General features: G+C 44.5%; 45 protein-coding genes and 3 pseudogenes (2 of these 48 running past the window's edge). 27 read left to right on the forward strand and 21 right to left on the reverse strand.

Annotation, left to right across the window (positions count from 1 at the left end):
- The 3 genes in view from aroC to ONT18_RS03795 are tightly spaced (at most 27 nt apart) and all read right to left on the reverse strand, a layout consistent with a single transcriptional unit that may run on beyond the window.
- A protein-coding gene (gene aroC, locus ONT18_RS03785) for a chorismate synthase (RefSeq protein WP_153085524.1) crosses the window boundary here: on the reverse strand, positions 1-72 show its beginning. It extends 1,053 nt beyond the left edge of the window; the window shows 72 of its 1,125 coding nt (coding positions 1-72); the start codon lies at positions 70-72; the stop codon falls past the left edge of the window.
- A gap of 27 nt (positions 73-99) precedes the next feature.
- Positions 100-714, reverse strand: a complete 615-nt coding sequence (locus ONT18_RS03790) for an FKBP-type peptidyl-prolyl cis-trans isomerase (protein ID WP_153072472.1) — start codon at positions 712-714, stop codon at positions 100-102.
- 8 nt (positions 715-722) lie between these two features.
- Positions 723-1,007, reverse strand: a complete 285-nt coding sequence (locus tag ONT18_RS03795; protein ID WP_006846647.1) for a hypothetical protein — start codon at positions 1,005-1,007, stop codon at positions 723-725.
- A gap of 328 nt (positions 1,008-1,335) precedes the next feature.
- Here ONT18_RS03795 and ONT18_RS03800 point away from each other — a divergent pair, with 328 nt between their 5' ends.
- A complete protein-coding gene (locus ONT18_RS03800; RefSeq protein ID WP_118152866.1) occupies positions 1,336-1,689 on the forward strand; it encodes a hypothetical protein in 354 nt (117 codons plus the stop codon).
- Positions 1,690-1,854: 165 nt separating this feature from the next.
- Here ONT18_RS03800 and ONT18_RS03805 read toward each other — a convergent pair whose 3' ends face one another.
- From ONT18_RS03805 to ONT18_RS03820, 4 genes are all read right to left on the reverse strand, one after another.
- On the reverse strand, positions 1,855-2,301 hold the full coding sequence (locus ONT18_RS03805; protein WP_264904088.1) for a PepSY-like domain-containing protein: 447 nt from the start codon (positions 2,299-2,301) through the stop codon (positions 1,855-1,857).
- Positions 2,302-2,370: 69 nt separating this feature from the next.
- Positions 2,371-2,763, reverse strand: a complete 393-nt coding sequence (locus ONT18_RS03810; RefSeq protein ID WP_119227164.1) for a rhodanese-like domain-containing protein — start codon at positions 2,761-2,763, stop codon at positions 2,371-2,373.
- 254 nt (positions 2,764-3,017) lie between these two features.
- Positions 3,018-3,113, reverse strand: coding sequence for a smalltalk protein (locus ONT18_RS03815; protein WP_153072405.1), 96 nt, complete (start codon positions 3,111-3,113; stop codon positions 3,018-3,020).
- Positions 3,114-3,210: 97 nt separating this feature from the next.
- Positions 3,211-3,870 (reverse strand): HU family DNA-binding protein, encoded by a 660-nt coding sequence (locus ONT18_RS03820; protein ID WP_264904091.1) that lies wholly within the window; start codon positions 3,868-3,870, stop codon positions 3,211-3,213.
- Positions 3,871-4,686: 816 nt separating this feature from the next.
- Between ONT18_RS03820 and ONT18_RS03825 the strand changes: the two genes are divergently transcribed.
- Positions 4,687-6,330: a transposase gene (locus ONT18_RS03825; protein WP_264904093.1), complete on the forward strand. Its 1,644-nt coding sequence runs from the start codon at positions 4,687-4,689 to the stop codon at positions 6,328-6,330.
- 52 nt (positions 6,331-6,382) lie between these two features.
- Here the strand turns inward: ONT18_RS03825 and tet(Q) are convergent, their stop codons facing one another.
- The gene (gene tet(Q), locus ONT18_RS03830; protein ID WP_264904095.1) at positions 6,383-8,302 is read right to left on the reverse strand and encodes a tetracycline resistance ribosomal protection protein Tet(Q); all 1,920 of its coding nucleotides are present in this window, start codon (positions 8,300-8,302) and stop codon (positions 6,383-6,385) included.
- 466 nt (positions 8,303-8,768) lie between these two features.
- Between tet(Q) and ONT18_RS03835 the strand changes: the two genes are divergently transcribed.
- Positions 8,769-10,058, forward strand: a complete 1,290-nt coding sequence (locus ONT18_RS03835; RefSeq protein ID WP_264904097.1) for an IS1380-like element IS612 family transposase — start codon at positions 8,769-8,771, stop codon at positions 10,056-10,058.
- A 134-nt stretch (positions 10,059-10,192) separates the two neighbouring features.
- Here ONT18_RS03835 and ONT18_RS03840 read toward each other — a convergent pair whose 3' ends face one another.
- Positions 10,193-10,756, reverse strand: a complete 564-nt coding sequence (locus ONT18_RS03840) for an RteC domain-containing protein (RefSeq protein ID WP_052484764.1) — start codon at positions 10,754-10,756, stop codon at positions 10,193-10,195.
- A gap of 178 nt (positions 10,757-10,934) precedes the next feature.
- The gene (locus ONT18_RS03845; RefSeq protein ID WP_264904105.1) at positions 10,935-13,253 is read right to left on the reverse strand and encodes a TonB-dependent receptor; all 2,319 of its coding nucleotides are present in this window, start codon (positions 13,251-13,253) and stop codon (positions 10,935-10,937) included.
- A 146-nt stretch (positions 13,254-13,399) separates the two neighbouring features.
- Here ONT18_RS03845 and ONT18_RS03850 point away from each other — a divergent pair.
- Positions 13,400-13,681: pseudogene (locus ONT18_RS03850) on the forward strand (IS1380 family transposase); the annotation flags it as partial.
- Between the two features lie 81 nt (positions 13,682-13,762).
- On the opposite strand, the gene mef(A) reads toward ONT18_RS03850, so the two are convergent.
- Positions 13,763-14,980 carry a macrolide efflux MFS transporter Mef(A) gene (gene mef(A) / locus ONT18_RS03855; protein ID WP_005816151.1) on the reverse strand — a complete coding sequence of 406 codons (1,218 nt, stop codon included), beginning with the start codon at positions 14,978-14,980 and terminating at the stop codon, positions 13,763-13,765.
- A gap of 156 nt (positions 14,981-15,136) precedes the next feature.
- Here mef(A) and ONT18_RS03860 point away from each other — a divergent pair.
- Positions 15,137-16,431, forward strand: a pseudogene (locus ONT18_RS03860) (IS1380 family transposase).
- 367 nt (positions 16,432-16,798) lie between these two features.
- Here ONT18_RS03860 and ONT18_RS03865 read toward each other — a convergent pair.
- Together ONT18_RS03865 and ONT18_RS03870 are read right to left on the reverse strand one after the other, a co-directional pair.
- Complete coding sequence (locus ONT18_RS03865; RefSeq protein ID WP_006743466.1) at positions 16,799-17,548, reverse strand: nucleoside phosphorylase; 750 nt, start codon at positions 17,546-17,548, stop codon at positions 16,799-16,801.
- An 11-nt stretch (positions 17,549-17,559) separates the two neighbouring features.
- The gene (locus ONT18_RS03870) at positions 17,560-18,060 is read right to left on the reverse strand and encodes a nucleotidyltransferase domain-containing protein (RefSeq protein ID WP_006743465.1); all 501 of its coding nucleotides are present in this window, start codon (positions 18,058-18,060) and stop codon (positions 17,560-17,562) included.
- A gap of 167 nt (positions 18,061-18,227) precedes the next feature.
- Here ONT18_RS03870 and ONT18_RS03875 point away from each other — a divergent pair.
- From ONT18_RS03875 to ONT18_RS03915, 9 genes and pseudogenes are all read left to right on the forward strand, one after another.
- Positions 18,228-19,522 (forward strand): annotated as a pseudogene (locus tag ONT18_RS03875) (IS1380 family transposase).
- A 300-nt stretch (positions 19,523-19,822) separates the two neighbouring features.
- Positions 19,823-21,085 carry a transposase gene (locus ONT18_RS03880; protein WP_264904173.1) on the forward strand — a complete coding sequence of 421 codons (1,263 nt, stop codon included), beginning with the start codon at positions 19,823-19,825 and terminating at the stop codon, positions 21,083-21,085.
- 321 nt (positions 21,086-21,406) lie between these two features.
- On the forward strand, positions 21,407-22,564 hold the full coding sequence (locus tag ONT18_RS03885; protein ID WP_264904175.1) for a bacteriophage abortive infection AbiH family protein: 1,158 nt from the start codon (positions 21,407-21,409) through the stop codon (positions 22,562-22,564).
- A gap of 402 nt (positions 22,565-22,966) precedes the next feature.
- Positions 22,967-23,377, forward strand: coding sequence for a hypothetical protein (locus ONT18_RS03890; protein ID WP_006849335.1), 411 nt, complete (start codon positions 22,967-22,969; stop codon positions 23,375-23,377).
- 395 nt (positions 23,378-23,772) lie between these two features.
- Entirely contained in the window at positions 23,773-24,375 is a 603-nt protein-coding gene (locus ONT18_RS03895; protein WP_264904178.1) for a hypothetical protein, read from the forward strand.
- A 196-nt stretch (positions 24,376-24,571) separates the two neighbouring features.
- Positions 24,572-25,102, forward strand: coding sequence for a hypothetical protein (locus ONT18_RS03900; RefSeq protein ID WP_264904180.1), 531 nt, complete (start codon positions 24,572-24,574; stop codon positions 25,100-25,102).
- Between the two features lie 33 nt (positions 25,103-25,135).
- Positions 25,136-25,525: a hypothetical protein gene (locus ONT18_RS03905; protein ID WP_264904182.1), complete on the forward strand. Its 390-nt coding sequence runs from the start codon at positions 25,136-25,138 to the stop codon at positions 25,523-25,525.
- 131 nt (positions 25,526-25,656) lie between these two features.
- Positions 25,657-28,206, forward strand: a complete 2,550-nt coding sequence (locus ONT18_RS03910) for a hypothetical protein (protein WP_264904183.1) — start codon at positions 25,657-25,659, stop codon at positions 28,204-28,206.
- Between the two features lie 24 nt (positions 28,207-28,230).
- Complete coding sequence (locus tag ONT18_RS03915) at positions 28,231-28,791, forward strand: DUF5675 family protein (protein ID WP_264904184.1); 561 nt, start codon at positions 28,231-28,233, stop codon at positions 28,789-28,791.
- A 48-nt stretch (positions 28,792-28,839) separates the two neighbouring features.
- Here the strand turns inward: ONT18_RS03915 and ONT18_RS03920 are convergent, their stop codons facing one another.
- On the reverse strand, positions 28,840-30,102 hold the full coding sequence (locus ONT18_RS03920; protein WP_264904186.1) for a transglycosylase SLT domain-containing protein: 1,263 nt from the start codon (positions 30,100-30,102) through the stop codon (positions 28,840-28,842).
- Between the two features lie 106 nt (positions 30,103-30,208).
- On the opposite strand from ONT18_RS03920, the gene hisG reads away from it, so the two are divergent.
- From hisG to hisC, 3 genes are all read left to right on the forward strand, one after another.
- Positions 30,209-31,060 carry an ATP phosphoribosyltransferase gene (gene hisG, locus ONT18_RS03925; RefSeq protein WP_119230206.1) on the forward strand — a complete coding sequence of 284 codons (852 nt, stop codon included), beginning with the start codon at positions 30,209-30,211 and terminating at the stop codon, positions 31,058-31,060.
- Between the two features lie 94 nt (positions 31,061-31,154).
- A complete protein-coding gene (gene hisD, locus ONT18_RS03930; RefSeq protein ID WP_264904188.1) occupies positions 31,155-32,441 on the forward strand; it encodes a histidinol dehydrogenase in 1,287 nt (428 codons plus the stop codon).
- Positions 32,442-32,490: 49 nt separating this feature from the next.
- On the forward strand, positions 32,491-33,525 hold the full coding sequence (gene hisC / locus ONT18_RS03935) for a histidinol-phosphate transaminase (RefSeq protein WP_118080108.1): 1,035 nt from the start codon (positions 32,491-32,493) through the stop codon (positions 33,523-33,525).
- 76 nt (positions 33,526-33,601) lie between these two features.
- Here hisC and ONT18_RS03940 read toward each other — a convergent pair whose 3' ends face one another.
- The 5 genes from ONT18_RS03940 to ONT18_RS03960 form a co-directional block, all read right to left on the reverse strand.
- Complete coding sequence (locus ONT18_RS03940) at positions 33,602-35,794, reverse strand: YgiQ family radical SAM protein (protein WP_264904192.1); 2,193 nt, start codon at positions 35,792-35,794, stop codon at positions 33,602-33,604.
- Between the two features lie 10 nt (positions 35,795-35,804).
- On the reverse strand, positions 35,805-36,146 hold the full coding sequence (locus ONT18_RS03945) for a hypothetical protein (protein WP_117586171.1): 342 nt from the start codon (positions 36,144-36,146) through the stop codon (positions 35,805-35,807).
- Between the two features lie 34 nt (positions 36,147-36,180).
- Positions 36,181-38,841: a fibronectin type III domain-containing protein gene (locus ONT18_RS03950; protein WP_264904194.1), complete on the reverse strand. Its 2,661-nt coding sequence runs from the start codon at positions 38,839-38,841 to the stop codon at positions 36,181-36,183.
- A gap of 78 nt (positions 38,842-38,919) precedes the next feature.
- Positions 38,920-39,477: a 1-acyl-sn-glycerol-3-phosphate acyltransferase gene (locus ONT18_RS03955; protein WP_022121200.1), complete on the reverse strand. Its 558-nt coding sequence runs from the start codon at positions 39,475-39,477 to the stop codon at positions 38,920-38,922.
- Between the two features lie 42 nt (positions 39,478-39,519).
- The gene (locus ONT18_RS03960; RefSeq protein WP_118080102.1) at positions 39,520-39,792 is read right to left on the reverse strand and encodes a hypothetical protein; all 273 of its coding nucleotides are present in this window, start codon (positions 39,790-39,792) and stop codon (positions 39,520-39,522) included.
- 194 nt (positions 39,793-39,986) lie between these two features.
- Here ONT18_RS03960 and ONT18_RS03965 point away from each other — a divergent pair, with 194 nt between their 5' ends.
- Positions 39,987-41,636 (forward strand): diphosphate--fructose-6-phosphate 1-phosphotransferase, encoded by a 1,650-nt coding sequence (locus ONT18_RS03965; protein WP_264904196.1) that lies wholly within the window; start codon positions 39,987-39,989, stop codon positions 41,634-41,636.
- A gap of 66 nt (positions 41,637-41,702) precedes the next feature.
- Positions 41,703-42,554: a glycoside hydrolase family 25 protein gene (locus ONT18_RS03970; protein ID WP_118255573.1), complete on the forward strand. Its 852-nt coding sequence runs from the start codon at positions 41,703-41,705 to the stop codon at positions 42,552-42,554.
- A 111-nt stretch (positions 42,555-42,665) separates the two neighbouring features.
- Here ONT18_RS03970 and prmA read toward each other — a convergent pair whose 3' ends face one another.
- Complete coding sequence (prmA, locus tag ONT18_RS03975; protein WP_118152473.1) at positions 42,666-43,538, reverse strand: 50S ribosomal protein L11 methyltransferase; 873 nt, start codon at positions 43,536-43,538, stop codon at positions 42,666-42,668.
- Between the two features lie 272 nt (positions 43,539-43,810).
- Here prmA and ONT18_RS03980 point away from each other — a divergent pair, with 272 nt between their 5' ends.
- Together ONT18_RS03980 and ONT18_RS03985 are read left to right on the forward strand one after the other, a co-directional pair.
- Positions 43,811-44,797: a hypothetical protein gene (locus ONT18_RS03980; RefSeq protein WP_264904199.1), complete on the forward strand. Its 987-nt coding sequence runs from the start codon at positions 43,811-43,813 to the stop codon at positions 44,795-44,797.
- A 32-nt stretch (positions 44,798-44,829) separates the two neighbouring features.
- Complete coding sequence (locus ONT18_RS03985) at positions 44,830-46,437, forward strand: OmpP1/FadL family transporter (RefSeq protein ID WP_264904201.1); 1,608 nt, start codon at positions 44,830-44,832, stop codon at positions 46,435-46,437.
- Positions 46,438-46,885: 448 nt separating this feature from the next.
- Here ONT18_RS03985 and ONT18_RS03990 read toward each other — a convergent pair whose 3' ends face one another.
- A complete protein-coding gene (locus ONT18_RS03990) occupies positions 46,886-48,970 on the reverse strand; it encodes a protein-disulfide reductase DsbD family protein (protein WP_264904203.1) in 2,085 nt (694 codons plus the stop codon).
- Between the two features lie 195 nt (positions 48,971-49,165).
- Between ONT18_RS03990 and ONT18_RS03995 the strand changes: the two genes are divergently transcribed.
- The 6 genes from ONT18_RS03995 to dcm form a co-directional block, all read left to right on the forward strand.
- The gene (locus ONT18_RS03995) at positions 49,166-49,570 is read left to right on the forward strand and encodes a hypothetical protein (protein WP_233400560.1); all 405 of its coding nucleotides are present in this window, start codon (positions 49,166-49,168) and stop codon (positions 49,568-49,570) included.
- A 110-nt stretch (positions 49,571-49,680) separates the two neighbouring features.
- Positions 49,681-50,901 carry an efflux RND transporter periplasmic adaptor subunit gene (locus ONT18_RS04000; RefSeq protein WP_233400561.1) on the forward strand — a complete coding sequence of 407 codons (1,221 nt, stop codon included), beginning with the start codon at positions 49,681-49,683 and terminating at the stop codon, positions 50,899-50,901.
- Between the two features lie 51 nt (positions 50,902-50,952).
- Positions 50,953-54,111 (forward strand): efflux RND transporter permease subunit, encoded by a 3,159-nt coding sequence (locus ONT18_RS04005; protein WP_264904204.1) that lies wholly within the window; start codon positions 50,953-50,955, stop codon positions 54,109-54,111.
- Between the two features lie 20 nt (positions 54,112-54,131).
- Positions 54,132-55,412, forward strand: a complete 1,281-nt coding sequence (locus ONT18_RS04010; protein ID WP_264904205.1) for a TolC family protein — start codon at positions 54,132-54,134, stop codon at positions 55,410-55,412.
- A gap of 491 nt (positions 55,413-55,903) precedes the next feature.
- Positions 55,904-57,439, forward strand: a complete 1,536-nt coding sequence (locus ONT18_RS04015) for a MutH/Sau3AI family endonuclease (RefSeq protein WP_264904206.1) — start codon at positions 55,904-55,906, stop codon at positions 57,437-57,439.
- Positions 57,440-57,441: 2 nt separating this feature from the next.
- Positions 57,442-57,671, forward strand: the 5' portion of a protein-coding gene (gene dcm / locus ONT18_RS04020; RefSeq protein ID WP_217313937.1) for a DNA (cytosine-5-)-methyltransferase. 1,501 nt of this gene lie beyond the right edge of the window; only the first 230 of its 1,731 coding nucleotides appear in the window; it begins with the start codon at positions 57,442-57,444; its stop codon lies off the right edge, out of view.

Genomic DNA, 57,671 nt, shown 5'->3' on the forward strand with positions numbered 1-57,671 from the left:
GCCTCCTACAGCTATTCCATGACTCTCTCCAAACGTAGTGAGAGTGAAAAGATTGCCAAATGTATTCCTCATTACCTTAATATATTATAAAGGTGTTTATTACTTGTTGCAGCCGCCTTCGCAACCACCTTCACAACCACCTTCACAGTTGCCATCCTTGCAGTCGCCGCCGCAGTTGTCGCAGCCACCTGAGCAGCCGCCACCTTCGCCGCTGATCATCTGAGCCATCTTGGCAATCTCCTCAGCAGTAGCCTCGCGGCTCTCGAGAATCTGGCCGCAGAAGTTGAGCTTCAAGCCAGCCAATGGGTGGTTCAGGTCGCAGGTTACCTTTGTATCGCTGATGTTCTTCACGACTGCGTTGAAGTGGTTGCCATCCTCGTTCTGCAATGGGATGATAGCGCCTACCTGTACGTGCTGTGCATCAAACTGGCCGTTGATGGTAAAAATCTGCTTGTCGAGCTCCAGTACGCGCTCATCATAGTGCTGTCCGTAAGCCTGCTCTGGGTCCAGCTGGAAGTCGAACTCATCACCCTTAGCCAGGTCTACCACCTTCTCTTCGAAAGCTGGCAGGGTAACACCCATACCGCTGATGAAGATGAACGGACGCTCGTCGGTTGTGCGCTCGATGAGCATTTCCTCGCCGTTGTCACCATTAGTTACATCATACAGTGCGTATGAAACTACAATAAACTTGTTTTTGTTGTTTGTTTCCATTTCTATATTTATTTTTTATTATTTCTTTTTCTTTTCTGAATGCTTACGCTCTTTACCATCTCCATGCGCTCCAGATAGATAGGGCGCCATTTGTCGATGATGTCCTGCAGACTTTTGCTCTTCTGCGAGAGTTCAGCATATTCCTCGCCGTCGGTCAGATTCTCTTTCTTGAGATCCAGCATTCGGGCGATGAGCTGCTTCTGGTGTTCCTCAGCCGCCTTGAGCTGGTTGCCCAGTTTCTCGAGACTTTCCATAAAGGCGAGTGCCTTGTCTATATGATTTTCCTGTACCATTTTGCTTGTTTTATAGGTTGAATCTTTTGCAAAGGTACAAATAATAATTGGTATAAACGAAGAAAAAGGGCTTTTTTTTCGATGATATTACAAAATGATAGAGAAAATGTAATATCTCTAACGTTCTGATGCCTATTTCGGTGTGTTGTTGTTGATTTAAGTCAAGAAATAGGCGGAAAACTGAAAATATCCCAAGAAATGTTTGCGCACACAGAGAAAAGTTCTTATCTTTGCAGCGTCTTAAAGAAAAAGACTATAGGATAATGTTTAACAGAGTCGGCGTCTACGGATGTGCAGGACTCACAAAGTAAAGAAAGGTAAAAAGATTATGAAGAAGATTATGGTATTAGCAGTAGCTATGTTTGCAATGGCAACAGCTACTTTCGCAGCAGAAGAGGAGACAAATGCAACAGCAGCTTACAACATGAATGTAAAGATGTCTAGCTTGGCAGATGCTTTGAGCTTGAACATCGACCAGGTAGAGGCTGTAGCTGATGTACACAAGAACTTCACCGCAGACATGATGAATGCTGCAACAGCAAAGGGTGAGGAACGTTCTGCAATGATTGACAAGGCAGTTTTGAAGGATCTCAAGTACATGCACGTTATCTTGAACAACAGTCAGTATCGTAAGTACGTGATGCTTCTCAATACAACCCTTATCAACCGTGGTTTGAAGTAATCATCTTTTTATAGATGAGAAAAATAAGAGAGAGATTTAAAATAAGAATCCCAGTCAAGGTTTTATCCTGACTGGGATTTTTTTTGCTTTTGGGCCTTCAGTCCGTACTTAAACTATTTGCTAAACTTAGCTTCCTGATATGCGAAAGTTCAGTTAACTTGATAATCAGTCAATATCTATTAATTGGAAATGCTTGTTGAAGGTCAAATCCAATCCGTTAGCCAGTTCTACCTCGTATTCATTCTTGTTCATTTCTATCTTTTTCACCGATTGTCCTACATAATTAGCCATCAGGTAATTCTTGATGGCTTGCGGAATCAGCTGGTCTGGCACGGTGGCCTGCTTGCAGTCAATCTCTGTAAGATTTCCCTTTTTGTCGAACTCCAGCTTCGTGCCATTCTGCAGAACCACGTCGTAGCTTCTGCTCACAACGCCCGACTCAATGGTAGCAAGCATCACCTTCTGACCATTGAAATGCTGGCTGAGTAAGGTCTGAGCCTTGGCAGGAAGTGCATTTACAGAGATAGGTTTGTCGTTGCCCGCATTCGCCACCATATTGCATGAAACCATGCAGCAGATGGCAATCATCAAAATTCGCAAAATTCTTTTCATACGCTACAAATTAAAAATTTATAATAACTAACTGAACTTTCGCATATAGGGAAGTTCAGTTATTTCAATTTACTCCTTTACGATTTCTTTTCCTGCTGCCTGCCAGCCAATAAAGCCGGAATCGAGTTCTATTACCTGATAGCCGTTCTTTGTCAATATAGCTGCGGCATTTTTGCTTCGCTTGCCGCTTCGGCAGTTCACGGCGATAGTCTTGCTTTTGGGAAGAGTGGCAGCGGCCTTCTGCTCGAAGTCTGATTTCAGTACGTCAATGTTGATTGCGCCCCGAATATGCCCATTGGCAAACTCCTCTGCGGTTCGTACGTCGAGACGGATTACTGCGGTGTCAGCGATGGCTTTCTCATAGTCATCTGCCGACAGACTCTTATAGCCCTTATTTTGCGCCTGACAAGAATACAGGCTTGATAGCATGGTTATAATGCTCATGATAAATATTTTCTTCATTCTCTAATCTTTTAATAATTATGCGCCTATAATCTAGGAGGATAAGCCATGCTCAACCCCCTACATTCTTGCAATATATCTGCAAAAATACAAAAAATATTCAGAAAGTTGATGATATGGATGGATTTTGTTGGCTGGGCGAACTCGATTTAACCTTATTTTATACGATAGAGGGATATTTTGATAATCTGAAATCCTTAATGACCGAAAATGACCGCTCTCCTCATATTGAGGTGAGCGGTCGTTTTTGTTCTTTATCCCATGCAGCTCGTTACTCCGAGCGTAGTAGCGATAGCGGTCAGAATGCTGATGGCTATCTGCAGAATTGTTTTCCAAGTGTTCGCTTTCATCTTTCTTAGTGTTTAATGTTTAGTGTTTCATGTTTACTTTTTTGTGGGGCGAATAGGCTGGACTAGGGGCTAGCACCCTAGCCAGTTTATCCTTGGGCTATTCAAGGCCGTCGCCAGTATCGTCCTTGCCGGTAGTACCGCCGCCTGATTCTGAGCCTTGGCCTTCGCTGCCGGTCTGACCAGTGCTTGAACCACCTGGCGTATTATCCGGAGTAGTTGGGGCGTTGAGGTCAACGTTGGTCTTACCCTCCTTAATCGCCTTGATAACGGCTGCCTGAGCACTGCGGCTGGCTACGAGGTTGAACTCGGCGTCATCGCGAAGGTTCTTGAACTCTTGACCTGGCTCCCACTGAACCTTTACGCCGGTGATGTTCTGTGCGGTGAACTTGTCAGCATCCTCAGCACCCTTCGAAGTGAGAAGGAGAGAGAAATCACCGAGGTCGCCCAGACGAATCTTCTTGCCCTCAAGCAACATCTCACGCATGCAGTCTACGGCGATGTAGAGGATGGCGCTGATGTCAGCTCTCGAATAAACACTGCCATGCGAAGTGATGTGCTTGGCAAACTTCTCAATGGTCATGATGTCGGTGTACTGTGAGATGGCGAAAGCATTCTGCTTCTCGGTCTTCACGAGTTCCAGGTCCTTTGGGTCAGGGGTCTTGCCCTCCTTCTTCGCCTGGTTGATGCGTGACTTCGCCTGGTTGATTTCCAGAAGATTTGCGTTCACGCTACGCATTACGATGCTGTAATTAATCATAGTCGTTTGTAGTATGTTTAGAGTCCTTTGTTTTGCAACTCCCCAGAACGCCCCGTTCCTGCCGTTTTCGGGGTCTTCATTGATGACCGGCGCCTGCCATCATTTATGACCCGTGTTGGTCTTAAGAGAAGACCGCCTTCAGGCACCTAAGGCGTTTCCTTCGATTGCTGGTGCAAAGATACGATAAAATCCGGTATCTACCAAATTTAGACATGTGATAAGGAGCGATTTTCAGCAAACTTACGATTTGAAAGTTAGCTTAAAAAACAAACTCTATGTTTATGCGGTGCATCTCTATGTTTTGCGATATAGGAAACTATGTTTAGCGTTATAAATCTGTATATTACAGAGTGATAACCTATTTGCAGAAACGTGTTCAGTATTCAGTATTCAGTTTTTTTCGCTGTTGTTACCACTCTCTGTATAGATAGTATATTATATATATATTAAATATATATATATAATATAAAATAATTACTTACAATTTATAACCATGAAAAAGGTAACTATCGCGAAAAAAACTGAATACTGAATACTGAATAACCTTTTAGGCATTCTAAGCCCTGGTTATAATAGCAATCACCCAGGCGTCCTTACATGGCAACTGGGTCGCATCCAAAAATAACTTTTTTCAAAACTTTCTCCCGAAATCTTGTAGTTCTTCGTCAATTTTGGAGTTTTTTAAGACTTGAATAACTATTGAGCCCACTTTAAAAAGTAAGGCCTGTTTAAAATGTTTATATTTCACGAAAATAATCTCTGATTTATGCTGCTATTTGGAATATTTTTCGTATCTTTACACCATCAATTAAAAGAATGACTATGTTTAAAAAGACAGATCCGAATCTTCAGTTAGATATATTCACGGCTCCCTCAATGCAGTTAGGAAGTCGTGCTTCAAAGAAATATTCTGCCCCCAACGCATGGCATAACCAGTTCTATTGCCTCGTGACAACCAAGATTGATGAGGAGATATTCAAGCCGTTGTTTCCAGAAGGCAAGAAGAGCGGCCGCCCAAATGCTTCCATCCGCATACTCGTGGCTATGTCTGTCTTGAAGGAGGGATTCGGTTGCAGCGACGAGGATCTGTTTGAGAAGTGCGAGTTTGACCTTCTTACCAGAAAGGCTCTCGGCATGGAACTTCTGACTGATGTAACCCCATCAATAGATACCTATTATCTGTTTCGCCGCCGCATCTGCGAATATCAGGAAAGAACTGGCATTGACCTGATGCAGCTCTGCTTTGAGCAGCTTGCTGGCAAGCATGTACACCTTCTCAAGATATCAGGCAAATGCGTCCGTATGGACAGTAAGCTTATCGGTAGCAATATCGCTCGCCAGTCTCGCTATGAACTGATACATACAACTCTGGTCAAGTTCCTCAAGACATGCACGCTTTTCGATCTCTCCCCAGAGCAGGAAGAGCGGGCAAAGGAATACTTGAAAGAGGATTCCTCCAAGACAGTTTACCGCTCTGACTCTGATACGCTTCAGAGCAATCTTGCCAGAATTGGTAATTTCATCATGGAGATGCTGGCAGTTTTTCCAGCTACTTCTCCTGCACATGATCTTCTTCTGCGTCTGTTTGAAGAACAGTATGTCGTAATGGACGGAAAGGCTGTACTTCGAGACAAGAAGGAGGTAAAGGCAGACAGTCTTCAGAATCCTAACGATCCTGATGCAACCTATCGTGCCAAGAACGACCAGAAGGTGCAAGGCTATGTGACCAACATCACAGAGACTGTAGAGGAAGGCAAGCCTAACATCATCACTTCCGTTCAGGTTGAAACTGCAGTATTTGCAGACTGCCATTTCCTTCAGGAGGCTGTGGAAAACAGTGAACGTGTCACGGATTCTACGATTGAAGACCTGTATGCAGATGGTGCCTATCAAAGTCCAGACAATCGAGAGTTTGCAAAGAACCACAATGCCATGCAGCTCAAGACTGGCAAGATGCAAGGTGGATGCAGATGGGAACTGATACCACATGACGAGGATGGTCTTACCATCAGGGAGATTGCTACTGGCAACACCTATGAGGCCGTCAAAGCTGTCACAAAGCAGGGCTCCAGAAAGCGATGGAGAATCCCATGGAACAACAAAACCGGTTGGCGTTACTTTGAAGACAAAGACATTAAAGCCTATCAGCTAAGGAAGCAGATAGAAAGCCTTCCTTTGGAGGAGCAGCATAAACGGAATAACGTTGAAGCAGCCATGTTCCAATACAGTTTTCATACACGTAATGGCAAGACCCGATACAGGGGCTTGCTCAAACATCGTATGCATGCATATAGCAGATGTATGTGGATGAACCTCCGAAGGATGGTAATATTCCAGATTTCAACATTTCAAAGATCGATATTTGCCCTTTTCGGGCCTATCAGAGAAGCTTTCGGCTCTTTCATGGCAATTTCTCGAAAGATATTCACCAGCGGAGCCGATTGCTATGTTTCACTCTGAATGACCACACTGGTCAGACTGGATTCAAAATATGCTCCTTTTTAAAGTGGGATCATGACATTGATTTTTGGAACATGAATAAAAGTTTATCGTTTTCGTTCATGCGGATATTATCAGAATAACCGCCTTTTGTTATTTGATACCCGCATGGCTTAACCATAAAAACACCTAAGCCCTTAGTGTATGAACTTACTTCTGAGGCATAGTCTTTACTTGTATTTAATGGAACTTTCCCTTTAATATGACACCACTCATTATTGCAACTGATGTCTTCAATCTCAGACATCATTTTTTGCAAATCTGTAATAGCTTTGGAACTCGCCTCCTGGGGTATCTGCAACTCAAAATATAGCATCGGTTCGAGAATGTCCACACCTGACTGTTGCAAAGCCAGCCTGAAGACATAAGGGGTCAGCTGTCTGAAATCAGCAGGTGTACTTACCGGGCTATAATACTCGGCTTGAGTAAAAGTTACTTTCAAATCTGTCACTTCCCATCCATGTAAACCAGATTGGCACGACATACGGATTCCTTCAAAAACGGCATTTTGAAAAGAATGGTTCAGATAACCATAGGAGATGTCACTTTCGATCTGCAACCCTGTCCCTAACGGCAAGGGTTCAAGAGTCAGCCCTATTGTGGCCCAATAAGGGTTGGGTGGCACTTCGATCTGAATAATTTTATTGACCTTTTTTACAGGTCGTTCTTTGTAGATAGTCTTGATCTCATCAAAATGGACCTTTACGGAAAATCGCTCTTCAAGCAATGTCTGTATGATTTCCTTTTGGGTCAAACCATATAACGAGATTTCCAATTCATCACTATAAGAGTTTATGGAAAAGGACAAAGACGGGTCCTCAATCCACAATGTATTCAGAGCGGATATCACCTTGCTTCTCTCTTCGGGATTGTCTGGCCGGACGGAGGATTTGAGAGCGGGATTTTGATGAGATAACCCTTGAATCAAACAAGGTTCAGCACCTAAATAATCTCCGATTCGAAAATCTTCCATATCCTCTACAATCGCAATATCGTTGGCACCAACTTCATCAACATTTATCTCTCTGCCCTGATAAATAGTTTTCAGATTTTTAATCTTGATGAATTTTTCCGAATCGTTGATTCTTACAACGTCCCGGAGTCTCAGACTTCCGTCAATTATTTTCAGAAAACTTCTTTTATGCCCTTTGGGGTCATGCTCTATCTTATAGAGATAAGCTGAAAGTCTGTTTGAGACTGATGCCGGAGGAAGTATAAAAGAAGAAATGGCGTCCAACAACTCATTGATACCGATATTGAACATTGCTGATCCATGTAGCACCGGATAGACTTTGGCTTTTGCCACAAGAGCGATTATCGTATTCCAATAATCAGCCGGTGAAATTTCGCTATCCGCCAAATATCGTTCTAATATATCGTCGTCATGGTTGCATACAAATTCTTTGTATTCTTCCTTTATATATGTTTGGGAGCAAACCGGATAAACCGATCCATCGACAACAGTTTGCATAAACAGGACATCTTGCGACAGATTTGTTTTTATATCCATATACAAACGCTCCAAATTCACACCGGCACGGTCAATCTTATTGATAAATATAATTGTCGGGATTTGCAGCTTTTGTAAAGTACTGAACAGCAACTTTGTCTGCGCTTGTATGCCTTCCTTTGCGGATAAGATGAGGACTGCTCCATCAAGCATTTTGAATGTCCGCTCCACTTCCGCAATAAAATCCATGTGTCCCGGAGTGTCAATGATATTGCATTTCACTCCATTCCAGATAATAGATGTCGTAGAAGCCCGGACAGTAATTCCTCTACGTTTCTCTATATCCATAGAGTCCGTTATGGTGTCACCATTATCCACACGGCCGCACTTTTCCGTTGCTCCACTGGCAAACAGCAGATTCTCGGTTACGGAAGTTTTTCCTGCATCAATGTGAGCAAGAATTCCTAAATTTATAATATTCATTTTGATTAAGCAATAATATACTACATTAGATGCGTTGTCGAAACGCACCTTTTAATACCTCCTCGTAGCATGTGAGAACTACAGGATTACTAACTCGTATTAATATGTATATTATTACTGCCGCATAACGATCCTTAATTCCGCAACACTTTGATTTAAATTAATTTATAAGTTCCTGAGCAACAAAAAGTTGCCCAGGATTTTGCCGTGTCAGATTTTTCACTTATCTTAGTGTTGCAATTAGAAAACAAGCGAAAATCGTAACAAGACATGGCAAAGGTACAAATAAAATCTGAGAAACTCACACCTTTTGGAGGAATTTTTTCAATCCTTAACTCCGCAACACTATAATTTAACTTTATTTATAAGTTCCTGAGCAACTTTTTGTTGCTCAGGATTTTGCCATGTCAGATTTTTCACTTATCTTAGTGTTGCAATTAGAAACAAGCGAAAATCGTAACAAGACATGGCAAAGGTACAAATAAAATCTGAGAAACTCACACCTTTTGGAGGAATTTTTTCAATCATGGAGCAATTTGACTCCATGCTATCACCTGTTATTGACTCAACATTGGGTCATAGATGCCGCAGTATCATCGGATACCAGTACAGCGAAATTATTCGTTCGCTGATGAGCGTTTATTTCTGTGGCGGCTCATGCGTGGAAGATGTAACGTCACAACTGATGCGCCATCTCTCGTATCATCCTACCCTTCGTACATGCAGCTCTGATACCATCCTCAGAGCCATCAAGGAACTGACACAGGAAAACATCTCCTATACTTCCGACCAAGGCAAGACCTATGATTTCAATACTGCAGACAAACTCAACACATTGCTTATAAACGCTTTGGTTTCTACAGGCGAGTTGAAGGAAATTGAGGAATACGATGTTGACTTTGACCATCAGTTCCTTGAAACGGAGAAGTATGATGCAAAACCGACCTACAAGAAGTTCCTCGGCTACAGGCCTGGCGTATATGTTATCGGTGACAAGATAGTCTATATCGAGAACAGCGATGGCAACACGAATGTGCGTTTTCATCAGGCAGACACCCATAAGAGATTCTTCGCTCTTCTGGAATCCCAGAACATCCGTGTAAATCGCTTCAGGGCAGACTGCGGTTCCTGCTCGAAGGAAATCGTCAGTGAGATAGAGAAGCATTGCAAACTTTTCTACATCCGTGCCAACCGATGCAGTTCGCTCTACAATGACATCTTTGCTCTGAGAGGATGGAAGACGGAGGAGATTAACGGCATCCAGTTCGAACTCAATTCCATTCTCGTTGAGAAATGGGAAGACAAGTGCTATCGTCTTGTCATCCAGAGACAAAGACGCAACAGTGGCGACCTTGACCTGTGGGAAGGCGAATACACTTACCGTTGTATTCTGACCAACGATTACAAGTCATCGACAAGGGACATTGTTGAATTCTACAATCTGCGTGGCGGCAAGGAACGTATCTTTGACGACATGAACAACGGATTCGGTTGGAGCAGGCTCCCCAAGTCATTCATGGCGGAGAATACTGTCTTTCTTCTGCTTACTGCATTGATACACAATTTCTACAAGACCATCATGAGCAGGCTTGACACCAAGGCTTTTGGGCTCAAGAAAACGAGTCGCATAAAGGCTTTTGTCTTCAGATTCATCTCCGTACCTGCCAAGTGGATCATGACTGCAAGGCAATACGTGCTGAATATCTACACAGAGAACCGAGCTTATGCAAAACCCTTCAAAACAGAATTCGGATAAGAATCCTTTCTTTCCGGTTAGAATCTGCGTATTACCTCAAGTCGCATCGTGGGGTAAGGGGATGGTGGCTACATATTGATGTTGTGCTGTTGCTTTTTACTGAAAGCTGCTACTAACGACTCATAAATCTACCCTTAATCGTGTATTGGATGATAGTTGCGGATTTTAGGATTCAGATAAATTCGCAACATTTCGTTTGCTACTATTTTTGCAACTTTAAAATCGCAAATCGTAGAAAAATTAGGGTCTCTTTCAAAATAAAATGTTTCCATTGTCATTTGAATATCTTGTTTTCCTCTCAGAAAAAAGTACTTATCCAAATGCGTACTTCCCGAACGGTAGTATTTATAGAAATCAATGTTCTTATTGTAGAAATTCTCTAACTGATTCAGTTCATTGATGAAATAATTTTTCAGCACACAATCTTGTCCGTTGGGGCGCATCATTTCGATGTTATACACTTTCCTGTAATAGATTAGTTTACTAAAAAACTTGGGTTTTATTATCTTGAAAAAGAATATTTCATCCATTTCACTTTTGAACTTATAAAACGAAACTATTTCTTTCAATTCCGAGAACCCCTGTTCCAACAGCAATATTATTTGAGGAATATCTTTAATCCTGTCATTTAAATCGAGTTCATGCATCCTGATTTGATGTTCTAATTTTTCTGCAATGTTTTTTATCTTATCTTTCATTTTTATTGATTTTGAGTAAAAAAAAGGATGATATCGTCAGTTGACGACACACAAAGGCGTTCACTGAATTCCGATAGGATTCAGTGAACGCGAAGCAACAACATGTCGCTGAAAGATAATTAGTGATAGATTTGCCAGAAATACATAATACAGAATTTGTTGAAATCAACACCTAATCTTACTTATAACTTCCTTTGATTCCGTAGTCGGTATCCTGATTATTCAGCGATTTAGTACCGACAAGATGAGTTTTTCCGAAATTAAAATTCCAAGTGAGCGTGGCAACGAGAATTCGGGATGCATCGCTAAAACTTTCTCTTCGGAAAGGCGCTTGTGCATTTTTGTTTTCCATAATGGTTCGGGAAACATTCTTAAACGGATTGAACGCACCTATGCCAAAAGAAAAATTAGTCGCATTGTACCGGATAGCCAAGTAGTGATAATTACCATCCTTTATGACGGTTTCGCCGTATAACCTTTCGTCAAAAGGCTGTAGCTGGCCTATCAGCATCCATTTCTTATACATTGCCAAAACATCTGCCCTGTAATAAAAATTAGAATGGGTATGCGAATAGTTGTTCCCACGACTGTCAAAGTGGTTGAAGCCTCCTGTAACCGAAAATTGCAGGAAGTTTTTTATCATCCCTACTTTCAATGTTATCTCCGCATTATACTTATTCCAATCTTTCATGTTTTCGGGCATTGTCAGGAACACATTTCCATGTTCTCTTTTCGATTCCATGATAGGATTGTGTTTGTAGTGATGATGCAGGCTTGCATTGAAAGCGAACAACCCTTTTCTGTTTTCGTAATATAAATTATTATTCAGATTCAGGTACGGTTGAAGCAACAGATTCCCTTTCTCGGCAAGATACGAGTCAAGACGGATTTCCGTGTCGGCCAACTCCATCAGGGTTGGATTCGTTTGACTCATCTCCGCATCATACCGGATAAAAGAATTATCACTGAACCGATAGCCAACCATCGCTTTGGGTAAGAAATGGTAATAGCTTTTGGTAACAGATACATTGGAAAAATGCAGGCGATTCAGGCGAAGTCCCAAGCTATAGCTGAATTTGCCCTTACTATAAAACCACTCTGCAAAAACCGACGATTCCGCCTGATTCAAATCCGATTTGAATTCCTCGCCCTGATTAATTGTCTGCTCTGTAAACGACTGAATATGTTTTATCCCGAATTTCAAATTTCCATGGGCAAATCCTTTTTCGTATATGCCTTCGGCAATCAGTGAATATTTATCGGAAAACAGTTCCGAACGTTCGCTGTAAAGAGTATCAACATCGTTGTATTCGCAGTAATTCCGCGAAGATGCTGCGTTCGCATAACTCCCCACCACATTAGCATATATTTTCTGATTTTTGGGTAAACCATACTGGTAATACAAGTCGATGGTAGGAACATTAATTTTTTGCTGACTTCCGTCAAAAATCAACCCTTTGTCCGTGCCATTCTCTTTTAGAAAACTGTTGAAATCGTTGTGAGGCTGATTGCTCAGATTATATTTCAACTTGGCATTGAAAAAAGCCGAATCGCTCTGCTGATAGTTGTATGTCAGCGAAAAATCATGCATTTGGTACGAATAATCACCTCCGGCACTGATTTCTTCCCTCAATATAGGGGATGAATTTTCAAACTGATAACTACCTGTGCGATTTCTGTTATTCGTGTTGATGCGTTGAAACGTTGCGGTGTAGTTCAAAGCATATTCCGATTTTCCTTTGTTGAATTTGGCAAAGAAAACATCGCCCCCTGCAAGGATATTCAGCGAGTTCATCAAATCCACACCAACAACACCGCCTTTATCATCCCTTACTACCACGTAGTTGATAACTTTGGAAGCATGTCCGTATCGGATACCTGCATAATCCGAATATTCTATCCGCTTGATTTGGCGGGGTTGCAAGGTCTGAATTTCTTCCGGCGTGGTATTTACGCCGTTAATCTGCAAAATGACTTTCCCGCCGTCGGATGATGAAATCGTATTCAGCATCGGATTGATGTTCAAGCCGGGAAGCATCATTGTATTCAGCAATTGCATTCCGTTGGCAGAATGGCTGATTTGCAATTTTGTCGGGAACACAATCCGTTGGTTAATCTTGTTTATTGTGGAAGAAGCAGAAATCACCACTTCCCCAAGTAACAAAACATTTTCATTCAAATACACATCTATTTGTGCTGATTCCGTCAGATTCTGTATCAAAATCCGCTTTGTTTCAAATCCTAAACAGGATACTGACAGCACATAATTATCTGTGGGAAGATTTTCAAATTCAAATCTTCCGATAGTGTCTGTCGTTGTTCCTTTCAGAAAGACTGAATCTTGTTTGAATAGAACGACATTAGCAAACTCAATAGGTGTTTGCGTATTTTGTTGAAGTACTCTTCCTGAAACATGAATCGATTGTCCGGACACACTTAGGCCGGAATACAGGAAAAATACGATAAGATATAATAATCGAGCTTTATTAAAGTCCATACCCTTAATTCCGCAACACTATAATTTAACTTTATTTATAAGTTCCTGAGCAACAATAAGTTGCCTAGGATTTTGCCGTGTCAGATTTTTCACTTATCTTAGTGTTGCAATTAGAAAACAAGCGAAAATCGTAACAAGGCGCTGCAATGGTACAAATAAAATTCGAAAAACTCACACCTTTTGGAGGATTTTTTTCAATCATGGAGCAATTTGACTCCATGCTTTCACCTATTATCGACCAGACACTTGGTCAGAGATGCAGCAGTATCATCGGATATCAGTTCAGCGAGATAGTCCGTTCGCTGATGAGCGATTATTTCTGTGGCGGCTCATGCGTGGAAGATGTAACGTCACAACTGATGCGCCATCTCTCGTATCATCCTACCCTTCGTACATGCAGCTCTGATACCATCCTCAGAGCCATCAGGAATCATCGGGGACAGGTTCATCGACCCTAAAGAGTGAACCAATGTACCTGTCCCTCAGACCCAGAAATTTCGCCCTTTATTTTATTTTGCATCTAATTTTCTAATCTCAGTTATCATTGGGCAAACTATTGCAATGCAAATAATTAAAATACCTGATAGTAAAAACCAATGATTTACATCGATTCTATCAGCAAAGAATCCAGAAAGAATTAACCCAATTGGCATAGCAAGAGACATGATACTTCCAGTTAAAGAAAATACACGTCCTAAATATTCAGGCTTAATTTTCTCCTGAAAAAGAGCTGTTTGCACACCGCTGTAAAACGGACCCGAAAGCCCCATTATTGCACAGCAGACTACAAATATGAAAAATCCACTTTGAGGAAGTAATCCTGAAATGGTTAAGCTTATCCCCATCATAAAAATTGATGCCGTTATTAATAAGATTCGCTTTTGGTAATTCCCAAATAACCCTAATAATAGACCCCCTATCAACATACCAGAGGCATAAGCAATCTCCGTAATAGAAATATGCATCGGTGTACCATTAAAATATTCCATAGTGATTAAAGGATATAATGCATTTATGGGCATATAAACAAACATATATAATGTTCCAACGAGTAATAAAGCAAATAATCCTTTATTTTGCCGTAGTACAGCCATTCCTTCTTTCATTTCTCTTATGAAATTTGGTTTCAAACTTTGCACTTGATCACCTAGCTTAGGAATACGTACAATTGCTACCGTAATAGATGCAATCACAGCCCCCAATACATCGATGGCAATAATAGCATTTAGTTCCCAAACGGAGTATAAGAGTGCTGCAACCGCCGGACTAACAATATAGCTTATAGACTGCAAAGACTGACTATAGCCTGCACATTTCGTAAGCTGTTCTTCTGGTACTAAAAGTGGAGTAACCGCATTGAGAGCCGGGGTATGAAAAGCTGTTCCAATGCTACGGATGAACAATACTACCATAACCATCCAGATAGGTAACTCCATATACAATGCAACAATAGCTAGCACGGCCCCAGCTGCTGCGATAATTAAATCAGCACCAATCATTATCTTCTTCCTATCATGACGATCCACTAATACACCAATGGCTGGTCCAAAGACCGCATAGGGTAAAAAACCTACAAGTGAAGCCATAGACAAGACCATCGCAGATCCTGTTTTTTCTGTAAGGTAAAAAATAATCGCCATTTGCAGGATGGCACTAGTGATTAATGATACTGCCTGCCCTGCCCATATTGTATAAAACTTAAGTTTCCAATTGTTGTATTTTTCCATTTATACCTTAATTCCGCAACACTTTGATTTAACTTTATTTATAAGTTCCTGAGCAACAAAAAGTTACCCAGGATTTTGCCATGTCAGATTTTTCACTTATCTTAGTGTTGCAATTAGAAAACAAGCGAAAATCGTAACAAGGCTGCAAAGGTACAAATAAAATTCGAAAAACTCACACCTTTTGGAGGATTTTTTTCAATCATGGAGCAATTTTTTCAATCATGGAGAAATTTGACTCCATGCTTTCACCCGTTATCGACTCAACACTGGGTCAGAGATGCAGCAGTATCATCGGATATCAGTTCAGCGAGATAGTCCGTTCGCTGATGAGCGTTTATTTCTGTGGCGGCTCATGCGTGGAAGATGTAACGTCACAACTGATGCGCCATCTCTCGTATCATCCTACCCTTCGTACATGCAGCTCTGATACCATCCTCAGAGCCATCAAGGAACTGACACAGGAAAACATCTCCTATACTTCCGACCAAGGCAAGACCTATGATTTCAATACTGCAGACAAACTCAACACATTGCTTATAAACGCTTTGGTTTCTACAGGCGAGTTGAAGGAAATTGAGGAATACGATGTTGACTTTGACCATCAGTTCCTTGAAACGGAGAAGTATGATGCAAAACCGACCTACAAGAAGTTCCTCGGCTACAGGCCTGGCGTATATGTTATCGGTGACAAGATAGTCTATATCGAGAACAGCGATGGCAACACGAATGTGCGTTTTCATCAGGCTGAGACCCACAAGAGATTCTTTGCCCTACTGGAAGCCAACAGCATCCGTGTGAATCGCTTCAGAGCCGACTGTGGTTCGTGCTCGAAGGAAATTGTCAGTGAGATAGAGAAGCATTGCACGCACTTCTACATCCGCGCCAACAGATGCAGTTCGCTCTACGATGACTTGTTTTCACTGAGGGGATGGAAGACGGAGGAAATCAACGGCATCCAGTTTGAACTCAATTCCATTCTTGTTGAGAAATGGGAAGGCAAGTGCTATCGTCTTGTCATTCAGAGACAAAAGCGCATGGATGGAGAGCTTGACTTGTGGGAAGGTGAATACACCTACAGATGCATTCTTACCAACGATTATGACTCATCAACAAGAGACATCGTCGAATTTTACAACAAGCGTGGGGGCAAAGAGCGTATATTCGATGATATGAACAACGGATTCGGCTGGAACAGGCTCCCCAAGTCGTTCATGTCAGAGAACACCGTATTCCTTCTGCTTACGGCATTGATACACAATTTCTACAAGACCATCATGAGCAGGCTTGACACCAAGGCTTTTGGGCTCAAGAAAACGAGTCGCATAAAGGCTTTTGTCTTCAGATTCATCTCCGTACCTGCCAAGTGGATCATGACTGCAAGGCAATACGTGCTGAATATCTACACAGAGAACCGAGCTTATGCAAAACCCTTCAAAACAGAATTCGGATAAGAATCCTTTCTTTCCGGTTAGAATCTGCGTATTTCCTCAAGTCGCATCGTGGGGTAAGGGGATGTTGGCTACATATTGATGTTGTGCTGTTGCTTTTTACTGAAAGCTGCTACTAACGACTCATAAATCTACCCTTAATCGTGTATTGGATGATAGTTGCGGATTTTAGGTTGAAAACGTCATTTTCTTGAAAATGTGCACTATTGCCCGTTGTGGGAGCCAGATAGCATGAGTAACTTTGCACCGTCAAAATAAACGAGTGTAAACCTAATTGTTATAAAGTAAGCATTCCGTAAACCACGTATAGATGGTTATGGAATACTTTTTATATAGTCCGCTAAATGGGAATTTACAATTCTGATATACTTCAGATGTAGGTTGCCGTTTCTAAAGCAATATAAAGTTTGTTTAAACTATGGTTGGCATTGTTCAAGCCTTTGGCTTCATATCCATTTGTATCCAAAATGTCACCTGTTTCAAAAAAAGCATACAACTTCAAATTGTAGAAGTCGCACACAGATTGAACTCCAGCCAATTCCATTTCTACAGCGATGCACCCTTCTTCCATACGTTTGCGTACAAGTCCTTTTGTTTCTCTGATCATCGAATCTGTCGTCCATATTTTACCTGTAATATATGGTACAGATAATTTGTCGAAAATTATGGAAAGTTCCTTGCTTGCGGCTATATCAATATAGTCGGATGGTGCTGCAAAATAATATGAACACCCGTCCCCTCTGTAACTTTGTGTCGGTATGATAAATCTACCTTGTGTGGTTGTACGGTCAAGACTGCCACAGGAACCGAACATAATGAACTTTGATGCTCCAGTTAGCCAGCTTGCAAGATGACATTGAGAGGATGCTACTGCTGAACCTATTCCTGACAGGTAGAAAGTTATCGTAACTCCTTTATAAGTTGTTTTATAGATATGCGTATCGCCATTGCAAGCCGGCATAGTTGCAATAATTTCAGATTCGTAGGAATCAAGTAAATGCCGATGAATCTCCTTCGAGAATATTATCAGGCATATATCTGCAAAATCTCCACGTCTGCCGTAGAAATCAAACAGATTGATCATTGGTTCAGTTTCAATATCATAACTATCAGTAATCATAGCATATTGAATCAGATGTGAGTTTTATATTGCTCCGGTATCTCAAGATTGAAAGTTCTGCATAATAACAGGACGTCGTGGACATCATTTTCATCGTATTCATATCCAAGATGGAACTGTACCTGTGCCTCCGGGTTTATGCATGTTACCTCAATATTCCCGATATTTCCTTTACCTGAGAAAGTTTCGCTTGGGAAAGTGTATCCGTCATATAGAATTCCATCTTCGACATATTCGAAACAATGCAGATCGATTATTCTTCCGTTGTCATCTTTCCAGACAGTATGGCTATCGGTCGTATAGTCCATTACAACTTCTCTGTATCCCTTCCAGGTAATCACGGATATGGCCTTACCATAGTCTTTCTTCTCTACGAACAGATCGATGTCGTTATGTATTCTTGTTTCTCTGCCTATAAGTGCATCGACACCCCAACCGCCGTCCAGAAACACCTTTACAGATGCTTCAGACAGCATTTCAAGAATCTCACATGCATCAAAATAAGTGACCATAAAATTGCAATTAACCTTAATTCCGCAACACTATAATTTAACTTTATTTATAAGTTCCTGAGCAACAAAAAGTTGCTCAGGATTTTGCCATGTCAGATTTTTCACTTATCTTAGTGTTGCAATTAGAAAACAAGCGAAAATCGTAACAAGGCGCGGCAAAGGTACAAATAAAATTCGAAAAACTCACACCTTTTGGAGGAATTTTTTCAATCATGGAGAAATTTTTTCAATCATGGAGAAATTTGACTCCATGCTTTCACCCGTTATCGACTCAACACTGGGTCAGAGATGCAGCAGTATCATCGGATATCAGTTCAGCGAGATAGTCCGTTCGCTGATGAGCGTTTATTTCTGTGGCGGCTCATGCGTGGAAGATGTAACGTCACAACTGATGCGCCATCTCTCGTATCATCCTACCCTTCGTACATGCAGCTCTGATACCATCCTCAGAGCCATCAAGGAACTGACACAGGAAAACATCTCCTATACTTCCGACCAAGGCAAGACCTATGATTTCAATACTGCAGACAAACTCAACACATTGCTTATAAACGCTTTGGTTTCTACAGGCGAGTTGAAGGAAATTGAGGAATACGATGTTGACTTTGACCATCAGTTCCTTGAAACGGAGAAGTATGATGCAAAACCGACCTACAAGAAGTTCCTCGGCTACAGGCCTGGCGTATATGTTATCGGTGACAAGATAGTCTATATCGAGAACAGCGATGGCAACACGAATGTGCGTTTTCATCAGGCAGACACCCATAAGAGATTCTTCGCTCTTCTGGAATCCCAGAACATCCGTGTAAATCGCTTCAGGGCAGACTGCGGTTCCTGCTCGAAGGAAATCGTCAGTGAGATAGAGAAGCATTGCAAACTTTTCTACATCCGTGCCAACCGATGCAGTTCGCTCTACAATGACATCTTTGCTCTGAGAGGATGGAAGACGGAGGAGATTAACGGCATCCAGTTCGAACTCAATTCCATTCTCGTTGAGAAATGGGAAGACAAGTGCTATCGTCTTGTCATCCAGAGACAAAGACGCAACAGTGGCGACCTTGACCTGTGGGAAGGCGAATACACTTACCGTTGTATTCTGACCAACGATTACAAGTCATCGACAAGGGACATTGTTGAATTCTACAATCTGCGTGGCGGCAAGGAACGTATCTTTGACGACATGAACAACGGATTCGGTTGGAGCAGGCTCCCCAAGTCATTCATGGCGGAGAATACTGTCTTTCTTCTGCTTACTGCATTGATACACAATTTCTACAAGACCATCATGAGCAGGCTTGACACCAAGGCTTTTGGGCTCAAGAAAACGAGTCGCATAAAGGCTTTTGTCTTCAGATTCATCTCCGTACCTGCCAAGTGGATCATGACTGCAAGGCAATACGTGCTGAATATCTATACTGAGAACCGCGCTTATGCAAAACCCTTCAAAACTGGATTCGGATAAAATCCGTTCCTTATGGTTTTAATCTGCGTATTACCTCAAGTCGCATTGTGGGGGAAGGGGAAGGTGTGCAAAAATCGGACAAAATTCACGCTCATACTATCATGATGCATAGTGTTCAAGCTCTTTACTGCGATTGAGATTGCGATTGAGATTGCTTGCGGATTTGAGGAAATATTAAGTCAGAGTCAAAATATTAAATCATAATATTGTTGAATATATGTTCGTTACTGGTTGCTGATTTAAAATTTTCTTTTAAAATATTTGTCTATTTCAATAAAATAGCCTATCTTTGTTGGCAATATGACTAAGGAAGTGAGACATGATAATAGTTGTAGGTTCCGATTGTATCCCAATAAGGAACAGCGAGAGTTGATAGCCAAGACTTTCGGCTGCTGTCGTTGGGTATATAATTGGGGGCTCGCCATGCGGAAAAAGGCATGGGAGGAGGAGAAGAAGTCTCTTTCTTTAACTGATATTCAGTCTCAACTTCCTGCTATGAAAAAAGATGCTGCAACATCTTGGTTAAAAGAAGTCGATGCAAAGGCCTTGATATTTTCACTCCGTTGTATGGATACTGCCTATCAGAACTTTTTTAAGCATCAAAGCGGTTTCCCTCGATTTAAGGCAAAGTATGACAGGAATCAATCTTATCAAACTTATCAGGACGTATCTTTCTCTTATGATAAAAGCAAATTATATTTGCCTAAAATGCAAGAAGGTATCAAATGTATATTTAGTAGAAAGATTGAGGGAAAAATCAAGACTTGTACCATTAGTCGTAATCCCGCTGGTGAATACTATGTTAGTATTATTGTAGAGACAGAAGGTTCTTATCCGGAACCACCTGCAATAAAACCGGAAACCGCTGTTGGTATTGATGCAGGTGTTAAGAACCTAGCAATATTATCAGATGGTCAAAAGTTCCCTGCTAGTGATAAGTTTAGAAAGTCGGAACGTCATCTGGCTCATCTGCAGCGTATTTTGTCTCGAAGGACTAAAGGCGGAAAAAACTGGGAAAAGGCACGAGTAAAGGTTGCTCGTGCTCAGAATCGTATTCGCAATCAACGTAATGATCTTATTAATAATGTCGTAGCAGATATTATTAAGAAAGGTTATGAAACTATCTGTGTGGAAAATCTTTCAATCAAGGATGGTATGTTGCAGGACAAGAAACATGGTAAGCATAATAAGCAAAAACGTTCTCGCAATAAGCTTATAGTTGATGCAGCTATGGGCATGTTGCGTATCAAGCTGCAGCAGAAATGTAAGTCGAAAGGAATCAACTTCATCAAAATTGAACGTTATTTTCCTTCTTCGAAGACTTGCCACTGTTGTGGAAAAATATTTAAAGGTTTACAGTTAAGTCAGCGTTCATGGGTGTGTCCTTCATGTCGTGCAAAGTTGGATAGGGATGTGAATGCTGCTATTAATATTAAAAATTTTGGAATTAGCAATAGTTCCCTAGGGAGGTGTACCCCCGAAGTTAAGTCTGTGGAGCATCGTAAGCAGAAACGAAGAAATGCCAAAAGCAGTGACGTTTCAGATGTTAAGAAGCAGAAATAAGAGAGCTCTATTATTAAGCAAATGCCTGTTATGCAGAATAATACTTATCTAAGGATGAACATGCATTCTGAATAGTGGGTAAGTACAACTCGAACATCTGCATTTCCCACCACTCTTTTGATGAACATGCATTCTGAATAGTGGGTAAGTACAACGTACCGAAAACTATCCCTTTTTGGTATAGAGATGGTTTTACATTCAGTTTTTTTCATTAGGCAAGATGCATATTGCATATTTGTTCTGCTCTACATATCTGGTATATCCACTAAGATTCAGAATATGTAGGTGGAATTAGTAAATAAATTTAATTTATAGTTGATTATGGATAAGGCAATAAATACAACACTCATCATTGGAAATGGGTTTGATTTAAGTATGGGTAAACATACCGGTTATGCAGAATTTTTCAAGAAGCTGGAAGACGAAGGTTTTTGGGAAGAACATTCTGGTAATTCTCTTTTAAATTTTATAGGAGAAAAGGGGAGTAAAGAATATTGGTACGATTTTGAGGATATAATTCTACATTATACCTTTGAAAGTGATAACGGCAAGAGATTAAAAGAGTTGGAAGATTTAAACAAAACGGATGATAATTTTACAAATGGGATTGTTTCAGAAGTAAAAGAAGGAATAGAACTCCTTAAAGAGGAGCTAGTGAAGTTTCTTCGTGATGCTAAGCCAGACAATGACAGTCTTTGTCCCGCTTATCGAATCTTTGCTGCCATTCTTGGGGCTTCAGGTAAAAATGCAAAAGATTTGCTCGCATCCTTGCTTGAAAGAAAAATAGCAAAAGAAACATGGGAATTTCCTAATAATAAAATTATTTCGTTTAATTATTTGGATGACCCGTCTAGCATTAGTTTCTATTTGCAATTTTTTACCGATAAAAAAGTAAAGGGTCCGTGTTCTCCTCCTATCGGAATAAAGGCTGATGACTTAGCAGGTATGTTCGTTTTTTTACATAATTCGTTAGACTTTTGGAATAGGTCAAATCTCCATCCTGGCCTTATATTTGGAACTAATGATGATGAGAGAATGCCTAAAGCTTTATACTTCCTTCGTAAATCATCTCAGCTTGGTTATGATGCAAAAAAGAGTTTAACTGATACTCTTAATCAGTCAAAACGAATCGTTATATTTGGACTGAGTTTAGTTGGTATAGATTATGATTATTTTAAGGAATTCTTCGAGACGGATCATGATTCTGATACTGAAGTTGTTATTATAAACAAAAAAGGTGCTTTGGACAATATTCGTAAAATACTTAAGGAGAAAGGATGCAAAAGACAAGTTTCTTATTTAGATATTGATGAGGACTCTATTGTAACGGATGTTGTAAAAATGAATAAGGAAATATGTTATAGTAATTTTATAGGGTTGTGTGATACAATAGCTGAAGAATCTGTTGCTTCAGAACACCGAAACATTGTGCAGGTGAATAATGTTTTCGAAGTAAGGCCAAGGTATGATAAACGTTAAAATTTAACTTTGTGAGTAGAAGAGAGGAAGTGAGATGATAAAATGCGCACGTCCTCTCTCTTTAAAAAGTCATTTTTGATAATTTCTTCAAATGTAATCATCTGATAATCAAATGGCGTTTTGTAGGATAAAGAACCCAAAAAATACTTTTTAAAGTGAACTCTGTTATAGTTAATAATCAAGTTAAATAAGCAGTGCAGAGTGCTGCACCTACCATAAAAATTCCATAAAAGTAACAGGGAGAAGTGATGCTGCAAGAATGCTCACTTTTCCCTCTTTTTTGTCAAAAATCTAAAAATCAGAAAAATAATAGTACTCATATTACGAATTAAGGAATCGTAGTACACCCTTTTATTTCGCTCTTTCTTTGTAATTTCACACCGAAATTAAAAAAAAGAAATTATGGGAAAAGGACGTAGTTACATGAATTCATATGCCGACGGCTATATGAGAGGCAAGGTTGTCAAGGAAGTGGGAGCACTCCTTGACCACATACTAGTGGAGGAAATCACAACCCCCACAATAATAAAATTGGAGTTTGGACCTTCTTACGATACCATTAGAGAACTAAGACAGCAAGATACCTCAAAATCTTTTGAGACCATCAGACAATTCTGCTACATCATCGGCTATTATCTTTACCAAGAAATAGAGGCGGTGGAGAACTATAAGAAATATGTAAGGGAAAGGGAATCCAAGCTTACCATGCTGTATGAGATGAAAGAAAGATATAAGAAAATTTACGGAATGCAAGCCGTAGTGGTTCTCAACCTTATGCATAAGGGAAAGGACTTGCTGGCTTTTATGAAGTAATATATAAGTGAGTTTTTCCGCCTCATTATGTGTTAGCGAACTCATTTTGAGGCTAGTTCTAATCTATAAATAAATACCTAAAAAAAGAAAGTAAAATATGATGAAATCGGAGACCAACTGTCCCCTAAGGGTGTATTCCCTTATAGTTCTCCTGGCATTTGCTTGTACCAGCAAAATTGTTAGCGCAAACAAATTCTAACGTCCTCTACTAAGGAATGAGCGACAAAGAACTTAATTACTAACTATTATAAATTTCGAATTATGGGGAGATTTATAATCAAGCTCGTGCGCTTGATACTGAAGTATGGGCGATTCGGCCTTTTTTGCGTGGTCATTCAATTGAATGGCAACAGCAAGTTTATTGAGTATACTTACAATTTGAGGCGTTCCCTCCTATGGATATGAGCATACACGCACAATTACTGGTAGATGTTGCCATGCAGGAAAGAGATTATCATGATGCGCTCGTAGTACGTCGATACTTGGAGACCTTTAACAGAATAGACAATCATTTGGTTGAAGCTGAACTTCCTAGGCTTGATGCCTATATCGCCACTCTGGATGGCTATTATGAATACCTGGAGCAAAGGAATAGAAAACCATTGAAAAATGGTACCAGAATCGGCCGAAAAAAAGAATACCTTTTTGTGTCTGATGAAGCATCTTCTGTAAAAGATGAAGAGACGACCGCCGAGCAAGCCTCTTTATTTATAGAATTTCTCACCCTAAATGGCCTAAATTCTATGTCTACCAGTGCGAGCAAGTCTTCACCAATGAATATCGCAATATTTGCGTTTATCAGATATTGGAGAAGAAGGGGTATCTTGGCACCGCAGCACATCGTTAGTGCCAATGCCATTTATCGATTTCTTACCGATGATTGCCATATACGAAAAGAAGTTACGATAAAATCGTTCTACAATGTCTTCAATCATTGTGAGGACATGAAAAATCAAGAAATGGATGATAAAGTGGCTGATTTCTTTGCCCATAGATGATTTTTTTTTATGGGATAAATATTAATCCTATTTTTCCTATTTTTCCCATAGGTGTTTTTGCCCTATCTTTGCACCCGTAATCAGACAAGTAAAGTCTGGTTGCGGGCGTTTTTTGTTTATAGGAATCCGGTACCGTTCCTGAAACTGAAATTTGGCGAATAACTCGCAGTCCAACCCTTTAATATGATATATTGATATGGCAGAAAATGCTTATGTATTTTATCATCCGCAGTATGGCGGATTGAGAGTGGTGAACAACGAAGAAGGATTGTTCTTTTGTATCGAGGATTTGGTAGCCATCACTGATATCGGCAGAGATAAATTGTTCCCAGTATTAGCCGATACGGAGGGAAAAGTGGTAGAAATATACGTGGAAGCGGAAACCAAAAAGGTTCCGAAGGATTTTAAACCTCGTTTGTTTTTCGGTGAATTCTTTGGCAATGCTGACAAGGTAAATCGAAATAGTAAATTGGCTTGGAGAAGTATGACGTTCGTAGACTCTCAGGTGGTGAGAGATATGACGGTTGGCTGTTCGAAAGATTCGGAGCGTAAGTTGTTTTACAAGTGGGTCAAGGATTTTATCCAGCCTGTGATGGAGGACGAGGACAGATGTTGGTGTTATGAATGTGTCATGATGAAAAGAGTCTGTTATGACCCTCTGAAAAAACCGATGGACATCCGATATGCTGCCGACGGCCTGTATATCAACGATATACGAATCAACTAACATTATTCATCTTTTAAACAAGTTATTACGATTATGAAACAAGCAGCAAAGAAGCAGCTCCTCAACGCCCAGAAGGTGGACGGAGCCATTATCAGTGAGGAAAACGGTACCATCGCCTTCCGCAAGGCGCCATGGAACGATACCGAGGTTATCTGTGAACAGCCTAAGGTGATACCGGGCAGAATGGTATGCTCAGGCGAGAAGGGAGGTGACGTGCTCGACTTCAAGCCTTACGAGCGTACGGGCGAGAAGCTTTTCGAGGAAATCTTCAAGACCAAGCATGCCGTGGTGCGCACCACCAAGCGCACGGTGCAGGTAAACTATACCTTCAGCCGGGACCTGGACAAGCAGGACATGCTGCGCTACCTCAAGGCAGAGCACAAGGAACTGATTGCCGGATTTAGGGAGAATGTTGAATGTTGAGTGTTGAATGTTGAATTAGGCTAGCGCCTTTGCGACCGTTAGTCAATTCAACATTCAACATTAAATTCAACACTCAACATTCAACATTAAATTCAACATTCAACACTCAACATTCAACATTCAAAAAAACGATGGAACATATTATAGCATATAATCCGTACAAGAATGGCAATAAGGGGAGCGTAAGCTCCCAGCCACTCTCGGTCTACGACAAAACCATCGCTTATCCCTGGATGGCAGACCTGGTAGCTGCCATCCGTGGGGGTAACGATGAACTGAAGAAGCAGCTGCCTTTCCGCTGCGCTCACTACTACCAGTTCCGAGACAACAGACGTTCGCAGAAGAATGCCGTGCCCGAAAGCTTCCTCTTCCAGACCACCATCGATGTGGACGACAAGGAATATGTGGACAAGGCGATAGAGAAGGCACGGGAGCTGAACTGCAGCGACACCATCTGGAACGGAGCCCTGCTGCACCTGGAGTACTCAGCCCGCAAGAAGCTGCACATCGACATCCGCATGCCTATCGGCATGACGATCGAGGAGACGCAGCGAGCCTATTGCGAGGCGCTGGGCGTGCCCTACGACGAGAGCTGTATCACGCCAGAACGTATGCTCTTCATCACCGACAAGGCGTCAGAAATCTATCGCTCGCCCCATTGGTACGAGGTGCTGCCACAGGAAGAGCTGAAAAAGCGCAGACAAGCCTACCTGGACCGTGGGCTCACCATTGACGGAAGACAGCAACAGGGCACTCAGCCCCAACCATTCAACATTCAACACTCAACATTCAACACTCAACAAAATGTTCAAGACCATCGACTTCCGGGCTCTGACAGCCATCACGCTGTTTCTTCTGGCTCTGCTATTCAGCCTGCCCAACCTAGTGATAGCAATGCTGCTCATGCTGCTCATCTCAGCCCTGCTGGAGCTCATCAGGATGCTGGCACTGTGGCAACCGGCAAGAATCTAGCAGCCTTCGACCTCTTCCGCAATGCGGCAGGTCTGAAGGACGTAGATATCAACACCCCAGGCTCCCGCCACTCATCGCTCCTGGCGATTATGAGCGCAGGCGCATCGAGAGTGATGCCCGAAGAGGAACTGAAGGCGGTGGTGGCACAGAAGATGCCTGCCTTTTCGCAGGAGCATGACTGCCAGCAGCTGATCCACGACTTCTATGCGAAATATGGTGACAGTTCGAAGCCGATGTCGCAAGCCGTGATCCGCATCAATGCCCAGGCAGAGAAGTCCTCCCAGAAGGATGCCGTGTCGTTAAAAACCGAGAGTTCCGAGGGCGGCACGGATATTAATGCGGAAGATGATAAATTAGCTCCGCCTCCGATGCCCGAACATCTCCCGAAACTCGTGGAGCTGCTGTTATCGAAGACACCGGACGTATACAAGCCAGCCGTGGCACACGCCATCTTCCCGCCACTTGCTACACACCTCTGTAAGACCACCTTCAAGTATATTGACAATGTGGAGCACGAGGCTACCCTGATGTGCTGTCTGCTGGCGGGCACGGGCGCAGGCAAGAACTGTGTGCAGATGCCTATCAACATGATAATGGAGGACATCAGGCAGCGCGACCGTGAGAACCTGCAACGGGAGAAGGAATGGAAAGAAGAGGTGACACGCAAGGGTGCCAACAAGGATAAGCGCAAGCGTCCGGAAAACCTCATCATCCAGGAGATAGACGCCGATATGACCAACCCGGCATTCGTGATGCGCACAGCTGAGGCTCAGGAGCATTTCCTCTATACAACGCTCAACGAGATAGACCAGTTCGATGCCCTCAAGGGACAGGGCAACCAGCAGTTCAAGATTATGTGCCTTGCCTTTGATCCTGGGAACTCATACGGTCAGACCCGCGTGGGCACATCGAGTATCACCGAGCGCGTCACCATCCGGTTCAACTGGAATGCATCGACCACCGTCCAGCTGGGGCAGCGATATTTCTCAAAGGTGCTCACCGACGGACCTATCAGCCGCATCAACTTCTGTACTATCCCGGAGCGGGAAATCGGTGCCGAAATGCCAGTATACGGCGAATACGACGAAGCCTTCAGAGAGGCGCTCAGACCGTACATAGAGAATCTGTGCAAGGCGTCGGGTAGGATAGACTGCGCTGAGGCTTCTGCCCTGGCAGAAAAGTTGAAGGATGAGAACGCCGACTTTTCGCGCATGTCGCAAAACAGGGTGTTCGAGAATCTCTCCTTCCGTGGCAACGTAATTGCCTTTCTCAAGGCTTGTGTGCTATACGTGGCAAACGGCTGCAAATGGGAACCCGAAATAGAAGAGTTCATCAGATGGAGCGAGAGCTACGACCTGTGGTGCAAGATGATTTTCTTTGGCGCCAGCATAGCCAAGGCTAATGAGGTAGGAGAGAAATCGAGCAAGCGAGGACCTGCCAACCTGCTGCAGCAATTGCCTGACACCTTCACTTATGCGCAGGCTGAAATGGTGCGTCTGCAGAACGACTTCGGAAAGAAGGGTACGGCGACGATGCTGAGAAACTGGGTGAACCGCCATTATATCGAGAAAATTCCTCCGAAGGGAGTAAATGCCGACGGAGCTGACGGAAAGCAGGGCGGAAAGGTGTTCAGTATTCAGTTATTCAGTTTTAAGAAGCTATTATTCCGTTCTGACGGACTCGACCTGAGATGTTTTAACGCAAAATAGTTTAACACTTAACATTCAAACAAAATGGAAATAGTATTAAAGCGTATAGCTAAAAAAGGAACTTATACCATCGGCAGACTCTATCTGCTGACCGATAGTAGTGTAAATCGTAACTCGCTACCCGGCAAGAAGAAGGACGACAAGTGCAAATTGATTCATACCTTTGACAGCCAGCTGTTGTCCAAGGATACCTATCTCTGTGATACCATGGAGCCTACATGGCGTAATCTGCTGGGTATCAAGCTAAAGCCAGAGGAAGTGGATGCCCGCTATAGCCGCAAGAGCGGCGTGAAGGCTCGTAAGGTACCTGGCCATACTGCCATTCCTGAGGGTACTTATCCTGTGGTCATATCGTATTCTCCAAGATTCAAGCGTTGGCTGCCATTGCTGGTGGGCGTGCCGAATTTCGAGGGCATCCGCATCCATGCAGGCAATTATCCTGACGATACACAAGGCTGCATCCTCGTTGGGGAGAACAAGTTCGTGGGCATGGTGGTGAACTCCCGTATCTGGCTGCAGCGGCTCATCAACGCCATGACAGCGGCGCGCGACCGAGACGAAAGTATCTGGATAACCATCCTATAGGTTACAAGTGATAAACAGATAGGGAACGCACTGCGTTCCCTATTTATATTATATATGGTACTTATTCTGGTAGTGGCGCTTGGATTTAACAGGGGCTCCATGGAAGGAACCGCTGCCCATACCGCTGCTGCCACGAAGACTCTCATGGAAGCCTGAACCACCGCTATATTCGCTCCAGCGGGCTCTGATTCTATCTACATAATTAACCGTCTCCGTGCCTCGCATATAACCATATTTCACTACCGGGTCTGTGTAATAAGCCGGTTGAGAAAGGCGCAGAATATAATCGCGGATCACGCCCCAGTTGTGCGGATTCTGACCATGTTTGCGAGCCAGCGACATCGCATCTCTGATGTGGAAATAGCCACCATTATAAGAAGCAAGGGCGAAAAGCATGCGCTGGAAAGGGTCGCCTACGTCAGAGAAATGCCCCTGCAGTTCCGCCATATATCTGGCTGCCGCAGCCACATTTGCCTCAGGTTCATGAATCATGCTCATCGGCAAACCCAGATGGGCAGCCGTGCCTGGCATAATCTGCATCAGTCCGCAAGCTCCAGCCCATGACTTAGCATTCGGGTCGAAACAGCTCTCCTGATAACATTGGGCAGCCATCAGACGCCAGTCCATGCGAGCCGTTCCGCTATAGCGCTGGAAGAGGTGGTCGTAGCGGGAAATAACACCCTTAGAACGGTTCAGGAATGGTGAATAAACGTGGCGGCGCACGCTGGCAGAAGAAAGCAGCCACGATTCTTCCTGCTTGACCTGAGCAATCAGCTTAGGCTTAAACCAGCCGTTAAGGGTGTCGGCAAGACTCTTGTTACCGTTCAGCACAGCCCATTGAGTTCGGGTGCTGTCGGGCGTAACACCACAGAACAGCAGGTTGCCTCTGGTCTGTTTTCGGGGTAGGGGCACGGCAATCACATCACCTTCTCCCTTCTCCAGTTTGCGCACCATTTCAGCCGTATCCTTACATTCTTCTACGCGTAACGACACGCCGATCTGCTGGGCAAACTTCTCGCAGAGCAGATATTGCAGTCCCATTCCGTGGCTGTGGTAATCATAATAGGTAGTAGGGCCGTTAACGGTAAGCATGATGAGCTCACCATTGGCCTGAATATCTTCGAGCGAAAGCCCCTTACTGGTTGAAGCAGGCTTCTTTTCATCGCCATCAGCCCCATCAGAGTTGTCAGCATACTCCATTTCGCCTACGGGAGTTCCCCATGGCGTAAGCTCCTGCTGCGGTTTCTTGTCGGCACAGGCAGCGAGCAAAAATAGTGCATATAATGCGTATAAATATCCTTTATTCTTCATTTCAGCTGCAAAAGTACGAAATATTTTGCACATAAGTGAGAAATTATTTGTTTATTCTAATAAAAATATGTACTTTTGCAATGTTTTTCAAACAAAATATAGAAATATGTTACGAATAGCAGTACAAAGTAAGGGTCGTCTTTTCGACGACACCATGAATCTTTTATCAGAGGCTGACATCAAAGTAAGTGCCTCTAAACGCACCCTCCTGGTGCAGTCAAGCAACTTTCCTCTCGAGGTTCTCTACCTTCGTGATGATGATATTCCTCAGAGCGTAGCCTCTGGTGTGGCAGATATCGGTATCGTGGGCGAGAACGAGTTTGTAGAGCGTGGAGAGAATGCGCAGATTATTGACCGTCTGGGTTTCAGCAAGTGCCGCCTGAGTCTCGCCATTCCTAAGAAGATTGATTATCCGGGATTGCAATGGTTCAACGGCAAGAAGATTGCTACTTCTTACCCTAACATCCTGCGCAAGTTTATGAAGAAGAACAATATCAATGCCGACATCCATGTCATTACGGGTTCTGTAGAAATCAGTCCGGGCATCGGTTTGGCTGACGGTATTTTCGATATTGTAAGTTCAGGTTCTACTCTGGTCAGCAACAATCTTGCTGAGGTTGAGGTGGTGATGAAGAGCGAGGCTCTGCTCATCGGCAACTGGAACATGGACGAGGAGAAGCATGAGATTCTGAACGAGATGCTGTTCCGCTTCGAGGCTGTACGTTCTGCACAGGACAAGAAGTACGTGATGATGAATGCTCCTAAGGCAAAGGTTCAGGAGATTACAGAAGTATTGCCAGGCATCAAGAGTCCAACGATTATCCCATTGGCTGATGAGGAATGGTGCTCTATCCACACCGTGCTCGATGAGAAGCGTTTCTGGGAAATCATAGGCAAGTTGAAGGAACTCGGTGCACAGGGCATCCTGGTAACACCAATCGAAAAGATGATATTATAATAATGTGTAGTGTTTAATGTGTAATGTTTATTTAGAGACATTATGCGTTAAAAACTAAACATTAAACATTAATAATTAAATATTAATAATAGGAATGAAGGTAATAAAGTATCCTGCAAAGGAGGAATGGAGCGAGATTGTAAAACGCCCACACCTGGATGTTTCGCAGCTGAATGCGACCGTACAAGGTGTACTCGACGATGTGAAAAACCATGGCGACGAAGCCGTGAAGCGTTACGAGGAGAAGTTTGATCATGCCCATCTCGATTCTTTGGCTGTGACTGAAGCTGAAATCGAAGAGGCAGAGAAATTGGTTTCTCAAGAACTGAAAGACGCTTTGCACCTCGCCCATCATAACATTGCCGCATTCCATCATAGCCAGAAGTTTGATGGTGTAAAGGTTGAAACTTGCCCTGGTGTAACCTGCTGGCAGAAGAGTGTGGCTATAGAGAAGGTGGGATTGTATATCCCGGGAGGTACTGCTCCTCTCTTTAGCACCGTTCTGATGCTGGCTACTCCTGCCAAGATTGCAGAATGTAAAGAAATAGTACTGTGTACTCCTCCTAATAAAGAGGGCAAGGTGAACCCGGCTATTCTCATGGCGGCAAAGATTGCGGGCGTAAGCAAGATCTTTAAGGCGGGTGGCGTTCAGGCTATCGGAGCCATGGCTTACGGTACGGAGAGCGTGCCTAAAGTTTATAAGATTTTCGGTCCGGGCAACCAGTTCGTCATGGCTGCCAAGCAGCAGGTTTCCCTGCACGATGTGGCTATAGACATGCCTGCCGGTCCGTCTGAAGTTTGTCTTATTTCCGACGAAACAGCCAACCCTGTGTTTGCTGCTGCCGACCTATTGTCGCAGGCTGAACATGGTTTCGATTCTCAGGTTTTCTTCATTACTACATCTGAAAAGGTGTTGGATGATGTAAAGAATGAAGTCGAAGTACAACTTGAACGTTTGCCACGTAAGGAGATGGCACAGACCTCATTAGATAACTCTAAGTTTATCCTCGTGAAGACTGAAGAGGAGGCAATCGACCTCTGCAATACTTATGCGCCGGAGCATCTGATTATCGCCACAGCCGATTACGAGCAGCTGGCAGAAAAAGTTGTGAATGCAGGTAGTGTATTCCTCGGAAACTATGCGTGCGAAAGTGCAGGCGACTATGCAAGCGGTACGAACCATACCTTGCCAACCCATGGTTATGCTTTGGCTTACAACGGAGTGAACCTGGACAGTTATAATCGCAAAATCACATTCCAGCATCTTACAGAAGAAGGTATTCGTAACATTGGAAATGCTGTAGTGACCATGGCGGAAAATGAGCAATTGGAAGCTCATGCCAATGCGATGAGACTGAGAGTGAACAGTTTGAAACAATAGGGTGAAACGGGAAGTTGTAAAGATACTTCTTAATAGTTTTTGAAAGAAAATGAAAGAATTGAAAGATTTGTGCCGAGAGAACATCTGGAATCTGGCACCTTACAGTTGCGCCCGTACGGAGTTTGCAGGCAGAAATGCCCGCGTCTTCCTCGACGCCAACGAAAATCCATATAATGACCCTTACAATCGCTATCCTGATCCGCTGCAGGTTGAACTGAAGAAGCAGATCAGCAAGATTAAGGGTGTAGCTGAAGAGAAAATCTTCCTGGGCAACGGTTCCGACGAGGCCATCGATTTGGTTTACCGTGTATTTTGCCGCCCGGGCAAGGATAATGTAGTGGCGATTGCACCTACTTACGGAATGTATGAAGTATGCGCAGACATCAACGATGTGGAGTATCGCTCTGTGCTGCTCGATGAAAACTATCAGATTTCTGCAGAAAAACTGCTGGCAGCCTGCGATGAACAGACAAAGGTTATCTGGATTTGCAGTCCGAACAATCCTACGGGCAATCACATCAACCGCGAGGCAATCGTAGAGGTGTTGCAGAAATTCCAGGGTATTGTCATCATCGACGAAGCCTACAGCGATTTCTCTTCGGAGCGCACATTCCGCAGCGTGCTCGACAGATTTCCCAACATGATTGTACTCAACACCATGAGTAAGGCATGGGGCTGTGCAGCCCTCCGTCTGGGAATGGCTTTTGCGAGCAAGGAGATTGTTGACATATTCAATAAGGTGAAATATCCTTATAACGTCAATCTGCTTACTCAGGAGCATGCGCTGGAAGTGATGAAGAATCCGCTGAAGGTTGACGAATGGGTGAAGAACATCCTGCAGGAGCGTTCTAAGGTAATGGCTGCATTCCTGGATCTGCCTATCTGCGAGAAGGTTTATCCTACTGATGCAAACTTCTTCCTGGCTAAAATGACCGACGCCAATGCCATCTATAATTATCTGGTGGCACAAGGCATTATCGTAAGAAACCGCAACAAGGTTCAGTTGTGTGGCAACTGTCTGAGAATTACGATAGGAAACAAGAGCGAGAATGCTGAATTACTCGGTGCTTTGAGACAGTACTAAATTATTTTGGAAAAGTTCAGTATATAATGTGAAAGAGGGTGAGTCATAAATATATGATTCACCCTCTTTTTAGCATTTATCTTCTTCTGCCTCTACCTTCATTTCTTCCTTGATTTCCACGGCCGCCGCGTTCGTTCTTATCCCCGCTGTTGTAGCGGTTCTTGCGACTGTGGTTGTCGTTGTCGAAATTAGGGTTGAAGCTCTTTTTCTTCTTGTTCTTGAAGAAGCCGGCACCTCCGCTTAATGGGCGGCCTTCGTTCAGATATTTATCTTCATCATAGCAACCTACATTTCCGAAACCCTTTGGGGCAAAGCGTTCAGAAGCATTTCTGCCAGCTCCACGCTTGCCTTTAGCACCTTTTCCTACACCAGGATTATCGTATGTAGAACCTATCGCCTTATCGTCATAATGCGTCTTCTTACCCTTGAAACTGCCACCCATGCTCTTTCTGTCGTAGAGTTTGTCGATGAGGTCGGCTCTGCCTATCCGGCGAAGTTCACTCTCGATGGCACGGCGCTCTTCAGGCTTGTACCAGAAGAAGAACATGCGCTGGGCAAGCTTCTCTTTCTGAGTCTTGGCGCTGAAGACCGGCTCCAGGGTGTAAGGATCGTACCCCGTATACCAGGTCTCGGTAGAAATGGTCATAGGAGTAGGGGTGAAATCCTGCACCTGCTCCAGATGGAAGTCCAGTCCCTTCGTAATGACGGCAAGTTCGGCCATGTCTTCTTCATGACAGCCCGGATGCGAACTGATGAAATAAGGAATGATCTGCTGGTTCAGACCTTCTTCCTTGTTGATCTTGTCGAAGATGCGCTTGAACTCGTAGAAGAGGTCGAACGATGGCTTGCGCATGAACTTCAAGACCTCCGGACTCGTATGTTCGGGAGCCACCTTCAGTCGGCCGCTCACGTGCTTGGTAATCAGTTCGCGCGTGTATTCTCTAGCCGCCTGATTCACCTTTTCGTCCTTGCTCTTATGCAGCAGAAGGTCGTAACGCACACCACTACCAATGAAACTCTTCTTGATTCCCGGCAAAGCATCTACAGCATGATAAATCTCCAGAAGCTTGCTGTGGTCGGTATTGAGGTTCGGACAAATCTGAGGGTTTACACACGACGGACGCTTGCACACTTCGCAGGCTTTCTGATTCTTGCCGTGCATTCCGTACATGTTGGCAGAAGGACCGCCCAAATCGCTCAGATAGCCCTTGAAATCAGGCATCTGGATGATTTTCTTCACTTCCTTCAGAATGCTCTCCTTGCTGCGGCAAACCACGAATTTACCCTGATGGGCAGAAATGGTGCAGAAAGAACAGCCGCCGAAACAGCCACGATGAAGGTTCACGGAGAACTTGATCATCTCGTAGGCAGGAATGGTCTTGCCCTTGTATTTAGGATGAGGCAAACGCGTATAAGGCAGGTCGAAAGCCGCATCCAGTTCCGCGGTAGTCATCAGCGGGAAAGGCGGATTCACCACTACATATTTGCCGTCAACTTCCTGAATCATGCGCTGAGCATGCATCTTGTTGGCTTCTTCCTCCAGATGGCGCACGTTCTCAGCCTGCCCCTTCTTGTTGTGGAGACATTCTTCGTGGCTGTGGAGGATGATGTCATCGTCCTTGAAACCGCCCGGAATCTCATTTTCCTTGCAGTAGAAAACCACCTGCGGCATTTCGTGGATTTGGCTAAGCGTCTTGCCTTCTGCAAAGGCATTGGCTAGTTCAACGATAGAACGTTCGCCCATTCCGTAGAGAATGAGGTCGGCGCCCGAATCGCAGAGAATGCACTTGCGGAGCTCGTCTTTCCAATAGTCGTAGTGGCTGATGCGGCGCAACGAAGCCTCAATACCGCCTAGTGCTACAGGTACGTCGGGAAAGAGTTTCTTCAGTATCTGCGTATAGACGATAGATGGATAGTCGGGGCGCATGTCGTGGCGGGAGTCGGGACTGAAAGCGTCCTCGCTACGCATGCGGCGGTTGGCCGTGTAGCGGTTCACCATCGAGTCCATGGCACCCGGAGAAACACCAAAGAAGAGGCGAGGGCGACCGAGTTTCTTGAAGTCTCGGAAATCGCCGTGCCAGTCGGGCTGGGGAACGATGGCTACACGATAGCCGTTGGCTTCCAGTATTCGTCCGAGGATGGCAGGGCCGAAGGATGGGTGGTCAACGTAAGCATCTCCTGAAAAGAGGATGACGTCGAGTTCGTCCCATCCGCGCAACTCGCATTCTTTCTTGGTGGTAGGTAAGAAATCTGTTAACTTATAATCCATTCAATATTTTTTAATCATTTACTGCGTCTGGTTCTGCATCTGCTGCAGCCTCAGCCTGCTTCTTGTCTTTCCAGTCTACGTAGAGCAGAACGAGGTTGTGAAGACCGAGCGCCTTCATGTTCTGATTGTAGATGACGTCGAGACAGAGATCGAGCAACTCCTTATCCTTGATATCGCTGCTCTCGAGGAGTGAACGCACATTAAGTTTCAGTTTATCGAGCACTTCCTCGTCGATAATGCCGTTGCTGTCTACGAGGTTGCGGAGTAACTGATACTTTTCGATGGTCTCTAAATGCTGGTCGCTCACTTCGATAGAGCGAGTACCAGACTGGTTGGCTTGAATCTTATACATAAGCTTAAATTTTTTTATCTGTTTTACTTTGAATTTAATCTGTCAGAAATTTGAGAATGCCGAGCAACACGCTGGTGCGGGTTCTTTCGTCGATGATGCATTCCAGCGGGAATCCCATGACGAAGCTGCGGTAAGTAGAGCTCTTGTAGGCAACCGCCGCACTCGTTCCCGTATCGTATTGCATCGCCGTGAAGGCGTAATTGCCAACCGGTTTCAATATCTCGGGATGAGTTGCCGCATAATGCTGGGCATTCAGCTCGTTATAATAGCTGAACTGCAGACCTAATCCCTTGACGTTAGGCGAAGTGTAGACAATACTGTCTCGTTCTGTTACGGTTGAATCTTCGGGATTGATGTCCCTGGTGATGGCCGTAGAACCTGTAGGCTCATAGCTGAGTTTCAGAATATCGCTCAGGAACGCCTGTTCCTCTTCAGTCTGCATGTCGCTTCCGGTGTAAGAACCGCTTATCAGGATTCTGCCGCCTTGGCTGGCGTATTGCCTGATGCTGTTCTGCAGGGCAGGCGTGAACGACTTGAAGTAGGCGTGAGTATAGCCGTCATGGCGCTCCAGTCCGTTGATGAGGTCAACTGCCTGATAGTTCTTCATCTGAACCCTGCCGCTGGCGATAACTTCGCTCGAACAGCTGGAAATATTATATTTGCCCGAAGCTGCAATACTTGTAGCATGCGCCTGAACGTAGTTGAAGTCGTTGCCTGCCACAAACTTGCCAATCATTTCGTTGCCGCTGAAGCCGAGTCCGAAACTGGTTTCGTTGCCCATTCTGCTTCTGTCGAACACCTGTTGCTTGCCGCTCCATCCCGCCGTCAGTCCGTAGCTTACGCCCGGATCCTGATTGAGGTCGAATCCCTGCTTTTCCTCATCGTCCACGACCTGCGGAGAGGCAAGGCGATGGAAATTGTTTACGATGAGCACAGACTTGCTGGCAGCAGGATTATAGAGCACAGAGAGGGTTTCGGTGGTGAAACTTTCTCCTCCTGCATTAACCGCAGCCACCTTAAAATGGTAAAGCTTGCCCGGTTCCAGCTGCATCTGGCAGCGGGTGGTGTTCACGATGGTTCCGTTGTCAAAACCGCCTTGTCCCTCTGCCTTATAAATAATGTAAGAAGTAGGGCGGGCAGATGGTTCCGTCTTGTCCAGCTGGGCTGTCCATGAGAGTAGGGCAACACCTTGGTTCTGCGTAACGCTGAAGTTCTGCGGAGCCAGCGGCTGGACCACGTATCGGGTTCCATGATTGCTGTTTACGAAGCGCAGGATAGTTTTGTAGATGGAGCGTGCGATATAGAACTTTCCGAGCGGATCCTGAGCAATTCTCATGTCAGGGAAATTCTGATGCGAAAGCATTTCGAGAATAGCCGACGGAACTTCCGGCAGACGGGTTTCAGAATAGTTTCTGTCCCATAGGTAGCGTTTGCCAAATTCTCCGAACTGAGCCGTCAGATCCGTAACGAGATTATCGCGCAAAGCCCTGGCGAAATCCTTGGATGTGAATCTGGAGATTCCGCTGTTCAGTATTCCGTCGTTATAATCTGTCGTGCAGATAGCAAGGGATCCAACGGTAGATTTTCCGTCCTTATTGTAACCCGCATCACTATGAAGTGCCAGCGAGAGTTCTATAGGCACGTGCTTGCCATTTTTGGCAGGCATGTAAACCGAACCGCCGCCCAGCCAATTGGTCATCAGCGAACGGGTGTTGATGTCGTCGGCGTAATCATTTTCTCCCTTTCTGCCGCCGTAAACCTTATAAGGAGCACCAGCCCATTGGGCGTAGTATCTGGCTCCTTCCAGGCAACGGGGCAATCCGCTGGTGTAACCGCCACGCTCTATGTTTCCCATGCCGCCGCCAAAGCGGACAGCATCTGTAGTTACTACTCCACGGCGTGAAGCCTTGTTGGTGCAGACCACGCGGTTGAACTCGTTGCAGCCCTTGTCAAAATCGAAGGTGCCCAGGTAAACCCAGGTGCCTCCGCCCATGCGCTGGTTAACGGAAAACTCCGTGGCTTCGCCCTTGTGATAAACGATGTATCTTGCATCGCTCACGCTCTTGGGGAGCGACTGGTAGCTTACGTAGACTGCGTATTTGCCGGCTTCCTTGAAACGGGGCTGGTAGCTTACCTGGCTGGTTTTCTTGCGCTTGGTAGCCTTCGCCTGTCTCACGGTTCCCATGCGGAACGGATTTTCCCCATCTTTCAGTCGGTAGCGGTTGGCAAAACCTAGCGAATCGCAGTTTTTCCATCGCTTGCTTGCCTCCTTTTCGAAATAATAAACCGACTTGACAGCATCATCATTATCGATGACGATTTCGTTCCTCTGCCAGTCTCTTTCGCGGGGTGTGAAGACGATGGCTCCCGCATTCTGGAGCATCGGGATGAGGTAGGGCACTACGATGGTTTGGGTAAAGAGATCTTCGTTTGTGCAAAACAGGTTAGGGCGTTGCCATTTCCATACATCTCTGTCGGCATAATAATACCGTCCGTGCGAGGCCCATAGCGAAAGGTGCCTGTTCTGTAGTCCTGCCGTAACGAAATAAGGGCGGGAAACATTAAACACCCATGGGTCGCCATCATAATCTATGCCTTGCCATGCGCCGCTGTTAGCCTCGTCGTAGATAGGAAAAAACGATTTGCCGTTAGCCTGAAGCGAAGCTCCAGCGGCTAACAGCAAACTGCTTATCAAACAATATGTTATGTTTTGGTGTTTCACTATACGAATACTCCTTCTTTAATAGCTGACTAAACCGTTATCTTCTAACGTTTAATCAATATTTCCGATTGTGAACTTCTCCGGTTTCTTTCCTTTGAAATCCTTGAAGTACAACTTGATTTCACGCATGTCTTTGTCAACATCTCCTGACGGGATAATCTGCCTGGTGCATTGGATGACCTTCTTCTCATAGTCAAGCCCATAGAGATGGATAGGCAGATGCGCCTTGAGGGCTATGAAATAGAATCCCTTTTTCCATTCCGGGTTGAGCGAGCGGGTACCTTCGGGCGTAATGCACAGTCCGAAAGCCTTGCGCTTATCCGCTTCTGCAGCCAGATTATCCGTCATGCTGGTATGTTTGCTTCTCCACACAGGAATACCTCCCATCTTTCTGAAGATAGGACCTAGCGGCCAGAAGAACCATTCCTTTTTCATGAGGAAATTACATTTGATTCCCTCAGCATGGGCAAAGAGCTGGCCCAGTATCAGATCCCAGTTGCTGGTGTGCGGAGCCATGCAGATAATATACTTTTCAGGAAGCTCCTGGGTGATGATTTTCTTATAGCCCAAGCGCTTATACAATATCCATTGACAAATTCCTTTTACCATATATATAAATAGGTGTATTTTCTGATTCTGATGATGAAAGGATTATGCCAGGTTTGAAATCTGGTCGATGATTTCGCTCATCTGCTTGTTGAAGTCGCTTATGAGCTTTTTATAATATTCACCCTTCTTGATTCCCGGTTCCGGGTGAGACACGCGGCTGATGTAATCGCCGTTGATCATGACGATAGCTGAAAGAATGCCATCCACATCTTCCTGTGTAGGCTTACCGTTATACAAAGATGCAGCTACTGTCTCAGCGAAAAGTTCGCTTGTAATGTAGTTGATCGTGCGCTTTAAATCTCTTTTATTAGCCATAATTCTTTTCTCCTAATTAATGAATAATTAAAAATATCGCTCAAAGATAATCATTTTCTTTGAAATAACATCATTTTTTGGGAAAAAATGTATCTATTAACGCATTTTTAGCATTTTTCTTTCCGTATCTCGCAGAAAAGAGTTATTTTTGCAGATGTTTTTGAAGTTTCAACTAATTAAAATAAAAACGAATTATGGAAAAAAGTGCATTGCAGATTGCAAGAGCTGCTTATCAGCCAAAATTGCCTAAGGCTCTCCTGGGCCCAGTAAAGGCAGTTGAAGGTGCAGCAACACAGTCAGTAGGTAATCAGGATGAAATCAAGGCGTTGTTCCCTAACACTTATGGAATGCCTGTTATTACATTCGAGGCAGGTGAGGCTAAGGAACTTCCTGCTTTCAACGTAGGTGTTATCCTCTCAGGTGGTCAGGCTCCTGGCGGTCACAACGTGATTTCTGGTCTCTTCGACGGTGTGAAGTCTCTCAACCCAGCTAACAAGCTCTATGGTTTCATCCTCGGTCCTGGTGGTCTCGTTGACCATAAGTACATGGAGATTACTTCTGAACTCATGGACGAATACCGCAATACTGGTGGTTTCGACATCATCGGTTCCGGTCGTACCAAGCTTGAGAAGGAAGACCAGTTTGAGAAGGGTATTGAGATTCTTCGTGAACTCGGCATCAAGGCACTTGTCATCATCGGTGGTGACGACTCAAATACCAATGCTTGCGTTCTCGCAGAATACTATGCTGCCAAGAAGTATGGCGTACAGGTAATCGGTTGCCCTAAGACTATCGACGGCGACTTGAAGAACGAGCAGATTGAGACTTCTTTCGGTTTCGATACAGCCTGCAAGACATATTCTGAGCTCATCGGTAACATCGAGCGCGACTGTAACTCAGCACGTAAGTACTGGCACTTCATCAAGCTGATGGGTCGTTCAGCATCTCACATCGCTCTTGAGTGCGCTCTCCAGACTCAGCCAAACATCTGCTTGATTTCTGAGGAGGTAGAGGCTAAGGAAATGTCACTCGATGATGTTGTTACTTATATTGCAACTGCAGTAGCTAACCGTGCTGCTGAGGGCAACAACTTCGGTACTGTTCTCATCCCAGAGGGCTTGATCGAGTTCATCCCAGCTATCAAGAAGCTCATCGCAGAATTGAACGAGGTTCTTACAGACCCTGCAACAGGCGAGAGCCGTGAGTTTGCAAGTGCTGAGGAGCAGATTGCATTCGTTAAGGGTGCCATCGCTAAGGACAACCTCGCTGTATTGGAGTCTTTGCCAGCTGACGTAGCTCGCCAGCTTTGCCTCGACCGCGACCCTCACGGAAACGTACAGGTTTCTCTCATCGAGACAGAGAAGTTGCTTTCTCGCATGGTAGCTGAGAAGTTGGCTGCATGGAAGAAGGAAGGCAAGTTTGTTGGTAAGTTCTCTGCACAGCACCACTTCTTCGGTTACGAGGGACGTTGCGCAGCTCCTTCTAACTACGATGCTGACTACTGCTACTCACTCGGTTTCAACGCTTCACGCCTCATCGCTAACGGCAAGACCGGTTACATGTCAATCATCAAGAACACAACTGCTCCTGCAGCAGAGTGGATTGCAGGTGGTGTGCCAATCACTATGATGATGAACATCGAGCGTCGTAATGGTGCTAACAAGCCAGTTATCCGCAAGGCTCTCGTTGAGCTGGATGGTGCTCCATTCAAGTTCTTCGCTTCTAAGCGCGATGAGTGGGCTAAGGAAACAGCTTACGTTTATCCAGGTCCTATCCAGTACTGGGGTCCTTCTGAGGTTTGCGACCAGACCACAAAGACTCTCCAGTTGGAGCAGGCTAAGTAAAAAATAGAATAAATATTTTTTTATATGTCAACAAGACGAACGGCTTCTTCACAGAAAAAGAGTGCCATGGCGAGAAAGAAAACTCCTCGGCGTGGCGGCTCCCGTGGTAGAAGGCGTTCGTCTTCTTTTTTGCAACGCTATCCCCGTTGGGCGTGGTGGATAGGCGGAACGGCGGTTATCGTGCTCTATGTCTTTCTGTTCTATCATTTCTTTGTAGGACCAACTGGTTTCCGATGGCGTGCGCTTTATGGCGATGCTGAATATCCTGAAGGTTACGAGATTCATGGAATCGACATTTCGCATTATCAGGGCAAGATAGACTGGGAACAGCTCAAGAATGCGATGATCAAGGGGTGTCCTGTGCGCTTCGTCATCATCAAGAGTACGGAAGGTTCTTCACGGCTCGATGAGAATTTTCGCGAGAACTTTAATCAGGCTCGCGATTTCGGTTTCATCCGGGGTGTTTATCATTTCTGGAGCAATAAGTCGACAGCCCGAAAACAGGCCTATTATTTCCTAGACCAGGTTCATCTTACGGATGGCGATTTGCCTCCGGTACTGGATATTGAACATAAGCCGGCAGATAAGAGTGTGGAGGATTTCCAGCGTGATGTGCTTACCTGGCTGCATATTGTAGAGGATAAGTATCATGTTAAACCTATCATCTACACCTATTATAAATTCAAGGAGCAATATCTGAGTGCGCCTGTCTTCGATGATTATCCTTACTGGATAGCCCACTATTATGTTGACAAGGTTCAGTATAAGGGCAAATGGAAGTTCTGGCAGCATACGGATGTGGGCAAGTTGCCGGGCATTAAAGGCTACGTAGATTTCAATATTTACAACGGCAGTTATTATGAGCTCAAGCAGCTCTGCATAGGAAGCAATAATAATGAGAAGAAATTCATGGAATAAAGGTTGGACTTTTGACAATATGCGAAAATCCAACCTTTATTCGTATGTTTTAATCTGATATTTCTGATTTCAGATTTTTCGTTCTGAATGTTTAGAATCAGAAAAGAATCTTTATGAACCTAAAACAAGGCAGGCCCAATTGTTGTCAATCTGTCTGTTTATTTCATGCATTCCCAGTTCTTCTGCTTTCTCCAGGAGTACAGGAATATCTTCTTCGTAGAAGCCGCTCAGAACCAGGGTTCCGCCGATGTTCATCACGCTACGGAAAGCGCGCATGTCGTCGAGCAGAATGTTGCGGTTGATGTTGGCTAGAACCAGGTCGAAAACGCCGCTGATGTGGTTGATTACCTGACTGTTGCCAAAGAGTACTTCCATGTTAGTTACGCCGTTGAGCACGGCATTATGCTTGGCATTTTCCACGCTCCACTCGTCAATATCGTAGCCTACCACGTCTTTAGCTCCGAGTTTTGAGCAGGTGAGGGCAAGTATTCCCGTACCCGTTCCGCAATCCAGGATGCGCTTGGTTCTGATAGGCATGTGGAGCAGCTGTGAAATAATCATGCGTGTGGTTTCGTGGTTTCCTGTTCCGAACGCCAGTTTCGCCTCAATACCTATTTCTATCATGTCGGGTCTGTTGCTCGTATCGGGATAGAGTTCGGGATGTTTCGCATCGTAAATCACCACCTGGTTGTCCACATAAATTGGTTCGAATCCCTGTTCTTCCCATTCCTGGTTCCAATCCTTGTATTCTGCATCTTTCACCTCGTAGGTAATTTCCGCATCCCCAATAGGGAAATCAGAAAGACGGTCATCCAGCAGCTCTTTGTCGAAGAGTTCTTTCTGCACATACGCTTTCAGTCCGGTTTCTGTTTCTTCAAAAGATTCAAATCCGACTTCGGCTGCACCATCGGCAAGTAGATCCTGACAGTCCTGCATCAAGTCGGCAGTCGTTTCAATTGTGAATGTTGCTACTAAATATTTCATATTTAATTTGTATTAATTTCTTGTCTAAAAACGCCTTCGAATGTTCAAAAAAGCTAGATTTGTTTTAAATCTTCTGCAAAATTATAAAAAAATAGGGGAAAACCTACAATTATTTAGGGAAATTCTGTATTTTTGCATAAAGATAAGCAATATTTTTGCATTCAGATTATTATATAATCAGAAAAGGGCTCTTTCGGGAGTATTTTTCCTGATGGTTTATGATGGATCTGGAAAGAGAAAAATGGAGAAAAAAATTAATAGGAGAACAGAATATGAAAAGAAAGTATCTTCTTGCAGTCCTTATCGCAGCTGCGATGCCACTCACTTCGATGGCACAGGACGATGACCTCTACTTCAATCCGAAGAAGGAGGCCAAAAAAAAGGCTGAAAGACGGGCTCTGCTCCAGCGCCAGTATGCTGAACAGCGGGCACGTAGAGATAGTGTTTATCGGCTGTTTTGGAGCGGAAGCGACCGTTCGGTAGATGAATACAATCGGGGCGGCAGAATCTTCAGCCATTATGAGAATGTAGGGAAAGATTCCCTGGGCAACGACATTATTCAGTTCCATGTGGGCAAGGGTGTGGCGCCAGACAGCATTTATGATGATGCTTACTTCGCCCAGAAGTATGCTGACAGGGATGAAGATTTCGTACGCACACGCGAGATGAGCCGATGGGACGGATTCTATGATCCGTGGTTCTACGATTATTATGGTTACGGTCCTTACTATTGGCGCAGCCGCATGTGGGGCTGGCACAATCCTTGGCGCTACGGCTATTATGCCGGCTGGTATGATCCTTGGTTCGACCCTTGGTACGATCCATGGTATTATGGTTACTGCGGATGGTATGGTGGCTGGTACGACCCTTGGTATTATGGCTGGGGCGGCTACTACAATCCTTGGTATTGGGGAGGTCCGGTAATCGGGCATGTTAGCTATGGTGGATTTGCTGGCAACATTCGCTATAACAACCCAGGTCGTATTGATGGTTCTAATCACCAGTATACAGGTGTTGGCGGTAATAATCGTAATACTTATTCACGCCGTAGTGGTTCTAACCGTAGTTTTGGCCAGCGTCAGAATACCGGCAACTTTAACAATAACTCTTCTTGGGGTAGTCGTAGTAATTCTGGCTTTAGTAACAGTAGCGGTAATTTCGGAGGTGGTAGCTTCGGAGGTGGCGGCCGTTCCGGTGGCGGTAGCTTCGGAGGCGGTGGTGGTCGCTCTGGTGGCGGCAGCTTCGGAGGAAGAAGATAAATTGATAACAATAATTAGTATTTGAGAAGATTATGAATAATTTAAAACATATATTCTTTGCCAGTATGCTCATGGCTAGCATGACGGCTGCTGCGCAAGAAACTTATCAGGACGCTAAGTTGGCTGCACCCCAGCTTACTGGTACTGCCCGCTATGTGGGTATGGGTGGTGCTATGGAAGCCTTGGGCGCCGATATTTCCACTATCAGCAGTAACCCTGCTGGTATTGGTCTTTTCCGTAAAAGCCAGGTGACTCTTACTGCAGGAGTTATCGCCCAGACAGATGCAGAGAATTATACGGAGTATAATGATGCTCGTATTACTTTTAATGGTAAAAAAAGTCATCCTACCTTCGACCAGGTTGGTATTGTATGGAGTCCGAAAAACAAAGGTGCCAATTGGTTGAATCTGGCTTTCAATTATCATAAGAGTGCCGACTTTGGACAGATTCTGAATGCTGCCGGAGCTTTAAAGAATGTTTCTCTTAACAAAATAACTGCTGCAAAGAATTACAAAGAGTATGCTGGTTGGACCAGCCAGGATGCTAACCTTGGTGGATATAAGGATAATTCCGGAAACTATCAGCCTGGTTTGTTTACTGTTCCTACTGATGGTGGTTTGGCTTATGCTGAGGCTAATAAGTATTTGTTTGGTCAGTATCAGCATGGTTATATTGGCACCTATGATTTCAACATTAGTGGCTCGCTTAATAATCAGGTTTGGCTTGGTTTGACAGTCGGACTTCATGATGTTCATTACAATAGTAATTCTCTTTATTCTGAAGACTTCGTTGATGGCAATATAATGGATTCATTTGAGCAGTTGAAGATTACTGGAACAGGATTTGATGTGAAGGCGGGTGTTATCTTCCGTCCAGTCAAGGATTCTCCTTTCCGTATAGGTGCTTATTTTAATAGTCCTATCTTCTATGATCTCACAGTTAGTGGCGATAATGATATTACTATTTCGGGAAATAATGATCCTGCTACCTATGAGGAAAAAGATGGAAGTCAGCAGCCTTGTTATGTCAAGGGTAGTAAGGGACAGAGTATAGATTATGATTTCCGTCTCAATACACCATGGAAGGTGGGCGCCAGCTTGGGTCATACTATAGGAAATTATCTGGCACTTGGTGCAACTTATGAATATGCCTGGTACGATCATATGGACAACCGTGTGAAGGATGGTGGTTATTATGATTCCTATTGGGGAGACTATTATGAGAGCAGTAGTAGTGATGAGGCTATGAATCACGATACTCAATTGAACCTGCAAGGTGTAAGTACCTTGAAGTTAGGTGCAGAGATTAAGCCTGTTGACATGTTGTCAATCCGATTAGGTTATAATTATGTATCGCCAATGTATAAAGATAATGCTTTACGCGATCAGACATTTGACAGTAATGGTGTTTACATAGCTTCTTCTGCTGATTATACCAACTGGAAGGCGACAAACCGTTTTACTTTAGGTGTAGGTTTCAATTACCAGAATTTGGCTATAGATGTGGCTTATCAGTATTCTTCTCAAAAGGGAGATTTCTATCCATTCGAAAGTTTTACGGATATGGGCTGCTCTGTTAATGCAACCAAGGTTGACAACAAGCGCCATCAGTTGCTGATGACCGTTGGCTATAGGTTCTAAAATGTGAAGTAGAGGAGTTATTGATTAAATAATGTGAAATCCCGATAAAAAAGCCCACTCTTAGAAAAAAAGTTGGGAAAAAGTTTGGCGGTTTCATATAAAAGCCCTATCTTTGCAATCAAGAAATCGGGATGATTTCGTGTCATAGATTAGGTTTTTAGATTAAAGGTGTTATTCACCTTATTTTCTAGGATTAAAAAATATTAGTTTTTTTAGTGGTTAATTTAGTTTTAGTAAGTATGTTTAGGGTCTGTTGTGAAACAGGCCCTATTTTTTTGTGCCTATACAAAAAAATCCCCCAACAGGAAGGCTTGGAAACCATTACCTGTCGGGGGAAAGTATTAATCCTAAATAAATCTACCTTGAATAAACTAATCTATTGAAATTTATCCTTCATAAATCTACTTAAATGAACCAATACCGGCCTTATTAACTATAAAATCTTATATTATTTGTTTCTGTAATTATCCAGACCCTTGTTCAGGAAGTCGAGATAAGCACTAACATCTTCTTTGAAACTGAAGGCTGCTGCAAGAGGATTGCCGTCGTTGTCAATAGCCACATAGAATGGCTGGGCATTAGCTCCAAACTTGCTTGCCTGCAGATAACTCCACTTGTCGCCAACGGTTCGCAGGGTGCGCTTCTCGCCATTAAACGTTACCTCCATAGGCTCAGGAAGAGGAGTCTTGTCATCTACATAAAGAGAGATGAGAACATAATCCTTTGTCAGCTTATCTGCAACCGAAGGATCTGTCCAAACAGAAGCCTCCATCTTGCGGCAGTTTACACAACCATAACCCGTAAAATCAAGCAATACCGGTTTTCCGGCAGCCTTTGCCGCAGCCATTCCCAGCTCGTAATCCTTGTAAGCAGGCTCTACGGTCTTGGTGTTGAGGTTGAAGTCCTGTGTATTAATAGGTGGAGCAAATGCGCTCACAGCCTTGCAAGGAGCACCCCAGAGACCTGGAATCATGTAAACCGAGAATGCCAAAGAACAGAGACCCAACATGATGCAAGCTACAGGCATAGGCTTGTTGATGTCGCCTCCGATTGCATCAACCTGGAACTTCAGCTTGCCGATGAGATAGAGACCCAACAGACCGAAGATGACAATCCAGAGAGAGAGGAATACCTCGCGGTCCATGATGTGCCAGCCGTAAGCCAGATCGGCTACAGAAAGGAACTTCAGAGAGAAGGCAAGCTCGACGAAGCCGAGCACAATCTTGATGGTCTCCATCCAAGAACCCGACTTAGGAGCCGACTTCAACCATGATGGGAAGAGGGCGAAGAGGGTGAATGGGAGCGCCAGAGCAAGCGCAAAACCGAACATTCCCACGGTAGGAGCGAGCCAGTCGCCGGATGTAACGGTCTGAACCAGCAGCAAACCGATGATAGGAGCTGTACATGAGAAGCTGACCAATACCAGGGTGAAAGCCATCAGGAAGATAGAAATCATACCCGTGGTGCTGGAAGCCTTGTTGTCCACCGCATTTCCCCAACTGTCAGGCAATTTGATTTCGAACCAACCGAAGAACGAGAAGGCGAAAACGGCAAGCAGGAGGAAGAGGATGATGTTAAAAACGGCACTTGTGCTGAGCGCATTCAGGGTGCTAGGACCTGCAATGGCTGTTACGGCAAGACCCAAAAACAGATAGATGACGACGATGCTCAAACCATAAGTAATCGCATCGCGGATTCCTTTCTTCTTATCGTTCTTAGCACGCTTCAGGAAGAAACTTACGGTCATCGGGATGATAGGCCAGATGCAAGGCATGACGAGCGCAAGCAGACCGCCCACAAAACCGATGAAGAAGATATAGAAGAGCGAATGGTTGGCGATGTCGTTAGCTCCGCCAAATGCCTGAAGTTCTTTAACAACCGGTTTCCATAAATCCTTGACGTTCAGATTTTCCATAGCAGATGCCAAAGCTGCGGAATCTACGGGTTGAGTAGCGCTGTCGGTCTGAACCAGGGCTGCAACCTTTGCCAGCGAATCGGCCTTCATCTTGGCAGCAAGAGCAGGATCAATCGCCTTTGCATTCAGAGCATCTTTTGCTCCAGCTGCAGGAGCATCAACGGCTGGCGATTTGCCACTCTTCTTAAAACCAGCCTCGCTTGGTGGCAGACAGTTCTGGTCGTTGCAGGCGCCATACTCCAGATAGGCATCAATATGATAATTTGGTTGGGTAAACTTCACCTTCTGTACAAAGGTAACGCTACCTTCAAAATAACGGAGTTTCATCTCGAAGAGAGGGTCGAACTTTGCAATCTCTCTGCCGCGTGGCTGAAGTTTTCCTACGAGCTCAACACCTTCAAGCTTGTTTACGTTGAACGAAGCGGAAATCGGACCGTCGCCACCCAAACCGGTAGAGTAGACGTGCCATCCCGGTTGGATTTTTCCGCTAAACACGATTTCGGCCACAGCACTTCCGTCTGTTTTCAGCGAGCTGGTGAACTTCACAGGGTTCATCATCTGCGCCTGAGCCAGCATTACTACAAGGAGTAATTGAAAGATTAAAAATACTTTTTTCATTTCTATTTTTGAATTTTATGTTGCAAAGTTACTAAAAACTAATCATATTACGTATTCAAAGGGCTTTAAGGGTACTCGGTTTTAATATTTTTAAGAAAAAATGCTAATTTTCTTTGTTTTACTTGGCTCTTTCGTACTTTTAATGTAATTTTGCGGACGGAAAAAAGCAATCCTAAAATTTGGAAACAGAATAAAATGGCAAAGAAGAAACTATACTTGTTCAGCCTCTTTGTGGCCACGTTGAGTGTGCTGCTCTCTACGGTGGTGATGCATCATCACCACATGGGGCGTATTTGTATGGTTGTAGAACGTTGCCAGCAGGATGGTAATTTCAACGATGAGCATACTGAACATCATGAGAAAGAAGCCGATAGTTGCCGCGTGCATCAGCTGCACCATTTCGTAACCGGCTGCAAGATCATGAAGGGCATTCAGAAACAGCTTTTCGATGGAAACCATCTGCTTTCCATGCTTTCTTCTGAGTATTTGTTTATCCCAACCTCGTCGCTCATTAGCGTGCGTTGGCAGCAGTTTGCAGCCAGCCTTCCTTGCGTAGATGAAACGGTCATCAGTAGACGAGGACCTCCTTCTTTTTGTTGATTTTCTGTAGTTAGAGCAACCAGGATGCAGCTTTTGCAACCGGGTTGCAGGGTAAAGTGCGTACTTTTGCACCCAAGTTTTAATGAAATATCAATTTAAAAGAAGAAAAAATGAAAAGAATTTTGGTGGTTGCCGTTGCGGCAATCTTGGCCTGGTGTGGTTTCACCTTTTTCTCAAACCACGCCGGAGCAGAGGCTCATGCTGCCGGACACGGACATGAGCATGAACATGAAGAGGTGGATTTCGACAACATTCCGCTCTCTCAGAAACAGGTAGATGCTGTAGATTTGAAGATGGGCGAGGCGGTTGACCGTGTGATGGATGCTACGATTGCAGCCAACGGTCAGCTCGTTTTGCGCGCCCAGAACAAGGGCGATGTGGCTTCGCTCATGGGGGGCGTAGTAAAGGCTATCTATGTAAAGGAAGGACAGAATGTGAAGCGCGGACAGGTTGTGGCTCTGGTTGAAAATACCGATGTGGTCAGTCTGCAACGCGAATATTATTCTGCCAGCAAGGAGTGCGAACTGGCACTTGCCGACCTGGAGCGACAGAAACTGCTGAACAGGACAGGAGCTGGCGTCAAGAAGAATGCGCAGCAGGCTGCCAAGGAGTATCATGTGGCCCACGCCAACCTCATCGGCATCGGCAAACAGCTTGCCCAGATGGGCATTTCTACCGCCGCCGTTGCCAGGGGTAAGTTTACCACAGCCTTCCCTTTGCGTGCTCCGATTCCGGGTACGGTTTCGCAGATTACAGCCAGTCTGGGCAGCTTTGTCGATATGCAGACGCCGCTCATGAAGATTCAGAACAACCAGGCTGTAGAGTGCGATCTGAACATTTTTGAGAAAGATCTGCAGAAGGTAAAGCCGGGCGATAAGGTTTATCTCTCGCTTACCAATCAGCCGGGCGTAAAACTCGCAGGTCATGTTTACGGCTTAAACCAATACTTTAACGATAATTCCAAATCTGTTGCTGTTCATGTAAAAATAGATGCGCAGTCTCTTAAAACAAGCGGCGTTCACGGCTCAGCCCGACTCTTCGACGGAATGTATGTAAGCGGCAAGATAGCTATCGGCAGCCAGTCGTGCATCGCTCTTCCTTCCAAGGCCATCGTCAGTACCGACGGCAAGCAGTTTGTCTTCGCTCTGAATGGCAAACCAAAGAAGGGCGAGTACAGTTTCTCCCGCCATGAGGTCATTACGGGCGTTTCGGACGGTACTTATACCGAGGTAAAACTCTGCAAGCACCTGAAGCAGGAAGGAAAGAAGATTGTGACAGAAAACGCGTATTATCTGGCTTCGCTCACGGGCGAGCATGCAGATGAGCATTAATATAAGGTAAGTTTTTTCATCAATAAAGAGCTTTTAAAAGAAAGACAGATTATGTTTCAGAAACTGATTACTTACTCCATCCGCCACAAGCTGGTGGTGGGAGTATTCACGATAGCCCTCATCGTCTGGGGCATCGTTTCGCTCATCCATCTTCCTTTCGATTCTACGCCAGATATTACCGACAATCAGGTTCAGGTCATCACTCAGGCGCCTTCGCTCGGAGCGCAGGAGGTGGAGCAATACGTAACTACTCCGGTAGAAATGGCACTCGCCAACATCCCCGAACTCAAGGAGCGAAGAAGCATCTCGCGAAGCGGACTCTCGGTCATCACCCTCGTCTTTGATGATGATGTAGATATTTACTGGGCACGTTCGCAGGTGAGCCAGATGCTGACCCAGGTGGAGAAAGATTTGCCCAAGAATACGGAAACTGAGATGGGACCGATTGCTACCGGACTGGGCGAGATTTACCATTATACCGTGCGCGCCGAGAAGGGTTACGAGCACAAATATTCGCTAACCCAGCTGCGAACCATCCAGGACTGGATTGTGAGAAAGCAGCTCTCGGGAACCCCGGGCGTAGCGGAAGTGAGCGGCTGGGGAGGCTACGTGAAGCAATACGAAGTGGCCATCAATACGGATAAGCTCAACGCCAGCAATCTTACCGTGAGCGAGGTGTTTGATGCGCTCGAAAAGAATAACGCCAACACGGGCGGAAGTTATATAGAGGAAAACTCTAACCAGTATTTCATCCGCGGCATAGGCGTGGTGAAGAGTCTGGAAGATGTGGCGAACATCGCCGTCAAGACCGTGAACGGTACTCCTGTTAAGATAGGTGATGTGGCGAAGGTTCAGCTGGGTCACGCCACCCGTTTCGGAGCCGTTACCCGAAATGGCGAGGGCGAGGTGGTAGCCGGAATTGCCATCATGCTGAAAGGCGAAAACTTTCAGGAGGTTATCAGGAATGTGAAGTTGCGCATAGAGCAGATTCAGAAATCTCTGCCCGAGGGCGTGGTCATCGAACCGTTTATCGACCGAACCAACCTGGTTGACCGTGTGGAGGGAACCATCGCCCGAAACCTGATTGAGGGCGGACTCATCGTCATCTTCGTGCTAGTTATTTTCCTGGGCAACTGGCGGGCCGGACTGGTTGTGGCGAGTGTCATTCCGCTCAGCATGCTCTTTGCTTTCGGCATGATGAAGACCTTCGGAATCGACGGCAATCTGATGTCGCTCGGAGCCATCGATTTTGGTATGATAGTCGATTCTGCCGTCATTATCGTAGAGGCTGTTGTGGCCCATCTGGGCGTGAAAAGTATAGAGCGGAGAGCGAGAATTTCTTCCGATACTCCCATCCGTTTCTCTCAGGCAGAGATGGATGAGGAGGTTCATGATTCCGCTTCGCGCATCCGCAAGAGTGCGGCATTTGGCGAAATCATCATCATGATAGTTTACATTCCGCTGATGACGCTTGTTGGCATCGAGGGCAAGATGTTCCGTCCGATGGCGCTTACCGTTTTCTTCGCCATTCTGGGTGCCTTCATCCTCTCGCTCACCTATGTTCCGATGGCAAGTGCGCTCTTCCTGAGCAAGAAGGGACATGTACGTAAAACATTCAGCGACAGAATGATAGGGAAGTTGCAGGGCTGGTACCGACCGGTTCTTGAATGGGTCTTGTCGCGATATAAGGATGTGATTACCGGCGCCGTTTCGCTCTTCTGCATGAGTGCCGTAGCCTTCCATTTTCTGGGTGGAGAATTCATTCCGAGCCTGGAAGAGGGCGATTTTGCGGTAGAAATGACCATGTCGCAAGGCACGTCGCTCTCGCAGATGGTAGAGAGCTGCTCCAAGGCGGAGAAACTTCTGAAGGCTGAATATCCTGAAATCAAGCAGGTGGTGAGCCGCATAGGTAGCGCCGAGATTCCTACCGATCCGATGCCGGTAGAAAGAGCCGACATCATGGTGGCGCTCAAGCCGAAAGCCGAATGGACTTCGGCAGAAACTACCGCCGAGCTGATGGAGAAGATGGAAGAAACCCTGAAGACGATTCCGGGCTTGGAGGCTGAGATTTCGCAGCCTATCCAGATGCGCAACAACGAGTTGCTTACGGGCATCAAGCAGGATGTGGCGATTAAGATTTTTGGTGACAATCTAGATGTGCTTATCCAGCAGGCTGATAAGGTTTCTCGTATGATAAAGAATGTGCCGGGCGTGAGTGGAATCTTCGTTGAAGAGGTTTCCGGATTGCCTCAGATTCAGGTAAAATACAACCATGAACGCATGGCGGCTTATGGGGTAACTGTTGACGAAATCAACCGCATTCTTGAAACCACCTTTGCGGGCGCTACGGCTGGAGCAGTTTACGAAGGCGATAAAAAATTTGACATCGTCCTGCGTCTTGACCCTAAGGAGCGCAACTTCCAGTCGCTTCAGTCGCTCTGTATTCCGCTGGCTGGTGGCGAGAGCATTCCGCTTTCCCAGTTGGCTGATGTGGTTTACGAACCGGCTCCGGCTCAGGTTTCTCATGAGAATGGCGCCCGCCGCATCTACGTAGGTTTCAACGTGAAGGGTAGGGACGTGCAGAGTACCGTGAAGGATATTCAGTCCATTCTTGATGAGAAACTGAAGCTGCCTGAGGGCTACTATTATAATTATGGTGGCGAGTTTGAGAATCTTCAGAGTGCCACCCAGCGCCTGCTTATCGTGGTTCCGGTAGCGCTCATCATCATTCTGCTGCTACTCTATGCCACGGTCAAGAATCTGCGCGAATCACTCTTCGTGTTCTCCGCCATTCCGCTTGCTGCGATAGGTGGCGTCTGGGCGCTCTGGTTGCGCGGAATGCCTTTCAGTATTTCGGCGGGCGTAGGTTTCATCGCCCTCTTTGGTGTGGCTGTTCTCAACGGCATCGTGCTGATAGGTCAGATGAACCAGATGCAGAAGCAGACGGCTGCGGTTTCTGCGGAAGATGACGTAAGTAGGTCGGTTGTTATTCAGAAAAGAATTATTGACAGTTGCATGATACGTCTCCGTCCGGTTCTGATGACGGCTCTGGTAGCTTCTATGGGTTTCCTCCCGATGGCTTTATCCCATGGCGACGGAGCAGAAGTCCAGCGTCCTCTTGCCACGGTTGTAATTGGCGGTCTCATTACCAGCACGCTTCTCACGCTCCTGGTTCTGCCAGCCATCTACAAGATGTTTACGAAAAAGTAAGATTTCAAGATATGAAAATAATGAACAGAATAAAAATAACAGAAAATAGGGTGGTGGCTTGCTTTGCCGCCATCCTTCTCCTGCTGCCAGGCACAGCTGTAGCCCAGCATTTTGATGCTCATATTGCGGGCAGGAAAGTTACCCTGCAGGAATGTTTCGATTTGGCTGCCCGACAGAACCTTCAGATGCAGGCTGGAAAGAAGTCGGTAGAGCGTGCGCAGGTGATGCAAGGCACGGCTTGGGAGCTGGATAAAACCGAGGTTTCCTTCTCGCAAAACCCAGCCACGGGAGGCGAATCGGACAACGGCTTTACCTTTACCCAAAGCCTCGATTTTCCTACCGTCTACGCCTCGCGCCGCAACCAGCTCAAGGCTGAAACCCAGGCAGAAAAGAGCCGCTTGAATGTGGTCAACCAGCAACTGAAGGCTGAAATCGCCAACACCTATTATCAGATGCTTTATCAGTCTCACAGACTCCAGATATTGCTGCGAATCGACTCTGTATTAGAGCGTTACAGCAAGATAGCAGAAATGCGTTACAAGGCAGGAGAGAGCCGCCAGCTGGAATATCTCTCAGCCGACCGCAAATGCAACGAAAACCGCTTGGAAATGGCTGATGTGAAGAGCGAAATCGAGCGTCTGCAAATCGACCTCATGTCGCAGCTCAACACGCAGGAGCCCGTAAAACCGGCAGAAGAGAATCTCTCGGCCATCGCAGCCCAGAATCTCAGTTCCTATCATTATCAGCAGTCTGCCGACGGCATTTACCGGCAGGATAAACTCATCGCTCTCGATAAGGAAATCAAGGCAGTCAAATCAGGTTTTGCTCCGAGTTTATCCTTATCTTTGCGCACCCAATGTGTCATTTCCAGTTGGAATCCATACAACATAGACCGTTCAAGATTTGCCGAGGGCAATTTCTTCGGTTTCGAGATTGGCGTAGGCATTCCTTTGTTTTATGGTTCTACGAAGGCAAAGGTCAAGGCAGCTCAGAAAAACCGCGAATTGGCTGAAATCGAAATGCGTCAGGAGCAGACAGAGAAAGAGCGTGATTACCGTCTCTGTACGAAGCGCCTGCAGGCAGCATCCAACCGTCTGAAATATTACGAGCAGAACAACCAGGCACATTCTGCGCAAATTTCGAAGTTGAGTGCGATAGAATATGAAAATGGCGAAATTTCGTATATTGAATACGTGAATGCCATCGAGGAAACCATAGATGTTCTGATGAAGCATGCTGATGCGATTAATGAATACAACCAGGCAGTAATCGCCATCCAGCGGCTCACGGGCATGATGTAAGATTCTGTTCTGAGATTTTTCTTTTTGATTGAAATGAGAATTAATCTCAGAACAGGCAGAAAGTAAGAAATGATCAGAAAGGGGTGAACCGGTTCCATTTTCAGGCTCCAAATTTCACCTCTTTCTTTATCTTATAACGCCTATTTACCATAATACCGGTTAGAATTAAAAAGAGGAAAGTAAAAAAGGAGGAATTTTTCCGTTACTTATTACGCCTAGCTACCAGAGGAGTTCTTTATTTTGAAAGATGATGAAGTTGCAAGATGGGAATACGAAAGAGATTAGATAAATTTACCATCCCTAGGAAGCCAACATCAAGATAAAGATTAGTAGAAAACAGAAAAATGTCAATCAAAAGATCAGAATTTTTCTAAGGATTAGAGTTAAAGATCGTGATCAGACGCCAAGTTTATGAAAAGTTTTAGTACCTTTGCAAATTGACTTCGGTCAACATATGCATAAACCGATGAAAACAATTTAAAACTTAGCAGATGGCTGTATCAGAAGATAGAAAATTTACGAAAGAACAAGTCTATACTCTACTTGAAGGAGCAAAGGGCAAGACTCTTGGTGAGGTTGATAAATCCCACCAGTTTGCTCGTACCTTAGAAAGTAAAAAGATTACAGGTATCGCTGGAGACGTAATAGAACAATCTGTTTTTGGTTACAAAAAAGACAGCAAACAGGAATGTGATATTGAGATTGATGGTGTTCTTACGGAAGTTAAGACCACCGGAGTACGTGTTCCCAAAAGAGACCAAAAGAATGCTAATGGAAAGACTGGTGAAGCTTATAATGTTTACCTAGGTGCAAAGGAAGGTATCAGTATTACACATGTTACCTTTGAACCGCCGATTCAGACTGACTTCGATACATCTCATTTTTGGGAAAAAACAGAACGGCTTTTAATCATCTTCTATGAATATAAATCTTACGAGGTTGTACCTGCCTCCGGTTATGCTAAGTTCCCTATTGTTGACTACTGCTACAATTCTTTCTCACAAGAAGAAAAAGACAAATTACAAAATGACTGGGAGATTGTAAGTAGTCACCTGCAGCAGGTTTATCATGATTATCAGGATGCAGAAAAGCGTAATGAACAACTGGTTGGTTTCACTCACCTTCTTCGTCCAAATCTCTTGCTGATAGAATTAGTTCCAGGATTCAAGCGCACAGCAACAGGCTCTTACCAAAAGCCCCGATATAGATTGAAACAAACTTTTGTTGATTACATCGTACGAGGACATTTTGACAAAAGCAGAGCAAAGAACGAAATCGTACTGAAAGAATCTTTTTCAAGTTTCGCCCAGCTGGATGCTCGTTGCCATGCACTTACATTAAAGTATAAGGGTAAGACTCTGCCTGAGCTAAGAGAAATGCTCGGAATAGATGCTAAGGTCAAGGATATTTCAGCTAAATGCGTTATCCGTATGTTCGGAACCGATTGTAATAGGTTAAATCAGATTTCAGACTTTAACAAAGCTGGTATCATAGCGAAGACCATCACGATTACGCCCCAAGGTGGAAGAACAGAGGATATGAAGCTCAAGCACATCGACTTTGAAGAATGGGCAGATAGAGATGTAGACTTTGAAGATTCCGATGTGTACGATTACTTCTGTGAGCACAGCTTCCTCTGCCCTATCTTCTGTGAGTATGATAGTAAAGACCCGAGCAAGACCGTTTTTGAAGGTTTTAAACGCTTTGCATTTGATGAAGAATTCATCGAGAATGAAGTTCGGCGTACCTGGGAGGATTCCAGAAATCTGATTCATAGGAATGAGTTGGAATGGGAATACGTTTATGACAAAAAGGGTAATAAACGTATGAACAATAGCGGTTCTTATATGGGAGCCCCAAACTTTCCTAAGTGTTCCGAATATAAAGTATTCTTCCGAGGAGGAGCTAATGTTTCGACAGAGAAAACAAGAACAGAAAGTGTGAACGGCATAAGAATGCTTCCGCAGTTTTTCTGGCTCAAGGGTTCATATATTGCTAAAAAATTACAAGAAATTCCATACATATAAATATGTCTAAAAATACAATAAAGGTAGTAGAACTATTTGCAGGTGTAGGAGGTTTCCGCATAGGTTTAGAGGGAGCTTCTGATGCCTATGAAACCATTTGGAACAACCAATGGGAACCATCAACCAAACACCAAGATGCTTCGCTCGTATATACAGCACGCTTTGGTTCAAAAGGTCATAGCAACCAAGATATTAATACAGTACCAACAGCTGATATTCCTGATCATGACTT

This window comes from Segatella copri (assembly GCF_026015295.1).
Taxonomy (GTDB): Bacteria; Bacteroidota; Bacteroidia; order Bacteroidales; family Bacteroidaceae; genus Prevotella; species Prevotella copri_C.

What these genes read in the sequence shown, in the direction of transcription:
- ONT18_RS04005 (WP_264904204.1), top strand. Translation starts at nt 50,953, where the DNA reads ATGTTTCAGAAACTGATTACTTACTCCATCCGCCACAAGCTGGTGGTG.
- ONT18_RS03970 (WP_118255573.1), top strand. Translation starts at nt 41,703, where the DNA reads ATGGCGAGAAAGAAAACTCCTCGGCGTGGCGGCTCCCGTGGTAGAAGG.
- ONT18_RS03825 (WP_264904093.1), top strand. Translation starts at nt 4,687, where the DNA reads ATGACTATGTTTAAAAAGACAGATCCGAATCTTCAGTTAGATATATTC.
- ONT18_RS04010 (WP_264904205.1), top strand. Translation starts at nt 54,132, where the DNA reads ATGAACAGAATAAAAATAACAGAAAATAGGGTGGTGGCTTGCTTTGCC.
- hisC (WP_118080108.1), top strand. Translation starts at nt 32,491, where the DNA reads ATGAAAGAATTGAAAGATTTGTGCCGAGAGAACATCTGGAATCTGGCA.
- ONT18_RS03865 (WP_006743466.1), bottom strand. Translation starts at nt 17,548, where the DNA reads ATGATTACTGATAGTTATGATATTGAAACTGAACCAATGATCAATCTG.
- ONT18_RS03910 (WP_264904183.1), top strand. Translation starts at nt 25,657, where the DNA reads ATGGAACATATTATAGCATATAATCCGTACAAGAATGGCAATAAGGGG.
- hisD (WP_264904188.1), top strand. Translation starts at nt 31,155, where the DNA reads ATGAAGGTAATAAAGTATCCTGCAAAGGAGGAATGGAGCGAGATTGTA.
- ONT18_RS03845 (WP_264904105.1), bottom strand. Translation starts at nt 13,253, where the DNA reads ATGGACTTTAATAAAGCTCGATTATTATATCTTATCGTATTTTTCCTG.
- ONT18_RS03795 (WP_006846647.1), bottom strand. Translation starts at nt 1,007, where the DNA reads ATGGTACAGGAAAATCATATAGACAAGGCACTCGCCTTTATGGAAAGT.
- ONT18_RS03900 (WP_264904180.1), top strand. Translation starts at nt 24,572, where the DNA reads ATGGCAGAAAATGCTTATGTATTTTATCATCCGCAGTATGGCGGATTG.
- ONT18_RS03815 (WP_153072405.1), bottom strand. Translation starts at nt 3,113, where the DNA reads ATGAAAGCGAACACTTGGAAAACAATTCTGCAGATAGCCATCAGCATT.
- ONT18_RS04015 (WP_264904206.1), top strand. Translation starts at nt 55,904, where the DNA reads ATGGCTGTATCAGAAGATAGAAAATTTACGAAAGAACAAGTCTATACT.
- ONT18_RS03800 (WP_118152866.1), top strand. Translation starts at nt 1,336, where the DNA reads ATGAAGAAGATTATGGTATTAGCAGTAGCTATGTTTGCAATGGCAACA.
- ONT18_RS03885 (WP_264904175.1), top strand. Translation starts at nt 21,407, where the DNA reads ATGGATAAGGCAATAAATACAACACTCATCATTGGAAATGGGTTTGAT.
- ONT18_RS04000 (WP_233400561.1), top strand. Translation starts at nt 49,681, where the DNA reads ATGAAAAGAATTTTGGTGGTTGCCGTTGCGGCAATCTTGGCCTGGTGT.
- ONT18_RS03895 (WP_264904178.1), top strand. Translation starts at nt 23,773, where the DNA reads ATGGATATGAGCATACACGCACAATTACTGGTAGATGTTGCCATGCAG.
- ONT18_RS03810 (WP_119227164.1), bottom strand. Translation starts at nt 2,763, where the DNA reads ATGAAGAAAATATTTATCATGAGCATTATAACCATGCTATCAAGCCTG.
- ONT18_RS03995 (WP_233400560.1), top strand. Translation starts at nt 49,166, where the DNA reads ATGGCAAAGAAGAAACTATACTTGTTCAGCCTCTTTGTGGCCACGTTG.
- ONT18_RS03840 (WP_052484764.1), bottom strand. Translation starts at nt 10,756, where the DNA reads ATGAAAGATAAGATAAAAAACATTGCAGAAAAATTAGAACATCAAATC.
- ONT18_RS03960 (WP_118080102.1), bottom strand. Translation starts at nt 39,792, where the DNA reads ATGGCTAATAAAAGAGATTTAAAGCGCACGATCAACTACATTACAAGC.
- ONT18_RS03820 (WP_264904091.1), bottom strand. Translation starts at nt 3,870, where the DNA reads ATGATTAATTACAGCATCGTAATGCGTAGCGTGAACGCAAATCTTCTG.
- ONT18_RS03905 (WP_264904182.1), top strand. Translation starts at nt 25,136, where the DNA reads ATGAAACAAGCAGCAAAGAAGCAGCTCCTCAACGCCCAGAAGGTGGAC.
- prmA (WP_118152473.1), bottom strand. Translation starts at nt 43,538, where the DNA reads ATGAAATATTTAGTAGCAACATTCACAATTGAAACGACTGCCGACTTG.
- ONT18_RS03945 (WP_117586171.1), bottom strand. Translation starts at nt 36,146, where the DNA reads ATGTATAAGATTCAAGCCAACCAGTCTGGTACTCGCTCTATCGAAGTG.
- ONT18_RS03880 (WP_264904173.1), top strand. Translation starts at nt 19,823, where the DNA reads ATGACTAAGGAAGTGAGACATGATAATAGTTGTAGGTTCCGATTGTAT.
- ONT18_RS03870 (WP_006743465.1), bottom strand. Translation starts at nt 18,060, where the DNA reads ATGGTCACTTATTTTGATGCATGTGAGATTCTTGAAATGCTGTCTGAA.
- ONT18_RS03985 (WP_264904201.1), top strand. Translation starts at nt 44,830, where the DNA reads ATGAATAATTTAAAACATATATTCTTTGCCAGTATGCTCATGGCTAGC.
- ONT18_RS03790 (WP_153072472.1), bottom strand. Translation starts at nt 714, where the DNA reads ATGGAAACAAACAACAAAAACAAGTTTATTGTAGTTTCATACGCACTG.
- hisG (WP_119230206.1), top strand. Translation starts at nt 30,209, where the DNA reads ATGTTACGAATAGCAGTACAAAGTAAGGGTCGTCTTTTCGACGACACC.
- ONT18_RS03940 (WP_264904192.1), bottom strand. Translation starts at nt 35,794, where the DNA reads ATGGATTATAAGTTAACAGATTTCTTACCTACCACCAAGAAAGAATGC.
- ONT18_RS03990 (WP_264904203.1), bottom strand. Translation starts at nt 48,970, where the DNA reads ATGAAAAAAGTATTTTTAATCTTTCAATTACTCCTTGTAGTAATGCTG.
- ONT18_RS03915 (WP_264904184.1), top strand. Translation starts at nt 28,231, where the DNA reads ATGGAAATAGTATTAAAGCGTATAGCTAAAAAAGGAACTTATACCATC.
- ONT18_RS03965 (WP_264904196.1), top strand. Translation starts at nt 39,987, where the DNA reads ATGGAAAAAAGTGCATTGCAGATTGCAAGAGCTGCTTATCAGCCAAAA.
- ONT18_RS03920 (WP_264904186.1), bottom strand. Translation starts at nt 30,102, where the DNA reads ATGAAGAATAAAGGATATTTATACGCATTATATGCACTATTTTTGCTC.
- ONT18_RS03890 (WP_006849335.1), top strand. Translation starts at nt 22,967, where the DNA reads ATGGGAAAAGGACGTAGTTACATGAATTCATATGCCGACGGCTATATG.
- ONT18_RS03955 (WP_022121200.1), bottom strand. Translation starts at nt 39,477, where the DNA reads ATGGTAAAAGGAATTTGTCAATGGATATTGTATAAGCGCTTGGGCTAT.
- ONT18_RS03835 (WP_264904097.1), top strand. Translation starts at nt 8,769, where the DNA reads ATGGCAAAGGTACAAATAAAATCTGAGAAACTCACACCTTTTGGAGGA.
- ONT18_RS03980 (WP_264904199.1), top strand. Translation starts at nt 43,811, where the DNA reads ATGAAAAGAAAGTATCTTCTTGCAGTCCTTATCGCAGCTGCGATGCCA.
- ONT18_RS03805 (WP_264904088.1), bottom strand. Translation starts at nt 2,301, where the DNA reads ATGAAAAGAATTTTGCGAATTTTGATGATTGCCATCTGCTGCATGGTT.